This window comes from Mesorhizobium amorphae, from assembly GCF_014843845.1.
GTDB classification, from domain to species: Bacteria; Pseudomonadota; Alphaproteobacteria; order Rhizobiales; family Rhizobiaceae; genus Mesorhizobium; species Mesorhizobium amorphae_A.
Genome location: NZ_JHQS01000061.1, coordinates 377,501 through 420,128, shown reverse-complemented (window position 1 = coordinate 420,128; position 42,628 = coordinate 377,501). Strand labels below are relative to the sequence as shown.

General features: G+C 58.7%; 30 protein-coding genes, 1 tRNA gene, 2 rRNA genes and 4 pseudogenes (1 of these 37 only partly in view). 19 read left to right on the top strand and 18 right to left on the bottom strand.

The window, feature by feature from the left end; genetic code table 11:
* From DH08_RS35865 to DH08_RS28445, 4 genes are all read left to right on the top strand, one after another.
* Nucleotides 1–552, top strand: a 552-nt coding sequence (locus DH08_RS35865) for a zinc-binding dehydrogenase (RefSeq protein ID WP_428339363.1), incomplete at its 5' end; no start/stop codon positions are given.
* 552 nt (nt 553–1,104) lie between these two features.
* Nucleotides 1,105–1,596, top strand: a complete 492-nt coding sequence (locus DH08_RS28455; RefSeq protein ID WP_192182566.1) for an MOSC domain-containing protein — start codon at nt 1,105–1,107, stop codon at nt 1,594–1,596.
* A 5-nt stretch (nt 1,597–1,601) separates the two neighbouring features.
* Complete coding sequence (locus tag DH08_RS28450; RefSeq protein ID WP_192182565.1) at nt 1,602–2,552, top strand: PDR/VanB family oxidoreductase; 951 nt, start codon at nt 1,602–1,604, stop codon at nt 2,550–2,552.
* Between the two features lie 52 nt (nt 2,553–2,604).
* Nucleotides 2,605–5,001, top strand: coding sequence for a transketolase (locus DH08_RS28445; protein ID WP_192182564.1), 2,397 nt, complete (start codon nt 2,605–2,607; stop codon nt 4,999–5,001).
* A 70-nt stretch (nt 5,002–5,071) separates the two neighbouring features.
* On the opposite strand, the gene DH08_RS28440 is transcribed toward DH08_RS28445, so the two are convergent.
* Complete coding sequence (locus tag DH08_RS28440; protein ID WP_192182563.1) at nt 5,072–5,689, bottom strand: helix-turn-helix domain-containing protein; 618 nt, start codon at nt 5,687–5,689, stop codon at nt 5,072–5,074.
* Between the two features lie 145 nt (nt 5,690–5,834).
* Here DH08_RS28440 and DH08_RS28435 point away from each other — a divergent pair, with 145 nt between their 5' ends.
* From DH08_RS28435 to DH08_RS28420, 4 genes are all read left to right on the top strand, one after another.
* Entirely contained in the window at nt 5,835–6,968 is a 1,134-nt protein-coding gene (locus DH08_RS28435; protein WP_192182562.1) for a trans-sulfuration enzyme family protein, read from the top strand.
* A 127-nt stretch (nt 6,969–7,095) separates the two neighbouring features.
* Complete coding sequence (locus DH08_RS28430; protein ID WP_246801020.1) at nt 7,096–7,818, top strand: B3/B4 domain-containing protein; 723 nt, start codon at nt 7,096–7,098, stop codon at nt 7,816–7,818.
* Nucleotides 7,819–8,442 carry an FMN-binding negative transcriptional regulator gene (locus tag DH08_RS28425; protein WP_192182560.1) on the top strand — a complete coding sequence of 208 codons (624 nt, stop codon included), beginning with the start codon at nt 7,819–7,821 and terminating at the stop codon, nt 8,440–8,442.
* A 245-nt stretch (nt 8,443–8,687) separates the two neighbouring features.
* Complete coding sequence (locus tag DH08_RS28420; protein WP_192182559.1) at nt 8,688–9,491, top strand: PhzF family phenazine biosynthesis protein; 804 nt, start codon at nt 8,688–8,690, stop codon at nt 9,489–9,491.
* A 191-nt stretch (nt 9,492–9,682) separates the two neighbouring features.
* Here DH08_RS28420 and DH08_RS28415 read toward each other — a convergent pair.
* From DH08_RS28415 to DH08_RS28395, 5 genes and pseudogenes are all read right to left on the bottom strand, one after another.
* Nucleotides 9,683–9,915: pseudogene (locus tag DH08_RS28415) on the bottom strand (DUF736 domain-containing protein); the annotation flags it as partial.
* 142 nt (nt 9,916–10,057) lie between these two features.
* Complete coding sequence (locus DH08_RS28410; protein WP_192182557.1) at nt 10,058–11,101, bottom strand: hypothetical protein; 1,044 nt, start codon at nt 11,099–11,101, stop codon at nt 10,058–10,060.
* Between the two features lie 139 nt (nt 11,102–11,240).
* Nucleotides 11,241–14,717, bottom strand: a complete 3,477-nt coding sequence (locus DH08_RS28405) for an ATP-binding protein (protein WP_192182556.1) — start codon at nt 14,715–14,717, stop codon at nt 11,241–11,243.
* A complete protein-coding gene (locus tag DH08_RS28400; RefSeq protein WP_192182555.1) occupies nt 14,714–15,976 on the bottom strand; it encodes a metallophosphoesterase family protein in 1,263 nt (420 codons plus the stop codon). Before DH08_RS28400 ends, DH08_RS28405 begins: the two co-directional genes overlap by 4 nt.
* A 90-nt stretch (nt 15,977–16,066) precedes the next feature.
* The gene (locus DH08_RS28395; protein WP_192182554.1) at nt 16,067–21,634 is read right to left on the bottom strand and encodes a DUF3320 domain-containing protein; all 5,568 of its coding nucleotides are present in this window, start codon (nt 21,632–21,634) and stop codon (nt 16,067–16,069) included.
* Between the two features lie 791 nt (nt 21,635–22,425).
* On the opposite strand from DH08_RS28395, the pseudogene DH08_RS28390 reads away from it, so the two are divergent.
* A pseudogene (locus DH08_RS28390) lies at nt 22,426–22,873 on the top strand (Ros/MucR family transcriptional regulator).
* Nucleotides 22,874–22,909: 36 nt separating this feature from the next.
* Nucleotides 22,910–23,743 (top strand): thermonuclease family protein, encoded by an 834-nt coding sequence (locus DH08_RS28385; RefSeq protein ID WP_192182553.1) that lies wholly within the window; start codon nt 22,910–22,912, stop codon nt 23,741–23,743.
* A gap of 51 nt (nt 23,744–23,794) precedes the next feature.
* On the opposite strand, the gene DH08_RS28380 is transcribed toward DH08_RS28385, so the two are convergent.
* The 6 genes from DH08_RS28380 to DH08_RS28355 form a co-directional block, all read right to left on the bottom strand.
* On the bottom strand, nt 23,795–24,952 hold the full coding sequence (locus DH08_RS28380; RefSeq protein ID WP_192182552.1) for a DUF4236 domain-containing protein: 1,158 nt from the start codon (nt 24,950–24,952) through the stop codon (nt 23,795–23,797).
* A gap of 57 nt (nt 24,953–25,009) precedes the next feature.
* The gene (locus tag DH08_RS28375) at nt 25,010–25,969 is read right to left on the bottom strand and encodes an OmpA family protein (protein WP_246801019.1); all 960 of its coding nucleotides are present in this window, start codon (nt 25,967–25,969) and stop codon (nt 25,010–25,012) included.
* Between the two features lie 83 nt (nt 25,970–26,052).
* Nucleotides 26,053–27,366, bottom strand: a complete 1,314-nt coding sequence (locus DH08_RS28370) for a hypothetical protein (protein ID WP_192182550.1) — start codon at nt 27,364–27,366, stop codon at nt 26,053–26,055.
* The gene (locus DH08_RS28365) at nt 27,366–27,962 is read right to left on the bottom strand and encodes a hypothetical protein (protein WP_210328901.1); all 597 of its coding nucleotides are present in this window, start codon (nt 27,960–27,962) and stop codon (nt 27,366–27,368) included. The genes DH08_RS28370 and DH08_RS28365 overlap by 1 nt, the downstream gene beginning before the upstream one ends.
* A gap of 214 nt (nt 27,963–28,176) precedes the next feature.
* Nucleotides 28,177–29,616, bottom strand: a complete 1,440-nt coding sequence (locus DH08_RS28360) for a coiled-coil domain-containing protein (protein ID WP_192182548.1) — start codon at nt 29,614–29,616, stop codon at nt 28,177–28,179.
* A 42-nt stretch (nt 29,617–29,658) separates the two neighbouring features.
* Nucleotides 29,659–30,132, bottom strand: coding sequence for a hypothetical protein (locus DH08_RS28355; RefSeq protein WP_345892456.1), 474 nt, complete (start codon nt 30,130–30,132; stop codon nt 29,659–29,661).
* A 45-nt stretch (nt 30,133–30,177) separates the two neighbouring features.
* On the opposite strand from DH08_RS28355, the pseudogene DH08_RS37225 reads away from it, so the two are divergent.
* A pseudogene (locus DH08_RS37225) lies at nt 30,178–30,357 on the top strand (IS91 family transposase); the annotation flags it as partial.
* Nucleotides 30,358–31,200: 843 nt separating this feature from the next.
* The gene (locus DH08_RS28350; RefSeq protein WP_192182547.1) at nt 31,201–31,899 is read left to right on the top strand and encodes a hypothetical protein; all 699 of its coding nucleotides are present in this window, start codon (nt 31,201–31,203) and stop codon (nt 31,897–31,899) included.
* Nucleotides 31,900–32,276: 377 nt separating this feature from the next.
* Here DH08_RS28350 and DH08_RS28345 read toward each other — a convergent pair whose 3' ends face one another.
* Complete coding sequence (locus DH08_RS28345) at nt 32,277–32,954, bottom strand: transposase (protein ID WP_192182546.1); 678 nt, start codon at nt 32,952–32,954, stop codon at nt 32,277–32,279.
* Between the two features lie 423 nt (nt 32,955–33,377).
* Between DH08_RS28345 and DH08_RS36635 the strand changes: the two are divergent.
* The 3 genes and pseudogenes from DH08_RS36635 to DH08_RS28335 form a co-directional block, all read left to right on the top strand.
* Nucleotides 33,378–33,530: pseudogene (locus DH08_RS36635) on the top strand (transposase); the annotation flags it as partial.
* Nucleotides 33,497–34,552, top strand: a complete 1,056-nt coding sequence (locus tag DH08_RS28340) for an IS3 family transposase (protein ID WP_246801027.1) — start codon at nt 33,497–33,499, stop codon at nt 34,550–34,552. The pseudogene DH08_RS36635 and the gene DH08_RS28340, both read left to right, overlap by 34 nt.
* A 7-nt stretch (nt 34,553–34,559) precedes the next feature.
* Nucleotides 34,560–34,715 (top strand): hypothetical protein, encoded by a 156-nt coding sequence (locus DH08_RS28335; RefSeq protein WP_192182544.1) that lies wholly within the window; start codon nt 34,560–34,562, stop codon nt 34,713–34,715.
* 48 nt (nt 34,716–34,763) lie between these two features.
* On the opposite strand, the gene DH08_RS28330 is transcribed toward DH08_RS28335, so the two are convergent.
* Both DH08_RS28330 and DH08_RS28325 read right to left on the bottom strand, forming a co-directional pair.
* Nucleotides 34,764–36,116, bottom strand: a complete 1,353-nt coding sequence (locus tag DH08_RS28330; protein ID WP_192182543.1) for a HipA domain-containing protein — start codon at nt 36,114–36,116, stop codon at nt 34,764–34,766.
* 3 nt (nt 36,117–36,119) lie between these two features.
* Nucleotides 36,120–36,893, bottom strand: coding sequence for a helix-turn-helix transcriptional regulator (locus tag DH08_RS28325; RefSeq protein WP_210328900.1), 774 nt, complete (start codon nt 36,891–36,893; stop codon nt 36,120–36,122).
* Between the two features lie 629 nt (nt 36,894–37,522).
* Here DH08_RS28325 and DH08_RS28320 point away from each other — a divergent pair.
* The 4 genes from DH08_RS28320 (at nt 37,523) to DH08_RS28305 (ending at nt 40,315) form a co-directional block, all read left to right on the top strand.
* On the top strand, nt 37,523–37,786 hold the full coding sequence (locus DH08_RS28320; protein ID WP_210328899.1) for a hypothetical protein: 264 nt from the start codon (nt 37,523–37,525) through the stop codon (nt 37,784–37,786).
* A 116-nt stretch (nt 37,787–37,902) separates the two neighbouring features.
* Nucleotides 37,903–38,226, top strand: a complete 324-nt coding sequence (locus tag DH08_RS28315) for a type II toxin-antitoxin system HigB family toxin (RefSeq protein WP_192182542.1) — start codon at nt 37,903–37,905, stop codon at nt 38,224–38,226.
* Complete coding sequence (locus DH08_RS28310) at nt 38,216–38,596, top strand: helix-turn-helix domain-containing protein (RefSeq protein ID WP_192182541.1); 381 nt, start codon at nt 38,216–38,218, stop codon at nt 38,594–38,596. The genes DH08_RS28315 and DH08_RS28310 overlap by 11 nt, the downstream gene beginning before the upstream one ends.
* A 21-nt stretch (nt 38,597–38,617) precedes the next feature.
* Nucleotides 38,618–40,315: a recombinase family protein gene (locus tag DH08_RS28305; protein ID WP_192182590.1), complete on the top strand. Its 1,698-nt coding sequence runs from the start codon at nt 38,618–38,620 to the stop codon at nt 40,313–40,315.
* Here DH08_RS28305 and DH08_RS28300 read toward each other — a convergent pair.
* The 3 genes from DH08_RS28300 to DH08_RS28290 all read right to left on the bottom strand — a co-directional run.
* Nucleotides 40,272–40,348, bottom strand: a tRNA-Met gene (locus DH08_RS28300). The two genes, DH08_RS28305 and DH08_RS28300, sit on opposite strands and share 44 nt — an antisense overlap.
* A gap of 130 nt (nt 40,349–40,478) precedes the next feature.
* Nucleotides 40,479–40,593 (bottom strand): 5S ribosomal RNA (rrf, locus tag DH08_RS28295).
* 96 nt (nt 40,594–40,689) lie between these two features.
* A 23S ribosomal RNA gene (locus DH08_RS28290) occupies nt 40,690–42,628 on the bottom strand (it continues 859 nt past the right edge of the window).

Sequence of the window (42,628 nt, the reverse complement as noted above, 5' to 3'; positions counted from 1 at the left end):
TTGGCTTTGCCGACAAGGCGGGTGATTTCGATCTCCAGACCGACGATGCCCTTGACCATTGCATCGACAAAGTCCTTGGGCGCGTCACTGACGGCGTATTTTTCGCTACTCAAGACCGGCAATCCGAAACAGGGCGAAACAGTCTTGATCTCGGCGGCCACTGGTGGCGTGGGGCAGATTGCGGGGCAAATCGCCCGGATCAAGGGACTTGATCCGGTTGCTGTTGTGGGCACGGACGCAAAACTCGAATGGTGCAAAAAGCTTGGGCATCGCGAAGGCGTCAACCACCGAACCTCGACTGACTTGGTGGCCGATGTCGCCGCTGCGTGTCCAAACGGAGTGGACGTGTTTATCGATAATACTGCGGGACCGATCCATGATGCGGCAATGTTAAATCTTAATACGTTCGGTCGAGTTATCGTCGTCGGAACGATCGCTTTGGCCGATCGATTTGATCAACCAGATATCGGTGTGCGGCATCTCAGGAAAACTCTGATAGCCCGCGCTCGGATCGAAGGCTTTTTGCTCGATGACCATGAATACGAATTTTAGACAGAAGGCCGACCTGTTATCTTGGTATAAACAGGGACTTCTTGAGACGAGAGAAGACGTCGCTGAAGGGATCGAAGCGGTCCCTTATGCCTTTGTACGCATGTTGAATGGGGAGAACTTTGGCAAGCAGTTAATAAAACTTATGAAATCAAGGGTCCTGCTGAGTGGCCGGTTGGCACGAATGGCCTGCTCAAGACTCCCGCGCGCAACGAACCGATGTTGTTCAAGGACTCGGTTCCCCGGGATCAAGCACCAGGGAATCCTCATTCCGATTCCGAGTTCAAAAGACGCGCTCTAGGTAACGGCCGGCACGGCGAAACGGGCCCTGACTTATGACGTTCAGCGATCTGCGGGATTGCCGACTGGATCAGGCACAATCGCAAAAACTGGCTCTGTCAGTCAGGCCAGTTCTCGGGCAGAGGTTTCGCCGGATCAGACTGTGACCCTGCCCCGGAGCGCGGAAGCAAACATGGCGAACGGACATATCGAGGATACCTTCAAATCCGGCTGGAAGCTGGACGCCGCGACTGCGGTCATAGGGGGCGAAGAAACATGACGTGGCAGGGAACGCTGCTCCACATCCATGTCGCGCCAGCCGCATCGTACGAAATGGAAGAGTTGATGGAGGCACAACTCGTTGCCGGGCGCGGCATTGTCGGGGATCGATACTATCTTGGAACGGGTACCTACTCTCCGAAAACCGACGTGCGGGAAGTGACGCTGATCGAGATCGAAGTCCTGGAAGCCATGGCACAGGGCGAGCCCAGGATTCCGGGTTTCAAGGCCACGCTCGCACCCGAAGATCATCGGCGAAACCTGACCACGCGCGGCGTACCGTTGGGTCATCTGGTTGGTACGCGCTTTCGGATCGGGGAAACCGTCCTGCGGGCTGCGCGGATGAATTTTCCCTGCAAGTATATCGAGCAACTGCTCGGCATTCCCGGTCTTTACGAGGGGCTTCTGAACCGCTCTGGCCTGAACTGCGCGATCGAGGTTGGCGGCGTAATCCGCCCCGGTGATCCGATTCTACCAATTGACGGGTAATCGATATGGCCTCGCCCCGCATCATCATGAAACTGACCGTGACCGCCACCCGCAAAGAGTCGGGCGACGTCCTGGTCATCGATCTGAAGCACACGCGCAAACCTCTGCTTCCGCCCTTCGAACCGGGCTCTCACGTCGATGTTCATCTGCCTGATGGGAAAGTGCGCCAGTATTCGCTCTGCGGCGATCCGACAGATCTGAGCCGCTACACAATCGCGGTGAAGCGCGAAGAGGTTGGTCGCGGCGGCTCGGCGTGGATCCACGAGGCGGTGGCGGCCGGATGCATGCTCCCGGTTTCTGCTCCTCGCAATCATTTTCCGCTTGCTCAACGCGAAGGGCCAACCGTGCTGCTGGCGGGAGGCATCGGGATCACCCCGATCCTGGCAATGGCACGCGCCTTGGAGCGGCAGGGCAAGACGTGCGAGCTGCATTACTTCACCCGCAGCCGGGCACTCGCGCCTCTGTTGTCGGTCATCGAGCGGGAGCTCGACTGCAACACCGTGTGGCTGCATTTCGACGACGAACCGGAGACCAGGCAGGATCTTGAAACGTTGCTATCGACGCGTTCCTCCGACGCACAGCTCTATTATTGCGGTCCACCGGGCTTCATGGCGGCCGTGGAGCGGGCCAGCGCGCACTGGTCGGAAGGCACCGTGCATTTCGAGGCTTTTCAGCCGCCGGAGCAGGACGGTGCGCCACCCGAACCTTTCACGATCACCCTTCGCGACGGGGCAGTGGTTCCTGTCGCGGCCGATACTTCGGCACTCGCGGCGTTGCGCGCCGCCGGCGTGCTGCTCATGGCGTCCTGCGAGAACGGGGTTTGCGGAACCTGCGAATGCGGAATTCTGGAAGGGCAGCCGCTCCATCGGGATGCTGTCCTGTCCAAGGAGGCCCGGACTCATCGGTTCATTCCATGCATATCGCGCGCAACCGGCGTGTTGAGACTCGATCTGTGAAGCCAACTCCATCTGGAAGCACCGGTGCGAGGCGTCAAATGCGGAGACTTGGATGACATCGAAGTTCGCCTATCTCAGCCAGATCGAGCGCTGCGTCTCGTGGCTTGCCGCATGGACGGTCCACCACGCCAACCACGTCCGCGAAAGCGACGAGGTCAAGGTTGGTGGCCATCAGGCCTCCTCCGCCTCTCTCGGCACGATCATGACCGCGCTTTATTACGCTGCACTGCGTCCGCAGGACCGGGTGGCGGTCAAGCCCCATGCCGCCCCGATCTTCCATGCGATTCAGTATCTGTCCGGGAATCAGACACGCGAGAAACTCGAAAACTTCCGCGGCTATAAGGGCGCCCAGAGTTACCCCTCGCGGACTAAGGACGTGGACGATGTCGATTTCTCGACCGGCTCGGTGGGCCTGGGGGTCGCTCAAACGCTCTTTTCCTCCCTCGTGCAGGACTATGTGTCCGCCCATGGTTGGATGAAGGGTCGGCCCGAGGGGCGCATGGTGAGCCTGATCGGCGACGCCGAGATGGACGAGGGCAACATCTACGAGGCTCTGATCGAGGGTTGGAAGCACGGCCTGCGGAACTGCTGGTGGATCGTGGACTACAACCGTCAGTCGCTCGACGCGGTCATCCGCGAAGGTCTCTGGCAGCGCTTCGAGCAGATCTTCAAGAACTTCGGCTGGGAAGTGGTGATCCTGCGCCATGGCTCCCTCCAGCAGGCCGCCTTTGCCGAACCGGGAGGGGAGAAGCTGCGCGATTGGATCGAGCGGTGCTCCAACCAGCTTTATTCGGCGCTCACCTTTCAGGGCGGTGCGGCCTGGCGGAAGCGGCTGCTCGACGAGATTGGCGATCAGGGGCCGGTCACCGAGCTAATCGAACGCCGTTCTGACGACGAGTTGCAGACGCTCATGGTCAACCTGGGCGGCCACGACCTGCCGAGCCTTCTCGAGGCCTTCGAGGCGGCCTCGCAGCATGACCGACCGGTCTGTTTCATCTGTTACACGATCAAGGGTTATGGCTTGCCGCTGGCCGGCCACAAGGACAACCATGCCGGCCAGATGACGCCCGCCCAGATGGAAGGCTTCCGCCAGCGGATGGGAGTCCGGCCCGGCGAGGAATGGGATAAATGGGCCGCGGCGACGTTGCCTCCGGCAGAACTCGAGGCCTTCATCGCCCAAGCGCCGTTCTTCAGCGAGGGCCGGCGCCGGCTTACCGCGCCCGGCATTCCGGTTCCCGCGACACTGCCCGCGCCAGCACACGGAGGCAAGCAGGTCTCAACCCAAATGGGTTTCGGCCAGATCCTCAACGAGATTGCGCGCAGTGAAACGCCGCTCGCCGAGCGCATCGTCACAACGTCCCCGGACGTCACGGTATCGACCAATCTCGGCCCTTGGGTCAATCGACGCGGACTCTTCGCCCGCGAGAGCATGGCCGATACCTTCAAGGCCGAGCGTATCCCTTCAACCTACACCTGGGAGTTCGGGCCCAAGGGGCAGCACCTCGAACTCGGCATCGCCGAATCCAATCTCATGATTATGCTCGGGGCGCTGGGCCTGTCGCATTCCGTGAATGGCGTGCGGTTGTTGCCGATCGGGACTGTGTATGATCCCTTCATCTATCGCGCGGCTGATCAGCTGAACTATGCCTGCTACCAGGATGCGCGCTTTCTGCTGGTCGCCACGCCCTCCGGCGTGACCCTCGCCCCCGAGGGAGGAGCGCATCAGTCGATCGGCACGCCACTGATCGGCATGGCGCAGGACGGGCTTTGCGCCTTCGAGCCGGCCTTCGTAGATGAGCTCGCGGTGATCATGCGTTTCGCCTTCGACTACATGCAGCGGAACGGCGAAGGCGATCCCGATGAAACGACATGGCTGCGTGATCAGACCGGCGGATCGGTCTATCTGCGCCTGTCCACCCGGCCCTCGGACCAGCCTCATCGGGACATAGGTGCGGAGCTGGCGCGCGACATCGTCAACGGTGCTTATTGGCTGCGCCCGCCCGGACCGAACGCCAGCGTTATCATCGCCTATCAGGGCGTCGTCGCGCCGGAAGCGATTGCCGCGACGGGTCTTCTTGCGGAAGACCGGCGCGATGTCGGGCTGTTGGCGATTACATCCGCTGATCGGCTCAATGCGGGCTGGCAGGCCGCGGAGCGTGCCCGGCAGCGCGGAACAGTCGCCGCGACGAGCCACATCGAGCGCCTGCTGGCGCCACTGTCGCGCGATTGCGGGATCGTCACCGTGATCGATGGTCACCCCGCGACGCTCGCCTGGATCGGTGGCGTGAACGGTCATCGCGTCAAGGCTCTGGGGGTCGAGCATTTTGGCCAGACGGGGACTATCGCAGACCTCTATCGTCACCACGGACTCGATGCGAATGCCATCGCGCACGCGGCGCAGGCGGTCAGTGCCGGACGCAGCATTCGCTATTTGAAGTCGCTCCCTTGAGCCGCCGCCGGATGCCTTGCGCGATTGCCACGATGGCGGTTGCGCAAGAGCCAGATCGATTCGAAGCCGATCACGACGGATGGGTCATGTCTGTCTCCTCTCCGCGTTCGAGCACAGCCATTGAAAACGAAACAGGCTGATCGTCCGCGGCAGCATAGGAGTGCGGCTGATCGGTGACGAGCCGCGCGGCTTCGCCAGCCTGCAATGTCATAGTCTCAGAGCCGACGGTGATCTTGAGACTTCCTCGCGCGACCGAAAGAAGCTCACGGGTGCCCCGGCTGTGAGGGTCCGACCGATGGATGTCGCCGGGCACAATCGTCCAGGACCAGATCTCGAACATCGTCCGGCCTGACGTCGAGGCTTCCAATTTCGCCTCGCTTCCATGCGGTGTTTTCCAAAGTGTTGCAGGATTGGTGCGCTCTATCGGACCACCTGAGAGCTCCTCGGAGGAGGCGCCCAACAGATCGGTAACTGACAGAGAGAAGGCGATCGCCAGACGGCACAGCACCCCGATGCTCGGATTGGCCCTTCCCTGTTCGATGGCCACGACGGTGCCCTTCGACAGGCCGGAGAGCGCAGCAAGTCCATCCAGGCTCAAGTTCTGGGCTCGGCGCAGATGCTGCACCCTCAGTGATAGTGCGGTCCCAAGTTGTCTCTCCGTTGCCTCTGCCATTTCATCGTCGGTCATTATATTGACTTCCACTGACGGATCCCATACGGTCACTATAATGACCGGCGCGGACAGTTCAACCGGGCCGTCTCGAAACGCCAGGATCGATGTTCCTGGCCCTTCCAGCCATATTCCTTCTGAAATCAAGCTGAGGAAGCGCACCATGTACCTCGAGACCAAGGCGATTCACGCGGGCCGGAAGGTCGATCCGTCCACCGGGGCCATCACCCTTCCGTTCCACCCCAGCACGACCTTCGAGCGAAGCGCGGACGGCTCCTTCCCGTCCGGCTATGAATATATCCGGGATGACAACCCGACGCGGCACGCGTTCGAGACGGCGATGGCTGCGCTCGAAGGCGGCCAGGCCGCTGTCGCCTTTTCGTCCGGCATGGCCGCGATCACCGCGGTGTTCGAGGGGCATGCTAGCAAGGGCAATCGCATCGTCGTACCGGACGACATGTATTTCGGCATCCGGTCGCTGATCGATGAAACCGACATCGGGCACAGGTTCGACTTCGTCGCCGTTGACATGCGCGACATGGACGCCTTGCGCGCGGCTGTCGGTGCCGCGCCCACCGGCCTCGTCTGGATCGAGACCCCCTCCAACCCGCTTATCCGTATCGTGGACATCCGGGCGACTTGTGACCTCGCGCACGAGGCCGGTGCGCTCGCGGTGGTGGACAATACCTGGGCGACGCCCGTCCTGCAGCGCCCGTTCGAGCTCGGGGCCGATGCTGTCGTGCATTCGGCAACGAAATACATCGGCGGCCATTCCGACCTGATGGCAGGGGTCGTCGTCCTGCCGGAGGCTTCGCCGCTGGAACGCCCCTTGCGCATGATTCAACGTCACAAGGGAAGCGTTGCGGCCCCCTTCGACTGCTGGCTGGCGCTGCGCGGGCTGCAGACCTTGCCGGTTCGTATGCGAGCCCATTGCGAGGGCGCTCAAAAGGTCGCCGAAGCGTTGCGAAAGCATTCCGCTGTCGAAGCCGTCCTCTTTCCCGGCCTACCGGGCGACCCGGGGCATGCGTTGGCCGGGCGGCAGATGTCGGGCTATGGCGCTATGCTTTCCTTCATCGTCGGCGGCGGTGCCGAGGCCGCCATGACGGTTGCTGGCCGGCTCAAACTCGTGGTGCGGGCCACGAGCCTCGGGGGCACGCATTCGCTGATCGAGCACCGGGCCTCCGTCGAAGGGCCGAAATCGATGGCTCCGTCGGGGCTCTTGCGACTCTCCGTCGGGCTCGAGCATCCCCAGGACATCATTGACGATCTCCAGCAGGCTTTGTCGGTGGCCGGATGACTCGGCGGCCTTGTGCGACATGCGCGACCGGATTCCCACAAGTCCGAGGAGCCCGCCTTGCCCGCGATGTTCGATATTGCCCTAAATGAACCGTAACGCAGAGCCTTCCCGCAGGACGCAGCAGCCCATGTCTTTCACGCCCATGATCGCCCCCGAGATTTACGCCCGGCACCCGAACTTTCACTTGCTGAGCGTTGTCGTGCGAAACGCGGACGTCGACGTGCCTCAGAACCCGGCGCTCGCTGACGTGATCGCGGCCGCGGAGCAGGCCGCTCTTGGCGACGATGCCCAACGGGATGCGCATCTTGCGGCCTGGGCCGAAGCCTACAGGGCCTTCGGTGCCAACGCTAATCGAACACCCTGCTCGGCTGCGGCGCTTCTCAAGCGGATACGCAAGGATGGCTCATTGCCACGGATTTCCCCGCTGGTGGATGCTTACAACGCCCTCAGCGTGCTTTTCGGCGTTCCGATTGGGGGCGAAGACCTCGATCACTATCAGGGTCTTCCGAGACTTCTGATCGCGACGGGCGCGGAGCCGTTCGACACCGTCCAGCGAGGCGCACCGGTCACCGAGCATCCTGAGCCAGGCGAAGTCGTCTGGTGCGATGACGCCGGAGTCACCTGCCGCCGCTGGAACTGGCGGCAGGGGCGGCGGACCATGGTGACGGCCGATTCGCGTTCCCTTTGGCTTGTACTCGAGGCGCTCGAGCCCATGCCTTCGGAGCGGCTGAGGGCCGCTGGGGCGCAACTGACCGGAGTGATTGAGGCACTATGCCCAAATGCCCAGATCGAAATCGCTGGGTTGAATGCGTCAACCGGCCGCTTGAGCCACGCAATCGAGAGAAACTAAATGTACCGGCCCCGTCGATCTGTAGAAGACCGCCCCGATGTGCTTCTGGCCGCCATCCGCGAGATCGGCTTCGCCACGATCGTGACGCCGACGCCTGCAGGCATCGAGGCCACGCATGTGCCGACCATCGCGCGGCAGGCTCCGGATGGACGCCTGATCCTCGCGGCCCACGTCGCGCGTGCCAACGCGCATTGGCGCGTACCAGAGGGCAGCGCCAGTCTCGCGATTTTTCAGGGCCCTCACACATACATGTCGCCTCAGTGGTATCCGACCAAGCGCGAGACGGGAAAGGTCGTTCCCACATGGCTCTATATCGCCATACACGCGCACGGAGCCTTGACCGCAATTGACGATAGGGCCTGGCTGCGCCGTCAGGTTGAAGACTTGACCGACCGGCACGAGGCCACGCGCACAGCGCCCTGGAGCGTGTCGGATGCGCCGCAAAAATATATCGACAGCATGATGCGGGGCATTGTCGGTCTGGAATTTCGCGTCGAGCGCCTCGAGGGAGCATGGAAACTGAATGAGGAAGAGAACGCCGCCGACTTGGAGGGCACACGCAGCGGGCTTGAGGACGCCGGTCACGCAGGCGAACTCTTGGCACGAGCCCTCGCCGAGCGGTGAAGGTCGTAGAATTGCCCGCGGCGGCGGGGCCTCGACCTGTAAGATCCAAGGAGGCGGACAGCGCGCTGATCCGCCTCGAGCGCAGCAAGAGGCGAAGAGACTACCACGACCCCGACCGCCGGAAGCCTAAACCAGCTTTCGGACCCCTTGCGACCGATACGATGGACCACAGCTGCCATTGACCGGCAAGCAGATGAGCGTCCGTGAAATTAAAAGGTTGGCCGTTTGAAACGATGGATGTCCCCATGCACATGTATCAGGTAGACGCCTTTACTGACCGGCTCTTTGCGGGGAACCCCGCTGCTGTTCTGGTGCGCGACGAGTGGCTGCCGGATGACCTGATGCTTGCGATCACCCAAGAGAACAATCTTGCCGAAACTGCTTTCGTCAAAGCGCGGTCGGATGGCGAGTGGGATTTGCGGTGGTTTGCTCCGGCGCATGAGGTCGATTTCTGCGGCCATGCCACCCTGGCGACCGCGCATGTGTTGCTGACCGAGGCTAAGGCCGAAGGTCCGCTTGTCTTTCACACGCGCGTCGGCGAGCTGCGAGTTACACAAGGCCCGCATGGCTACCGACTGGACATTCCTCGTCTGCCCCCGGAGCCATTGGAGACGCTTCCCTCCGAAATCGCAGGTGTTTTCGACAATCCACCTGTCGGCATCTTCCGAAACTTCGAGAACATCTTCGCCGATCTCGGCAGCGCGGATGCTGTGCGTAGCTTCGTCCCTGACCTTGCCTCGATTGCCCGCCTCGGACCTGTGGGCCTTGCGGTGACGGGGCAGGAAGCCGTTAACGAGCAAGCGCATTTCGTGTCCCGGTACTTTGCCCCCGGTGCGGGCATTCCCGAGGATCCAGTCACTGGTTCAATTCATGCCACCCTGGTTCCTTACTGGGTCGAGCGGCTGGGTCGCGAAAGGCTGATGGCCTATCAGGCCTCGGCGCGCGGCGGCTGGCTTGATTGCGAATTGACCAAAGATCGGGTCTTTCTGGTCGGCAATGCCGTGACATTCATGAAAGCCACGGTTTCCCTTCCCAATGGTGCTGTGTAGGCGGACGGCAGCAGAGTCCACTTGGCAGCCGTACGAACTTCGCGCGTCGAGCTTCCGCTCGCCACCCGAAAACCGAACTCGAACTGAGGTGCCATCCATCGTAGCAACCCAAACGGCTATGGCGGCGATCGCATATGCTGGCAGAGCATGCCGAAGGCCCGCCTTGCGGCGGGACCCTCTCGTCTATGCGATCAATCCCGGCTCGGCCGGGACCAGATCAGCTGCAGGCCTTCCTCGCCTTCGACCTCGACCAGCGTGGCGTAGATCGGAGCGGGAAAGCTCGGATCATCCAGCTTGACCGAGATGTAGTCGCGGCCCTGGTTGGAGACCTTCTGCTGTGCGGCGCCGAACTCGACATTCGCGGCGGCGAAGATGCGGAAGTGCCCCTTGTCGGAGGATTCTCGGTGCGCACCATCCGGGCCTCGCCGGTGTAAGAACATTCGGCGCCGATCATCGCCGCCGGTCATGCGTGCAGCCCCATATCTAGCGGTTGGTTCGCAAAGTACATAATCGCCTAGCTTTTAGTCTCCGGACGCTGGCGGTGGTCTAACCGTATTTCTTGCCAATCACCCAGTGCCGTCGGGCCAGCGGATCTCGAATCCGCCCGCTTCAATGGGCCAAGCCAGGCCAAAGCCGTTGTCAAACGCCAAACTTAGATCGTTCTTGCTCGTCACCTTCGCACCGACCAAAACGATCTGCCGGCCGGTCCACCGCTGATGCTGCCGGTAGTCGAGCAACTGGCCAATGGCGGCGCGGATCGCGAAGCGCACCGTGGCCGCATTAGCGGGCTTTATCTCGACCATCACTTCCGGCATACCCTCAACCGCAAACCGAAGGTCGTCGCGAAAACAAGCCGGGAAATCAATCCGCGGATATCGCTTGCTGATAAACGCAACGAACTGTTTGTGCAGTGTATCGTGCTGAGGATGGACATTGATCTCATACTCCCGCACATACCGTTTATAGGCCTCGGACGCTGCCGCTCCAGCCGGTCTACCACGGCCTCGATCGGTATCTAGCGATGCTCCGACGGGAGCAACTGGTTCGCCCTCCATAAATGCCTTTACTTTCTTGACGAATGCTCTAGCGGATCGATCGGTCGTATCGTCCGCATACCACCAGCTTGCCTGGCCACTCCACCCTTTGCCACGCCGCAATCTTAGATGCCGCTCCTCCGGTGGCAGCACGAATGCATTTTCGGCGAGCGTCCTAACCCTGAACGACCTGATTTCGTCCTTGTAGTGCTGGGCGGAGGGGTTACGACCCTTGAAACGCTGGCGATGGCGGTACAACCGCGCACCGCGATACCATCCGACGACCACGCGTGGATCTTTGCCTTCCGCCGGAGCCGTCCACACGATGTCCACTCCGTCGACAAAATCGTCGGACTTGTCTGAACCCAGGTTCTCGATGCGCACCTGCCGATCCAACTTGCCCTTGATCGTCTCGAAGTGGCCATAGACGTAGCCATCGTCGGCCTCGACGAAGTTACATTCTTCGCCGCAAAACCCCTCCTTATTGGGAAATGACCCGCCACCAAGTGGCGGGTCATCGGCGCTCCGCCCGGCGTAGTTCTTCATCCATGCGACATTGCAGAATAAAATGGGCATCTTTCAGTCTCCGCCGAAGGGACGTTTTACTGCTGGCTACGATTCCGCTCGGGGTATCCCATTCCCAAATCCGATCGTAAGCTCTCAATGTTCAGACGAGTTGATTGATTGGAAAACACGGTTTGGCGCGACTATTAAATCACGCCTGTTCGAGCTGGTGGATCACAGCTCCTGGCACAACTGCCTTGGCGATTTCACACAAGTGCTTGTGGTGAGTCAGATAAATTACCTGACCCATGCCAGCCATATCGCCGAAAAGCCTGAAGACCTCTTCAGACCGAATATGGTCGAACGTCTCCATGATGTCGTCGGCGATGAATGGGACTGAAGGCCGGAATTCCGCGAATTCGTAGTATCCAGCGAGTCTCAATGCCAGATAGAGCTGAAAGCGCGCGCCTTTAGACAGCGCGTCTGCGACCTTGGATTGGCCGTCGCGCTGCATAGCGATGAGAACCTCGCCCCCTTTTACAGGCTGGGTTGTGAGGCCTGAATACTGGCCTTGCGTCATTAGCTTGAACGCGTCCGAGGCGCGCGCCATCATTCCAGAGCGGTGGCGCTCGCGATAGGCGCGCAAAGCATCTCCAGCCGACATAATGCCAAGCTTAAGTTCGATATAGCGTATCGCCTTATCTTCGATTTCTAACAGGATGGTGCGACGCTCAGCGTCAAGACGGGCAACAGCGCTGTCTCCGCCAATCTCGTCTATCTTGTCTGCTGCACGGGTCTGCCGGATCAGCTGTTGTTGCATGGCGCCGTCGAGCTGCAGCAATCGCTGCTCGCCTTGTCCCTTCTCGATCGCCAGGCTTTCGAAGTTGATCGCGTCCAGGATCGAGCGTGCCTGTTCAAACTTCTCCGATGCAAGTTCAGCCGCCACTCGATCCTCGAGCTCAGCTACGGTCGTCCGAAGACGATCCCTCTCTCGTAGCAGTTCATCGCGCTGCACGACATCGATCAAGGTGTCGACGCCGAACGCACTCAAAACCTCGTTCTTGCGGCGCTCGTGGATCGAAATCTTGTTGTCGAGGATATCGCGCTCGCCCTGCAAGCGTTTCAGGTCGCCCAATAGGCCTGCCTTCGCGTCGCGCGCCCTTTCGGCTCGGTCTAGGCGTTCGCCAAGGCTGACCGCTAACTGTTCCGCCTCGCCATCCTTCGTTGTCTCGCCAATATCCGCGGCGATTGCGCTGACCTCGCCAAGGAAATCGGCCCTGTCGTCTTCCATTTTTTCGATGCGAAGCCGCAGAGCGTCTCGGTCTTGCACACTTTTGGCTAGATCGCTCAACTGTTCGAGCACCGTGCTCAAGCCGGATGCGGACAAGCCATTCTCAAGCCAAGTTCCCTTGAGCGCCTCGGCTATCATAGCGAGCCACTCCTCCTCGCGTCGCTCGGCCATGGCGAGAGCACGGCGTCTGCCGGCAAGATCCTCTTCCCTGGTGTTCACGGTTCTGAGCGCCTCGGCGTACTCTGCGTCCAACTTGCGCTGCCGCTCCAGAAATAGCTCCGCTATGGCCATAGTGGCTTCCAGCGTATCATCTGGCGCCGATGTAATTCCGACGCTCGTCAGCGCCCCAATGAGTTCCATGCGGATATGCTCGCCCGAGTCGGCAGCCCGCTCTGCCTTCTTCCGAGAGAGCTCGATCTGCCCCCACGCGGCGAGCGCATCAATGCGAACCTCGATCCGATCCTCGAATAGTTCTATTAGGCGCTCAAGCGATGGCTCGATCACGTCGCCGAGCAGGCCCCTGCCGGCCTCACGGATTTCCGCCAGTTTGGTGTCAAGGTCGGTATCGAGTTGTGCGCGCTGCTTGCGCAAACGAGACAGATCTGCCGCAGCTTGGGCAAGCGCCCGAGACGTTGCGCGCATCTCGGCCAAATCCGACGCGTTCGCCAAGCGGCCTGTGCCGACACCATCATCGCGGGCCAGCGCTACGGCGAAGTCGTCAGCTGTTTCACCGGTCAGCGCAGCTCTATGCGTTGCCCAAGCTTCGTCGCGGGCGCGCCGGCTTGCTGCCGCCACTTCGTCGTCCGCCACGTCAATCGACGCACGAAGGGCATCCAATCGTGCAGCAAGCTGCGTGTGATTGCTTTCAGACTCGACAAGGCGTTCGGCAAGCACAGAGTTGGCTCTGGCCAAATCCGTCGCTATTGCATTCCAGGAAGCAATCTGCCCCGCGCTCGGAACCGCAATGCTGGCAAGCGCGCCCGCATCGCCGGCCCATGGCCGCAGCTGAGCCCGCAACGCTTCCCACCGTATAGTCCCCGCATCTTCCTCCTCATGGGCCGCCCTAACTTCGGCCAGATGGCTGCTGGCTCGGGCCTTCGACAAAGCTGAACCAAGCCTCGCCCTCACGGATTCCGGTACCGCTCTTTCCTCCCCAACTCGCTGTCTAGCCGATTGCAGCGCGTCGAGTGCAGCTGCAGTTTCGTCATGGGCGGCGCGCACCGCGGTGGCGATGCCAGACCGCTGCTCGACCATCGTGCGAAGAATCCCAACCGTGGCTGCAGGCAAAATCAGCTTCGCAGGATCCGGCTCAGAGGAGCGCCCTAACGCGCTAAGGCAGTTGGCCGCGGCATTGTCGAAAATCTGCAGCTGGACCTTGCGATTGGGCAAGTCAAAACCGGCCGAGGAATAGCGCACTTTGCTTTCCGTCAAGCTTCGGATGCGCTCAGAGATCCCCAGGATCAGCTCGTCCACGTCAGCAGATTCAATGCTTGCCATCAGACGTTCAACTTCACCGACATTGCCGGCCAAGCGCGTTCTCAGGCTCGCATCGTCATCGATAAGCTCGGTGATCGAGCCCGTCCATGTGCGCGTTGGTGAAGCAATCTCCGGTAACCCGTCCAATTGGACGAGCTTGCGCCGAACATCTGCCAGCACCGGTCGCGCGCGCTCGTATCGGGCTATGGCGTCGAGCCGCGCCGCAAGTACCGCCCGTTCGTTCACCAAGCCGTCGTACTGTTGTGCTGCGTCGAGACGTTCAGCCTCTAATCCCTCGTAAGTCGAAGCAAGCGTGTCGACGGCATCCTTGCGCGACTTCAGGTCCGCCAAACGCTTCTTCAGCACCGCCATTTCGGTACCCTGCGCCTGCTTGCGGTGTAGCGCGTCGGCCTCAGCCTCCAAGGCATTGAGCGTATCGCTTGCATGTCCAAGGCCTGCGCTGGCGGTGAACAGAAGCTTGCCAAGGTCACCTCGCGACTCCAGGATTGCCTTTCCGCCGGCCTCCAGTGTCTCGTCATCCAGTGAAAACATTGTCGCGTAGGCATCGCGAGATAGGCCGGCAAGGTGTGCCGCAATCACCACCTCGCTGACCGGCTTGCCCGTCACATCAAGGAGCGAATTGTTCCTTTGTTTCGTACGGGTGAACGCGTGCTCCACGCCCGCCAATTCAAGCACACCACCAAGACGCATGGCGCTATACTCGTGCAAGAAGTTGTATCGACTACGCTCCTCAATACCGAACAAGAGGTCTAGAAAACCGGAAAGAGCAGTCGACTTGCCGGCCTCATTCAGGCCGAACATGATATGCAAATCGGGGCCCGCTGTGGGTTTGGGTCCGAAGTCGATCGTCCGATCGGTGAACTTCCCATAGCGAATGAGGTCAAGCCGCCGCAGTCTCATGACGAGATACCCACCTTGAGGCGAGCGGTGACCTGATCAATACCCCTGGCCAGCGCTCGATCAAGGAAGAGGTCGAGGTCGGCTTCGTTCTTGCCTGCAAAGTCGCGCCCTTCCGCCGGAAGTTCGGCAACGGTCTTTTGAATGAACGCTCTCGCCTCGGCGCGGAATGCTTCCGACACCGCGTCGCTGCGCATCGATGCGGCGAGTTCATAAATCGGATCAGCCGTGTCCTCGACGGCTTCGGCTCCAGGCGAAATGACATCGAGATCGAGCTTCTCGATCCAAGTGTCACCCAGTTGCTCAGCCGCCTGTTGAGCTTCGGTAAGAAGAAGGTCCTTGTCGCGGATGAGCTGCCACGACAACGGTGACGCCCCGGTCAGATTGACTCGGGCCAAAGCATGCCGCGATCGGACAGTGGATCGCATCTGTTCAAGTGCGACGCGAATACGCGTGACGATTTCGGGCCATTCAACGGTTCCGGTAAGATCGACGCTCAGGCGTTCGAACTGCGCGACGCTGGTCAGCCTTTCCTCGATTTCGACAGACCGGTCGTCTCGTATAGTCACAAGGGTGGCCGATTTCTCGCCGGCCTCATTGATGTCCCTGCCTTGCGGCATACCCGGCATTACGACCGTTGCGCCCGCCCCGGGATAGACTTGGCGAACATGAATGTGCCCGAGCGCCCAGTAGTCGAAACCATGATTGTGCAAGTCGGCGACACTGCAGGGCGCGTACACATCGTGACCGGCAGAACCAGCCAGGCTCGTGTGCATGATACCAACATTGACCGTTCCATCACGAGCGACCGGGTACTTCGGTAACAGGCTTTCTGGCGCCTTGGGGTGCGCAAAACTCAGGCCATGGAACACGACATCCAGACCACCGGCAGTCTGCAAAGCCGATTGGGCACGACCGCTAAAAATTGTCACGGTGTCCGGAAACACGAGCTGTTTCGAGATACGTGACAGGGCGTCGTGATTGCCGCGGATCTTGAAAACCCTGATGCCTGCCTGATGCAACCGCCCGATCTGGGTCGCGACAAACCGCGCAGTCTTCATCGAAGTCTGATCGCCATCGTAGAGGTCGCCAGCAATGACCAGCGCATCCACGCGCTCTTCGAGGCACAAATCCACAATCGACGTGAATGCCTGACGGCTGGCGTCGCCTACGAGCGAAGCGAGATCCAGATTTCGCAGCGCTAGCGAACGCAGAGGTGAATCGAGATGAATGTCGGCCGTGTGAAAAAATCGAAATGCCATTCAACCTCCAGCCAAGGACAGAGCTCGTCCCAGGTTCGCCATGATTTTGGCGAGGGCGATGTAGCAGGCCCCTCACAACTTTCGCTGACTCTATTGACCGTTTGCGCCGTCTATCAGGTGCCCGTCTTGGTACCGCAACGATCCTTTCACGACAGCATCGGCAACCGCCGTTGAAACCAATTGCCTCAATTGCGCGCTTGTGGCTTTGAAGCCCAGCATCCTGGCAACGCTCGTCGCGATTTCTTCCTCCGTCGCCCCAAGATTGGATCTCACCAGCTCAATTGCTCCTTGAGCAACTTCCTCCGGCGAAATCATTTCGGGCTTGCGCAATCCAGGGGACATGACCCCACTGCGGTCCCTTAGCCGGATAGAGGCGCCAGGCTTGAAGCAAAAGTCGCCTCGCCGTGCGACTGCGCCCAGGCTCTCGGCGACAATTAGGCCGCGCTCAATTGCGTCTTGAATCCTGCCACCGGCCCGTTGCAGGCCCCACGCATCCCGAATACGCGAAACTATCTCGTCGAGATGGATCGGCGTCTCTGCAGCCACGACTTGCTCGACCAGCCCGGCCAGAATACCGGTGGGCGTCTCGTGAAGTTCAAACTGCCCGGCTCTCTGTATTTCTGCTTCCGCATAGGCCCGATCTGGTGTCTCAGCTCCGTTCGCCGTTTCCAAACCGATTTCGGTGACGCTACCTCGGTCGACTGTTACGACTTGGACGGCTGCAGCACGGCTTCTCTGGTTCCCCAACTCAGCTCGTTCAACGAGTTCTCTTTTCGCAGCTTCTATCGCTGCGACTGTTCGTTCGAGCTGTTCGCGGGGCCGTTGGAACCAATCAGCGCTCCAAATGCGGTGTATAATCCACCCATGGTCTTCCAGTACGGCCTGCCGCAGCCGATCTCGGTCTCTGGCTGAGCGCGATGAATGATACTCAGCGCCGTCGCATTCGATGCCTAGTAGGTAGCGCCCTGGCCTCTCCGGATCAGCAACTGCAAGATCGATGAAGAAGCCTGCGATGCCCACCTGTGCATGGACCTGATAGCCTTTTTCAGTCAATGCGTTGGCTACCTGTTCCTCAAAGATCGAATCCATCTCGCGGGTGGTCGTTTGCGCGAGCGAGATGCGTCCAGTCCTCGCGTAATGCAAAAAGAGCTTGAATGCGAAGACGCCTTTACCCTTTCCGCGCTCTAGGTCGATGTCCTCATCTGTGATTGACGAGTACACCTCACAGGCACGCTTGGCGCGGCTTATGAGGACGTTGAGGCGACGCTCGCCGCCTTCCGAACCGAGTGGGCCGAATCGCATGGCCATGTAGCCCTGCGCATTCTTCGCGTACCCCACTGAGATCATAATCACGTCCCGCTCGTCGCCTTGAACGTTCTCCAGGTTCTTGACGAAAAACGGCTCGCTCGGATGGGCGTGGAAGAAGTCCTCGGTATCGGGATTCAGTCGCCGCAGCGCTTCAAGCTCATCTTGGATCGCACGGCGTTGGCTAACCGAAAAAGTCGCAACTCCCAGAGACTCTTGCGGATTCGACTTCGCGTGACGAATGATCGCCTCTGCTACCGCTCGTGCCTCAATCGGGTTCGTCCCTGCCCCACCTGAGTCGAACACTCCCTCCGGCACATGATGAAACCGCAACCCCATGCCTGCTTCTTGGGTGTAGGGGCTTGGTACGATGAAGAGCCGGTTCTCATAAAACTGGCTATTCGACACGGCGATGAGTGATTGATGTCGGCTGCGGTAATGCCAGCGGAGCATACGTTGGGGCAAACCACGGGCTGTGAACAGCCCGAGTATGCTTTCGATGTCAGCTACCTGCGCGCCCTCACCCTCGTCATCCTCGAACTGCGAGCCAGTCATCTTCGCGAAGAATGTCGTCGGCGGCAGTTGCCGCTCATCGCCAACGACGACCACTTGGTTCGCCCTGGCGATCGCTCCGAGTGCGTCCACCGGCTGGATTTGAGAGGCTTCGTCCATCACTAGCAGATCGAACGACATCCGACCGGGGGACAAGAACTGCGCCACTGAAAGCGGGCTCATCATGAACACCGGCTTCAGTGCTTGGACAGCAGGCCCTGCCCTTTGCATCAATTGCCGGATAGGCATATGGCCTCTTTTGCGCGCCATCTCAGATCGAAGCAATCTAACAGGCCCGGCTCCGCCATCTCTCGAGGGAATTTTCCGATGATGAGCCGTTACGACCTCAATGGCGCTAGCTTTGATTCTCTGTCGATCTAAATCCCCAAAGTCTCGAACAGCTCTGGAATGGAGCTCGCCGTCAAACCTCGCTAACTCCGGCTCGTTCGTCGCCATCGCCATCAGCATGCGTTCGTAATAGGCCATATCGAAAACCGATCGTACCGCCCCGGTCGGAACTTGACCGTTGGCGAGGCCATCGATCAACTGCCCAAGGCCGGCCTTTCGGGCACTTTCGGATCGTTCTTCGTAGGCAACCCATTTCGAGAGCTGCTCTTGATGATCAATCCAGGACTGCAATCGAGAAATGATATCGGATATCCCGATCTCCGGGTAATCGCGCACTCCAAACAAGGAAGCAGCATCGGCTTTCAGATCGCCCGCAAGTGTCTGCAGTTCCTCGATTACCGCTTGCGTCGCGTGGTGAGTTGCACGCGCCTGAGCCGCGATCTCCAACCTTCCAGGCAACCGAGCAGCCAGGAACCGAAGCGAACCATTCTGCCTAAGCCAGTGCTCGCCTTCCACCAGAGCGGCCCAGTCAGACATACGCCCGAGCCATGACGAGCCGAATGCGGAACTCGCAAGGGTGTGGGCAGCATCGATCTCACGGGCGAGCATTTGCAATTGCTCAAGACGACGTACCAACCCAGCGCGTTCTGTGATCGAGTCTGGGGCAACAGTCAGGACCTGCCGTGATAGTTCAGCGGCCTGAGCTAGAGTGCGCGCCTTTCCTTCCAGGAGTTGGAGAGAGGCGCGCTCGGCTGAAGCCACATCGCCCAACATAGCCGATGCTAGATGACCAAGATCGTTCCAGAACCCGTCGATAATCGGCCGGCCAATTTCGATAACCTTGCGAACTCGCGCCGCACGCGCACCGGCCTCGGAGCGTTCCGCAATCCGGCCTGCTATAATACGGGGCTCCGAACCAAGCCCCCGCAACGTGCGCATCCACTCCACCAGCGCCAGGAGCGGTGCAGAAGGCGATCGCTCTCCGCGCCAATCTGCTCCAAAGGCGGAACGGCCAAAAGCGTCGCCCTCGCGTACTCTCGCAGCGGCCGCCTGCCCTTTCATCAAAAGGTCTAGGATACGGATCGTCTCCGCCGCAGGTCCGGTAGAGTCGATTAGAATTGACCGCACGAGTGCTGTGGCGCGGCGGTAGTCGCCGTTCACCGCTTTCAATATTCCAGTGTGTGTAGCGAGCGCTTGCCGCGCCCCAGCCACGTCGGTGCTCCAAGCAGCGTCAATGACTCTCCCGTGGAGTTCGGCTCGAGCATCTTCAAGGGTCGCTATGCTTTCCGCCAAGTCACCCGCCTGCTCAAGCCCAGAGTCCCAGACTGTGGCTGCGAAAGCCTCGGGACTTGCGTCAGGGGCTGCCGCCACTCTCTCGCCAGTCACTACCAGCCTTTGCAGTCCAGCGAGCGTGTCTGGCAGCACTGCCGAGCCCAGTTCCTGATTCAGCCGTTCCGCTTCATCTCTTAAGCGCGGCAGCAGAATGGTCAGTTGTTGCGCACGAACGAAACCGTCTTTTGGAAATTCCAGTGGCAGACCTGCAATTGCTGCCTGAAGGCCTTCGATTGGCGTGTCGATCGCCCTCGCTGACAAATGCTCTGACAGCTCCTCGGATTTGCGAGCAAACTCGGAACCTGTCCAAAGCACCGATGAAATGTCTTTTGACCGCTCGTCCCACACAGACGAGACCAGTGCTTCGGCAGGAAAAGTAGGCGCTGAGGCAAGAAGTCCAGCGCGATCTCGTATCAAGCCACTATCGCTGAGACGGCGGGGAGATTCGGCCTCGACCTGCTCGGCGAGTGAGGCCAACTGTTCCTGAACAGCGTTGGCTCGATGCAACAAGGATTCAATGCGCGGAACAAGCCGCTCGATGGTGGTTGGCAGAACGACGTCCAATCCCACCCCTCGCCAAGGGTGTTGGATTGGCAAACCGATTTCGTTGATCCGTTGAGAAACCTCGTCAAGCAGCTTACGGCGTGCCGAAACTCCGTCACTCGTCCAACCGGTGGCATCTTCAAGTTCTATGTCTACAGGTTTTTGCCCGTTCTGCCTGAGCCGGGTCAGCTGGCCGAAAACCTGATAAGGCGTCAGTTCGGACGCGCCAAATTGGACATGCATCCGTCCGGCATGTGCATTGAGCTTATCGCGCGCCTCCAGCAGCCGGTCGGTAAGCGCAGAAGGGAGTTGTCCTCGAGGCGATCCGAGCTGCCAAGTACGCCGCAGCTCCTCTAGCATCATGCGCTTGTTCGCCTTGTTACTATGGAGTTCCAGACAAGCGTCGCCTACCCCGGTATTATCAAGGCGTCGTTTCACTACCTCCAGCGCGGCCATCTTTTCGGCCACGAAAAGCACTGTCTTTCCGTCTGCTACGGCCGACGCGATAATGTTGGCGATCGTCTGCGATTTTCCTGTGCCGGGGGGACCTTGGATCACAAGGTCGCGACCCTTTCTGACATCGTGGATCGCAAGCGTCTGGGAACTGTCGCTGTCGACGATATGCAACATTTCCGCAGGCGCAATGTGCGGATCAATCGCGATATCGTCAGACATCAGCGGATCGCGTGTTTCAAAGCCATCTGAAAGAAGCGACCGGATCTTCGGTTGGTCGAGAATCTTGGTGCCCTCGGGCCAGATGTCGGAATCGAGATCTCGGTACATCAAGAACTTCGCGAACGAGAAGAAGCCAAGGACCATATCGTCGCGAAGCACTTCCCAACCCTCTTTGGTTGACACTGCTTCGGCAACGGCATCGAGATAGCCTGAGGCCTCGAAGTCGTCCCCCGCTTCAAAGGGCGGCATGGCAAGCTTGTGCATGCGATCCAGATACAGTTCCAAGGAGAGGTTTGCGCTCTGGTCCTCCGGCCTAGCGCGCAGGCGGAATTTCTCTCCAGCAGTTCCTCGCTCGAGCCGAACCGGCACCAAAATGAGCGGCGCTTGACGGATGTTTTCTTTGTTGTTGGGGTCAACCCACTTCAGCATTCCAAGAGCGAGAAACAGGATGTTGACGCCCTGCTCCTCCTCCAGAGTTCTGGCATCGTGGTAGAGATCAAGGAGCCGGCGTTGTAGACCGGTTGGGGTCATCCGCGTCTGCAGTTTGGTGTCTAAATGTCGCGCAGACACCCGCTTATCGTCGACTTCATCGTCCTCTGGCTGGGCAAGGGAAATGGGGGAGTAGTCAATCTCGTCATCCGCGGTGATGCCTTCTTGGCTCGCCTTCGGTCTATCAGGCTTGCCGGCGAGGAAGGTAAATGCCTTCCCTTCGTTCACCAGCAACCGGTAGATCTCGGATGACCTCTCATCGACGATGTCGATCGTTTTCGCGCTCTTGGAAAACCGCGGCACGTTCAAAAGCCGATTGCGGGCGGAAAGATCGAGCAGCTCCATCCTGGCGCGCTCGAGTTTCTCCCTTAGAGGCAGATCGCTTTGGAAGACGGATTTTTCGACGTCTGACAATTACACCCCCCGTGCAGAACGGAACACATAGAGCCTACACAATGGCAGCCGCAACAAAAAACAGTCCATTCCGAAATTTACGAATAAAGGCCTCAGACCGAGCGTGCCTCAACATTTCTGAATGCGATAGGACGGGCCATAGATTTCGACTTTTGCCTGCCTCAAGCAATCGCGCGGTCTGCCGAGAGTGTAAAAAATCGACGGCATCAGCAAACCGCGACCGCAATACCTTGCCGTTCTTGTTTTGTTCCTGCCCACGCGCATTCTCAGACAATGCAGAAACCCATGACCTTCTAGGAGACGGCTGAGAATCCTTCTTCGTAGGAAAAACCAGCTTTCAGCCCCCTTTTGACGTGCAGTCAATCGGTATCCGACGATGACGGTCTCTCGGGCGGCGTAAGTTGCCGCTTCGATTATATCATCATCATCCATCGGAAACCCGTCTCGAACTCGTAAGGCCCCGGCACTTGGGGCTCGCCGCAATTTCTCAAGCTCACCGGGAGTGCAAGCGCGCGGAGGCGCTTTCTTGGGCGGGCGTTTGGAATATGTCACGATCTGGGCCTTTGTCTGATTTCTCCAGTGTAGGTCTCCCACTCGTCTATTCTCAAGCCAATTCCTCCACTGTATACAGAGAAAATTGCCGTCTCGTCAGGCGACCATCGCTGTCCGTGTGGCCAACCCTCTTGTTAACAATACAATAGTTCGTGCAGGATTGGATTCGGTCGACCGGCTTCTTTGAAGTAAGGTCGGGAATAGCTGGCTGCGCTGGCAATTTTTTTCGGAGCATTGAATTGGCCAACGAACCTCATAACCACTTAGGATCGATCATCGAGCTCACCGCCGACATTGTTTCAGCTTATGTCAGCAAAGATGCTGTCCCTGTGTCGTCGCTGCCGTATCTCATAGAGAGTGTGGATTCGTCATTGGCGCGAATTGATCAGCCTGTAGAAGCTAGCCCGCACAGGTTTCCCTGCGGTTAACCCCAAGCGATCGGTGACGCCCGACTACATCGTCTGCCTCGAGGATGGAAAGAAATTCAGGTCGCTCAAGCGACATCTGACCACCTATTGCGGTCTAACTCCCGACGAGTACCGGCAAAAATGGGGACTGCCGCATGACTATCCGATGGTCGCTCCCAACTGTTCGGCAAGCCGATCCAATCTCGCCAAATCGATGGGTCTCGGGCGCAAGGCAGCAACAGCAAAAAAGGCACCGGCTAAAAGAGGAAAGGCACGGTAGGTCTGTCTCGTTTTTTCTCGCGTTGAGAGTTAGCAATTGAAGAGCGATCGGCAATCCCACCGACGCCGGACGCGCCCAAGGCGCGGGCGGCAAAGCTCTTTTGGCCGCGTTTCCGGTAGCGGAGCCATTGCCATCATATCCTTAGCAATCGCTGGCCTGGCTGCATCAGCGTACGCCGCTTTTTCACTAACGGGAGGCAGCCACAACGAACTTGGCAAAGTCATAACCAACTGGACTGCTGCAAACCCACCGGCCATCATGGGGACGGCTTCGGTCGTGGATGGGGATACCATCGAGGTGCATGGTCAACGCATCCGTTTCAACGGTATCGATGCGCCTGAAAGTCGTCAGCTCTGCAAAGGTGCCAATGGTGTGGATTATCCCTGCGGGCGTCGATCGGCCGAGGCCCTGGACACCTTCTTGGCCGCGTCTCGTCCGGTGCAGTGCACCTTCGTGACATGGGATAGGTATCACCGCTTCGTCGGCGATTGTCGCCGCGCCGATGGCGCCAGCGTCGCCTCCTGGATGGTAGAACATGGTCAAGCTCTAGATTGGCCTCGATACAGCAACGGCGCCTACGCGCGACAGCAGGCGCAAGCGAAAGCTGCCAAGGTCGGACTGTGGACTGGTGAATTCGAAGCGCCATGGGATTGGCGCTCTGGTCATTCTGACGATCCAAAGCCTTCAACGAACCATAAACTCGGTCTGATCACCCATGGTCAGATAGCGCAGAGCTACTCATGCCAGCCTCGACGCTATTGCTCTCAGATTTCCTCATGCGAGGAAGCGCATTGGTACCTGAACAACTGCTCATGGGGAAGCAAGCTCGACCGGGATGGCGATGGGATACCTTGCGAGGGCCTCTGCTGATCCGGCAAAGTGCTGACCGGGTTCCTCACCCCAGGTTGAGCCTCTGCTCATTCAGAATCTACTTGTTAGGCTAAGTTGTCCCGCCGAATGCGTTGACGATCGGACCCCGTGCACTTGGGCGAGCGCCGATATCGCCTGGCAGAATGGCTGACTGACATCCGTTTTCGAAAACTCAACCAGTTCATTCAACCCGCTCGCGCTCGATAGCCGCAATGCCTCATATCGGCAGATGGGAATCTGCCGATTGTTTTTGAACCGCCTGTCCGGGCCGCCGCTTTTGTTAGGATGCGCCCAGGTATGACCAACAACCTGAGCGTCGGATGGCACTTGGCCGGTCTCGATGAAATTGCTTGGCGCGAATTGCGTCCGAAGGTCGCCATAGCCGATAGCGCCATACCGGTTTCCGTCTTTCACGAGGACCAGATCTGGCATGAAGTATAGCACTTGCCGACCCACGTGGATCGAAGGCGGTGTAACGTTGCTGCGAACAACTTTCGGCAAAGAGCTCTCAAGTGTCGTGGGCTTTTTGTCGACAAGCATGCTGGCCCCGGCGTTGCGCTTCCAAGTCGTCAGATCCTCGATCTTGCCCCCTGCCGCAACATGCCACCTTCCTGCGCAACCAGTGAGCGTTTCGAACGCGGCAACCAGTCTGCCATAGGCAGCCTCGGCATCTTGCTCCAGATCGTAATAGAGCACGCTAACCCGGCGATAACCGTCGAACCATTTGCCGATCAGCATACCCGGTAGAAATGCAGCGATACCCAACACCGGTGCGGCACCTCCGAGCTTCGTTCCCACGAGGAAGCCTGCTATCCCGAACAGAACCGCGAGCGCTACCGAAAGCCGCGTCTGCGATTGCCTGGCATTGATTTCATCGAGCACATTGGCAAACGTCTCATCCCGCATGTCCATCACATCGCCGGACTCGATCTCTCTCATCACGACGCCATCGGCGACGTATTCCGGCGCTGGCGGTTGCGGCTGTGCTTGAAGCGTTTGGGGTGCTTGCTGTCGGGCAATTTTCTTCGCGCCGGCTTTCCCGAGCGTGCCGCGATAATAGAGTCCGCCAACACCCGCATGGATATAATGGCCTCGCGGACCCGTGCCGATCCGAAGGCCCTTTACGCCAACAGAGACGCCAACCCCGCCCGACGAAAAGTTGAACCGGAACGGTCCGGCGCTGATCGATTTTCGAACGTAAAACCCCATCCCTCGAGTTCCCCAACTCAATTGCTGTGAGCTAAGTCACCAGCATTCTTTTCCCGCTCATGACTTCGGTCCCCCAGCCGGCGCGAGGTCCGTCTCGCGGGAGCGCTGTCTCACCCTAATTTCTATTCGCCTTCTCGCCTTCACGTCGCCAGCCTGCGCTCCGTCGGTCAGATGGTCGCCAGGCAATATCAGCTGACCACCCGACATCGGCAGGATGGTGAACCCTTTCAGTTCGGGCATATCGCGAAGTATACTCGTGACCGAGATTGCTCGTGCCAGCCCAAGGCCAGCGTTGTCGGCTGGATGAAGCGTGCCAACCTCGACCTTGCGGGCCAGGACCGGTTGGAGACCTTTGTCCATGTTCGATGACTGACCGGACATCGCCTGCTCGTCCGTGTGTCCAATCACCTCGATGACATCGACGCCGTATGACGTTGCAATGCCCGCAATCGTCTTCGACAGATCGCGCAGCCTCGTCCTAAAGCGATCGGAAAGCTCCGCGCTTCCGGTATCGAAATTATAGCCATCGAGTTCGCTGAGACTGATGATCGGCGGCCAATCGTGCTTGGCAGCTGCGGCAGGCTCGTCTGCCTTCTTCAGCGCATCTGAAAGGTCCTTGGAGGTCTTGGCCGTGCCAACATAGCCAAACTCCTTCAGCACCTTCATGTGCTCGATCATCGCCTTGGCTTGATCGACGTCGACATCGTTCTGAGAAAGGACTTTGGTGACCGGGACCTTTTTCACCACTTCTTCGACCGAAAGCCCAGCCTTTGTGATCGTTTCGATAGCGTCTTTGGCCAGGACCAATTCACGCCATTCCTGGTCAGGCAGGTTGCGTCCAGTCGCGGCTTTGGCCATTGCATTCAGTTGAGCAAGCAGCCGCTTGTTTTCCTCGTCGAGCTTCCGAGCTTCCTCCCTAAGGGATTGGGCAAGCTTCTGTGCCTCCGCAACCTGTTTCTCCTTCTTGGCGATGATTGCGCCGGCGGCAAGCAGAAGGCAAAACACCAGAAGCAGCATGGTCTCGGCCATAGTCAGGCCAAGGATCAGGCCGCGGCCGTACCCCTTGCGCTCGAAAGCGACTGCTGTTCCGCCGACCTCGCTCACCTACCCCACCAGCTTGTTCTTCTCGGAGGATCAACCTTCTCTGCCTGCGGCGCCCCGCTCAAGGTTTGGAAGGAATCGCCTTGCGCGCCGTCGGAAATCTTGATTGTCGCCTCTTCACCAACACTGGTGGCAGGTGTCACCTCTCGTGCTGGATCGATTACTATCGCGCCGTTGGCGGGATGGTTCGTGCGAACGACCTGAAGACTGTTTTCCGCAAGCGTTGCAACGAGTTCGCTCGTGTCCCTACTTTGCTTTTGGACCACCGCCGCAAGCGCCTCGGTCAAGCGCTGCTGCGCTTGAACAGTTTCTGCAGTCTTTTCTGCCGCGGCTGCCGCCCGCTCCACGCCACTTGCGACCTTCGCCACTGCATCGGCAAGACCGGTCATACGCGCTTGCTGCTCCTGCGAGGCCGTCTCGGTTTTCACCGCATATTGCGCGACAGCGCTGCCGAGGAGCTTCACCATCGGTGCCAGATCGTTCTTCAGCACCTCGTCCGGAACGACAACTTTCTCCAGCTTCGTGGCCACGGTGTCAGCTTGTTCGCCGAGCCTACTGACCGACGAGGACATCGAGCCGTTGGCTTTGTCGAGCAAATCCGCGGCAGCCTCGACACGTTGCGCAATCGACGAGAATTGACTTTCGACCTGCCCGAAATTGTCTTTGAGCGCGTCGCTAAGTTTGGCTGACGCCTCCTGGACCGGCTTGATCGATTCCATCGCGATCTTGTCCAGGGCGGATCTAATATGCTCGCCGTTGCGCTCGGCCTGAACGGCAATCTCCGCGAAGCCTTCTTCTAGCATTTGATGGCTGACGCGGCGAAAGTCGGCAAATTCCCTGGTCACGCTTTCCATCTCGGCTCTGACACGCCGTGTCATATCGGCGAGTTCGTGCCTAGCCGTCCGTTCAATATCCGCAGGGTCGCGGCGCATCTGATTGTAGAAAATTCTGAGCGCAATACCGGTGATCGTCGACGCAACCGCGATGCCGAAGTTCCTAACGATGGTCTCAGTTGAGCCTTCAGATCCGAACTGAAACAACGAGACCCCGAGGCTCGTCAGGGTGAACAGGAAGCCCATGTAGTAGAGATTGTCACCGGTTTGCTCATCGTGAAGCCGCAGCTTCCCCGTGAAAACCGAAACGCCGAGATAGAAGAACATCAGGCAGACTGGTGCACCCGCCGCCACAATCGGGTTGACACCCCAAAACTTCGCGACGGCGATGAACACACAGCCGCCCAGGGTCAGCACCGCAAAGACGACAAGAGGAAAGCCTAGATGGCCCAACAGGGCGTTGTCACGCTTCCTAGCCATCAGTTTAACCCCTCTAAGCCAACCAGCTTTTCGAACTCGCCATGATGGTTCTGGACCCATTGCGTCCAGAACTCGGCATGATCGAGGGACTGAAATGGCTTCTTTGTCCGGTCGATATAGAGAATTGTTACGTCCACCCCATCAAGCGACGTGCCGTAGGTCCGATCGGCGGCGCTATTGAGGTATTTCTTGTAATCGAGCCCCGACCGGTACTGCGAATAAAGCGCCGTATGCTCTATCATGTCTGAGGCGACCACCAATCGCTTTGCGCTACCCTGTTTCGCCAAGCTGCTATCGAAGAGCGACAATTTGATTTTCTGGATGCCGGCCATGATCGGAGACTGGCTCGCGGAGTCAGCGTTCGGAATTTCGTCAGGAAGCTTGTTCAAAGGATCGCCGAAGGCGTTTTCCCACTTCTTTTGACGCCGCGCCGGATTGTTGGTCCAACTATCCACCGTCGACCCATCACCCGGATTGCATCCATCGAACATCACGGTCAGATCGCCGGGGGCCGAGTTAAGGGTATAAATTCTCACATAGCCGCCCGGCTCGACCCGCCCGATAGTCTTGCGGAACTCGTTCTTCAGATCGGCCATAGTCGTTGCCGAAATCGGATCAGTGGCGTCGATTAGAACCGCCGTGAGACTGACTGGGCCGTCCAACGGGCAATTCGTAATGGCGTCGATCTGCCCCTTGTCAGATCGCGACCACATCCAACCAAAGCCGGTCAACATCGCAACCGATAGCACCCCAAGGGCGACAGCCGCGACGATCGTGCTCGCATGGCCCTTCTTCCGCCTGCGAGACCGCCTAGCCATTCACGCTGTCCGGATGAAGCTTATCGAGGTCGCGGTACTGCTCAATTCCCCGCTCGCATTCCTGGCCAATTAGGCGGACCTGAACGTTGAGCTCCTTCTGCGCCTCGCAGATCGAGGCGCCAACGTCTCCCTCGCTCCACTCCCCGTCGCCCGAGACATGGGGCTTGATGCGATCGAGTTTGTAAGGCGCCCCGAAATGCTTGGGCGCAGGCTCCGTTCTGGCCTGGACGTTGGCTTCTCTGTATTTCGAGAGAAGCTGGTTACAGGCTCTCTCCAATTGGTCCTGATGCTGCGCAAAAAGCGCCAGAAGCCTCGACCGATGATCGACGATCGCGCGATGCTCCCTGCGACGACTGCCGAGTTCCCTGACGATGTCCTCGACCTTTTCATTGTGGTCGTCGCGAACGTCTTGCAGTTCTTCGATTAACTCCTTCTTGCGGTCGATGTAGTCCTCTCGCCTAGCGACCAAGCGATTTTCAACGCCCGCGTAACCCGGATAAGGGTCGAACACGAACCAGCCGTCGATAAATGCGAAAATCGAAAACATAAGGCCGATCCCAAACAATAGCCACGACTTCACATCCGTGAGGCCCGCTGGATTGGCGAGCATGTTGCGGATGACCTCTGTACCGGCACCATCGGCGAGCGAGCCACTCACCTCGCGATAGTGCGCCAGGGCCAGATTTATGGTCACGGCGAGGCCGACATACACAACGACCGAAGCGATCCCTACCAGCTTTCCAAAGATCGACCGGTGGGTGACTAGGCGAGCGCAGAAAACCGCGAGGAGCAAAGCGGCGCCGATGTTGATGAAGGAGAATGCCGCGGCCTCTAGGATGCCTCCAAAGAACCCCTGCTCGTTTCCCTTGGCAAGGAAGCTGCCGTTCATCGCTGTCTCGATGAGAAATAGGAACAACAGCAGAGAGAGCCGTAAAAGATGAGCCGCGCCGTGCTGAACCCGCGCGGCGCGAACCAGGCCGTGCTTCTCCTTAAACCAGGCGTGCTCTTTCTCAGCGTCGTTAAGAGCCCTCCTCATTCCATGGAGTTCATCCAGTCCGACCGCAACCGAAGCTTTGAAGTCCGACACGCTGGCCGCATTCGCCTGACGGATTAGGCCGAATTGTTCTTCGAAATCGAGGCCGGCAAGACGTCCGCCAAGAAGCTGCAGGCTGTCCTCAAGAGTATGATATGAAGCCTTTTTCTCGTCCTCAACGCGTTCGATGATGGCATGTTCGACATCGTCGAGATTCTTAGCGCTCTTCGGGGGCTGGTTCCCCTCACCACGCTCCTTCCCGCGACCAGCGAGATCCATATCGCGATCAATCTTGGCGACATCCAAGCTGCCGAACAGCTGGGTGCTCGCTCGGAAATCATGGTTGGATTCGCGCAGAGATTCGCGCAGCCTGTTTAGCTTTTCGAATTTAGAGCCCACGCCCCTAATACCCCAACTTTTCGCCCGCCGGCAGAATGCTTTCTATGCACAGTAGAACCAAAGGGCAACCGCGCTTTTGCCGTTGGGGTATTGGCGCACCTTTACGGTGGCCTTGACGAAGTGATGGCGGATCGGGCTTGGCGGCAACTGCAACCTGAGCCGTCCAGTGTTGTCGCGACCGACGATGCGCTCCTCCTCGATGCACAGGATCTCGGCCAGCTGATGCGGATCGGCGGCGACGAAGGCGCTGTCGGCGACCTCGGGCAGCTTCGAGAGGTGAGCATTTGTGGGCTGGAAGATAGGTCTCGGCGATGAAGTGGTGGCCGCGTCGATGCCGGCGATACCGGCCAACGTTAGTTCCTTAGGCAGCCGTTCCTGCAGCGTGGAAAAGGCACGCTCCGAACGGCCCCTCGCCTCGGGCGAATAAGCCGCTATATGCTCGATGCCCAGGCGTTGCAGCGCCGCCTTGGCTGATGGTTCATCTTCGCTCTCGACTTCGCCGGCTTTACTTTGCACACTTCCGGCTTGCTGATCAGGGTGCGCAGTCTGGCGATGTTGGCGGCGCGCACGCCAGCCTGCAAGCCCGGCTTCTTCCTGCCTGTGCGGGTACTCTCGCGCCTGTTCCGCAGGCTGTTCCTCGATCGGCTCGCCACCCTCCACGCCGCCGGCCGTCTCGCGTTCTTCGGCGATCTCACCGAGCTTGTGGATCGACCCGCCTTCGCGTCAGCACTCGCGCCGTTGCTAAAGCGGATATCGACTTTGCGCTCCAGAAGATGGGTGGCGAAGCGTGCCGTTACGGCCAAGAGGACGACAAGTCGCTAACGGTTCGTGGCTGGCAACGCGCCGGCGCGCTGGCTGGGCTCTTCTTTCTCCGCCAGCGCCACCGCGGGTTCCGAAGGCTCTCGTAGCATCGGGCGTCATCAAGAAGGATGGGACGGGCAGCCGAAGCCGGCGACCGGTTCAGACGATCACGCCGCTTGCGCAACGTCTGCTCGTCGATCCGGATACACGTTACTCAAAGGGGCAGGATAGCGAGGCCGCCGAGGATATCATCAAGCAGCCTTCACCCGTTCTTGTCTGCTGGCAGCATGAATCGATCCCTGCCCTCGCGGGCTCGATCGTCGGATCCGCCCAAATCACCCCCTGACGGCTGGGGTGACAAAGACTATTCCAGCATATGGTTGCTCAGTCTGTCGGCCGACGAGAGCCAGAAGTGGTCTTTCGAAGTCGCCCAAGAGTTTCTTCTCCCGGGAGATCACCCATGACGACGGAACGTCACCCCCTACCGTTCGAGCCAGATTCCGCTGGCATGAAAAGCTGTCCCAAGTGCGACAGCACAATTCCCCGGTTAGCGGTGGTTTGTCCTGTCTGCAAATCCGACATCGGCGAGAAGACGGCCAAAGAAATAAGGCGGGATCGACTCTAAAGGTCGCGGTGTTTGTGAAAGACTGGATCAGTTTCCCAGCTGCGGCCCTCACGGCAATCGCGGCTTTCATACTCGCCGCTGAAAATAATGCCTTACAGATACTCAGGCTGGATACAGCTAGCGTAAACATGCAATTTCTGTGACAGGATGTGATCAACGTGGGAGCTGACGACACGCCAACATCACGCCAAGGTGACGAGATCTTCGTTCATGTCCCGTTTCTGCGCTCCGCCCTTGTGAACGACGGAGCATCCGTCGCCACGGTTCGACCGGAGTTCATGTGCTCCCAGACGGATAGCGATTCCAAGATAATCACCGGGCACTTCTATTTCATAGACATCAAGACCCAGAAGAAGATTTTGGACGACATTGAAGTCGATCCGAAGAAGCCTTCATTTGTAAATGTCGCTCTGCGCGATATGGGCCCGAAGGACGATGGATACGGTTCCACTGTGGAACCAAATACTTGCATGCTGAACTACTCAGACAAATATGGGGCCAAGATCGGAACGATAAAGTACACCACTGGCGAAACCTCTCCGATGGAGATAGGCGGCGTTGGCGACACGAGACTGCCCAGAAGGGATATGTACTGTGCCGGCATGGCAAACGGTTTGAGCCTGGGAGGAGAGCCAATAGACTGCCTCAACGATAGGAACTTGATCGCAATCGAACCGATCTACCTGTGGGAGCGCGCACTGGAACGAGCCCTTAAGCAGTCAGGTGAGTTTCGACAGTTTACGCAAGGAACTGCGACATGCATTCCCGGGCTCATTCTACAGGACTGCTCTGAAGGAAATTGCGAGCAGAAAGTTCAGGAGATGACAAACGCGCTTCGTCATTTCACCCGAATGTAACGGTTTGGTTGTGCCCACCAGCAAAACAGCATTGAGCGAATGCACGAAAACCGAATTTCCCTTGCACCTTGAGCGCCGACGCCCACGCCGAGGCATAAGGCAAAAAAGGTGAGGCACCACTCGAGCGCGTCGCGCGCTTGGACCCGCTGATTGAGAGACAACTTTGCAATGCACCTTGCCGACTATGTCGCCACTTGCATCCACTGCCGCGATAGGACGGCAGAAGAACTGCCCTAAGCGAATTCTATTCCTGCAGGCTGCGAACGACGGTTGTTAACCCCGTTCTCCTGTTGAGCGCCAGTTTGACCGCTATCATTATGAATCCGCCAAAGGGCGACGTGGCACCGCCCTTTTCAGGCCCGAAAGGCTGGACTGCCTCACTGCAGCCCCAGCCTTCTCTTTAGCTCCGCGTTCTCATTGCGCAGGCGTTCCGCAAGCAGATTCCTCAGCCGCTTGTTTTCTTCCTCGAGCGCGAGAAGATCCTTGAGATCGTCGCCCGCTTGCGCAGGTGCGGCAGCCTTCTTCTTCCATTGATAATAGGTCTGCTCCGATGTGCCGGCCTGCTTTACGGCGCTTTTGAGAGTGGCGCCGCCACTGACCGACTTTTCGATCTGGCTGAGCTTTTGCGCACGCTGCTCATCGGAGTACACCTTCCGGCCGGGCCGAACTGGTTCTGACGCTTTAACTTCAATCGACGGTGCGGCGCCATTCTTACGGGCAGTTGCCCTAACTTCTGTCTTTGCTTTCCGCGGGCGCCGCGTTTTCTTCTTGTCGGCCGGCGTCACAGCGCCTTTCGTGGCGGCCTCTACTGCTTCAGTTTGCCCAGGATCTGCCATGTGACGTTCCGCCTTTTCTTTGTGAACTGGTTCAGCATTAAGGGCCACGAAATTGGAGTCAATAAGCTCCCGATTCGGCGCATTGATCTCCTCGAATTTCCTTGTTGTCTCGGCGAAAGCTGCTGAGAGATCGACACCAGCCCAAATGGAATGATCGCTTTTTTGATGGCTGCGCTTCTGTCTGACTTCCACAATGAACGGTCGCGGCTGTCGCCTCATAAGTCATTCCTTATTTATGCGAACTGCAAGGAAGCCGCTGCTGAATATGATTGGCCCTTCAGGTGCTTCCATTGCAGCGCGGAGCTTTACCGGAAGACGGCGAGTGTGAGCAAGGGGGTCTTGCCAGCCCGACAACTCTAGGCCAGGGGCCGGACACTGGGCAAGGCATCAACGTTGAAGGTCTATTTCCTGAGTTCGCTAAGTGGAATGCTGGGCTATCGCGCGACGACTGGAAAGCCACGGAGGTGACCTCGGCGGTCCAGGACTATGGCACCGTCAATTGGAAGGGGGGAGCCTAGACGGAATCCTCGTCAAAACGACCGTAAAAATGGCGAGTGCCGAGCGCGGTCAGTACAAGTGACCTGCCACTGAGTTTTTCCTCCATCTGAGATTAGAGTCCGGCCCTTGATTGAGGACGGACTGATGAAGCGGAAGCGGTTCACGGAAGAACAGATCATCGCGGTTCTGCGCGAGCACGAGGCGGGTGCAAAGGCAGGCGATCTGGCCCGCAAGCACGGGATCAGCGAGGCGACGTTGTATAACTGGAAGGCGAAGTATGGCGGCATGGACGTGTCCGACGCCAAGCGCCTGAAGGCTCTGGAAGACGAGAATGCGAAGCTGAAGAAGCTGCTTGCCGACCAGATGCTGGAAGCCTCGGCGCTGCGCGAGCTTCTGTCAAAAAAATGGTAGGGCCCGCCGCCAGGCGCGAAGCTGTCGCGCATCTGCAGGCCGTCATGGGCCTGTCGGAGCGTCGGGCCTGTTCCTTCGTCGGTGCCGATCGCAAGATGGTCCGCTACCGGTCTCGGCGCCCACCGGAGACGGAGTTGCGCACACGGTTGCGCGACCTTGCCAACGAGCGCCGTCGTTTCGGGTATCGGCGGCTGTTCATCCTGCTCCGGCGCGAGGGTGAGGCATCGGGGGTCAATCGCATCTACCGGCTTTACCGCGAGGAAGGCCTGACGGTGCGCAAGCGCCGGGCAAGGCGGCGAGCGGTCGGTACGCGGGCGCCGATCCTGGTCGAGGCAAGGCCGAATGCGCGCTGGTCGCTGGATTTTGTCCATGACCAGTTCGCCTGCGGCCGACGCTTCCGTGTGCTCAACATCGTCGACGACGTGATGCGCGAATGCCTGGCGGCAGTCCCCGACACGTCGATCTCCGGTCGCCGCGTTGCCCGCGAACTGACGGACCTGGTCGCCCAGCGCGGCAAGCCGGACATGATCGTCTCCGACCACGGCACGGAGTTCACCTCGAACGCGATCCTTGCCTGGGCGAAGGATCACCGCGTCGAATGGCACTACATCGCGCCGGGCAAGCCGATGCAGAACGGCTATGTCGAATCCTTCAACGGCCGGATGCGCGATGAGATGTTGAACGAGAGCTTGTTCTTCGGCCTCGACCACGCCCGCAGTGCGATCGCATTCAACACCGCGAGGCCGCATTCCTCGCTTGGCTACCAGACTCCGGCGGCATTCGCCGAGGTCTTCACCGCAACCGGCTCCGGCGCTGCGCAGATCAAAGGCTCCGCGCCTCCGCCAGTTGCTCAACCCGCGCCTCACGGCGTAACAGAAATGGCCCAGGCTCTAATCGCCGCTGGATGACAGTTCAGTGGCAGGTCACAAGGACGAGTGCTTCTTGTTCGGCGCCGTGGTCGACAACGAATTCCAGATGATGCGCGATCCATACGAAGCAATGTGCAACGCCGATACATCGGCTCAATGGGCCATCGGACACGAACTCAAAAGCCTTTGGGTGGCGTATTAAAACCCGGCATAGCGCCGCCTCCCCAGGTCTCTATCGGTCGATTCGGCTTCAACTCATCAGCCATCCGCCGGCTCGGCCAATGAACTCGTCTCGGTCGCTCGCCGCATGGGGTATTTCCAGCCGCAGCGCACCGAGTAGCATGCGCATGTTGGTCGCGATCAAGTCGGCGAAGCGCTTCACCTGACGCTTTTCAAGAGCACCGAGACAGTCCGCGAGTCCTAATGCAATCTCCGAGGGATAACGCTGATGCATGCGTTTGCGTGCCGCAGCACTTTCTATTCCCAGCGCCAGGAGAAACGTATCAAGCTGTTCCGGGGTAATTTCATCGAGCGTTTTCGCCTCACCGATCCTGTAAGCGAGTTCGTCGGTCAGAGTGCCATCGAGCCTGGTCGGTAAGATATCGTAACGCGGCGCAAAGTGGATTCTGCCTCCGGGTTCATAGAGCAGGGCGAAGTTTTTTGCATGTCCATCGTTATTCCCGACCAGGAGATCGAATATCGTAGCCCTAATGAAGGTCTCCTTCGCCTGAGCGGGGTCGACCGTCGCCTCAAGTATCCTGCGAATGCCCGAAACGTCGAAGCGCCGGCCTGCCTTGCCACGCCTTTCGTACTTCATCGAAGCGGGCAAACCGAGGGCCTGCGCGAAATCCTCCTGATGAAGACGCACGATCCTGTTCTCTCGGTCTCTGCGTCGGTCGAAGCGGGTCACCAGTAGGGTCTCAATCCCGCCAAACGGCACTACTGAGACTTCGGCCGTGTCGAACCCTAGCGCCCCGGAAAGCCTCATCGCCTCGGCTTCAAACCGGGCATCCTGCTGATGATCGGGGTCGGGCACCTTCATGATATGTGTCGTCGGGGCCCCAGATCCTCGCTTGGGCTCGGCAAACCTACCGTCCGGCAGAACAGTCAGGGCTATCTTGCTTTGCATGCCTGCCAAAGGGGAGGGATCTTCGGTTCCGTGCGGCAGGCGTTTACGCTGATGGAGCGCTTCGACGATCGCGATCATGCGATCCTGCGGGATCGGGACATAGTCGCTTTCGTAGTCGCCCGGGACCTTTGTCGGCGGCGATCCTGACGGAAGAACGGAAAGTGCTCCGGCACAGTCCTTTCCAAGGTGATATAGCAAGCCAGCTATGTCATCGCGAGCGAGGCCTTCTCGTGCCATCACGTCGGTGAGCACGCCGTCGCGCTCCTGCAGAAGGTTGTCGAAGAATGCTCGCGTTATAACGTCATTGTAAGGTTCTTCGGCGAGTGAAAGGGAGAGCGATAAAGCTGCCGCATCTGATCTTCGAAGGTAGTCTGCCTTGTAGACGAAGGCGACTGAGCCGTTCTCGTCACGCACGAGGGCGCCGATCGGGTCGGCGAAACCGTCCAGTCTCACATCAAGGGCAAGCACCTCCATGGATCAGCGCTCCCGAGCAAGCAGCGATATGCCGGCTGCTTGCGCGACCTTCAGGACCTTACCCAGTTCAAGTGTGGGTTTGCCGTTTTCCAGTTCGGACAAAAACCTGCGCCCCACTCCAGCAAGGTCAGCAAAACTCTGCTGCGAGAGATGCCGGACCTCGCGAGCGCGCCGGACTAGCCGCCCAATATCTGAGGCAGAGACGATCTCCAGCCCTAAGGTATCCGTCCCGCCAGGGAGCGGTGAGGCCGCGCCGGCTCCCTCGTCTTCATCGTTGGTGCTGCGAAGCAGATAAGCGTCGGGGAGCGTTCTGGGCAAGGCGGCCGTGATGAGTTCCGAAACACCAGGAAGCTTCAGATTGACCTGGGGTATTGCGTCGGTCAGTTGTTTGGTCAGGTCCGCCGGAGCATTGACGCGGAAAAGTGCGTCGGCGGTCCCCACCGCGTTCAGTGAATTCCTGATGGCCTCATTACGACGCGATAAGTCTTTACTGGCCGTTTCGAGCGCTTCGCTGGGAGCATTGATGTCTGCAATGTGTTTCGCCAGGTCTTGGGTTGAGGGAATCTGGGAAAGCACCTTGGCGATCTCTCCCGCGTTCAAAGAGTTTTTCATCATGTTATTGTGGCGCGACAGGGCCCGACCGGCGTTTCTGAAGGCATCGCCAGATGTGACATCCGTGAGAAGCTTGGTCAGATCCCGCGCAGGACCTGCCTGCGCAAGCAGCTTTGCGATGTCTGTCGCGCTGCTAGCGCCCGTAGATTGCGTTCTTTTGACCATGTTTTGCTCCCGATCGGGAACATAAGCTTACTTCTTAAGTTTTTCAAGGAGGATCGATCCCGAACGGTATCACAGGTGACTTCGATCCCGATCGGGTTCATTTGCCCCTCAGGAGAGGTCCTAACGTCCTCTGATACCGTTCGGGTGCAGGGAGGTCGAGCGCCGGTCATCTGATATCGGACTGGAGCCGTTGGCGACATTCCCGACCATGCGGGATCGGTTTGCCTGGCAAGCTATTGCGTCGTGGCCATAACATATTTCAGAGCCATGGGTAAATCGATAGACGCTTGCTGGCCGATAGATTCGATAAGTTATGGAGAACTGATGGATTTTCCACCCTGTTGCACGACCATGTCACGGGTTCTGAAGCGCCGTCGGTTTCGGCTGGATCGGATTAGGTGGCCGACCCTGGGAGCTTCGACTTTCAGCTATCGTGGATGGGCATCGGACACGCTCGAATTCGACAGCAATAGGCGCTCTTCCTGTCTGGGAATTGGCGGGCAGCGTTCCTCCGACCGCTCCCCGAAAACGCGTTGGCGAATGGTTGGCAGCACCAAGTCTTCCAGGAGCGGCCACGTGTCATCTGCAAGCGACGCCGACCCTCCCATCTCTACGCTATAGCCGCCGCAATGCCGCACAAGCGCTTTGCGCCTCTTTTCGTGCACTACTTCCTGGGTCTTGATGGTTGCCATCCGATTTCCGGCTGGAGCAAAGGCGTGGCTGTCAAGACAGAAAAGATCCGGACCGAGGTAGTGAAGCCTAAGCAAGCTCCCGCCCTCGATCGAGCCTTGCTTCGCCTTGCCCGGTTGATTGGTCGACAGATGGCAAGAGAACAGTTCGACGCGACTCAGGAAGTCCCCCAAAAGACGAAGGCGAGCGATCGCGGACACTGATCGCCCAGGAAGTCTTCGCCTCATGCTGAGGGCATAATTGCTCGATGAAAGTTATGGTCTGTTGGTAGCTCGCGCGAGCGCCATGATCCCCTAATGGGACCATGGTAAGGAAAACAATGAGGATCATCGCCCGCCGCAGCTTGCGGGAATTCGTCGAGGGCCTGTCAGGGCAGAAAGAAAAGCCGGCGGTCAAGGCCGCGCTCGATGCCTGGTTCGATGAAGCCAGCAAAGTTGCATGGGCGAGTTCTGCCGACGTTAAGAAGCACTCCGCCACGGCAAGCATCGTCAGCGCCGAGCAGATCGTCTTCAACATCAAAGTCAATGACTATCGCCTCGTGGTGTCGGTTGATTTTGAGAAGGGCATCGTCTGGATCAAATGGATCGGCACCCACAAGGCTTACGATAAGATCGACGTAACGGAGGTGAAGCATGGCAACTGATCTCAAGCCGATCCGCACCGAGGCGGACTACGAGGCAGCGCTTGCCGAAGTCGAACGGCTTTGGGGGGCCAAGGGCGGCACACCGAAAGGCGATCGGCTGGATGTCTTGGCCACGCTGATCGAAGCGTACGAAACCAAGCATCATCCGATGGATCCGCCCGATCCGATCGAGGCGATCCGTTTTCGCATGGAGCAGCAAGGCCTGACCCGAAAAGATCTGGAGCCGATGATAGGAACCCGCAACCGCATCGCCGAGGTGTTCAATCGCAAGCGGGGGCTGTCCATTGAGATGATCCGCAATCTGCACGACAAGCTTGGCATTTCGGCAGAGGTTTTGATTCGGCCAACTCGTCGTGAGGAGGCAGCCTGAGAGCAGATAGGAGACCAACCTATGACCCGGATCGCACTCTATGCACGGTATTCCACCGACAATCAGCGTGAGGCGTCGATCGAGGATCAGTTCCACGTTTGCAGAGAGCAGGCAAAGCGCGAGAATTGGGAAATCGTCAGTACTTACAAGGACGCCGGCATCTCGGGCGCAAGCATGATCCTTCGGCCAGGCATCCAGATGCTTTTGCAGGACGCCCAAAGGGGGTTGTTCAACATAGTGCTGGCGGAAGCCTTGGATCGCATCAGCCGCGACCAGGCCGACGTCGCGACACTCTATAAACATCTCAATTTTGCTGGCGTTTCGATTGTGACGCTCGCCGAGGGCAGGATCAGCGAGCTACATGTCGGCCTCAAGGGCACCATGAACGCCCTGTTCTTGAAAGACCTTGCCGCCAAGACCCATCGGGGACTGCGCGGCCGCGTCGAGAACGGCAAATCCGGCGGTGGCATTTGCTATGGCTATCGCCTTGTTAAGAAGCTGGACGTGCACGGCGACCCAATCCGCGGCGATCGCGAGATCGACGTGCATCAAGCACATATCGTCCGGCGGATCTTCCGGGACTTTGCAAACGGGGTCGGACCCCGTGCGATCGCCAAAGCTCTTAACGACGAGGGCGTCCCCGGCCCCGAGGGAAAGCTCTGGAACGACACGACCATTCGAGGTCACCTGAAGCGTGGCACTGGTATCATCAACAATGAGCTTTATATCGGGCGGCTGGTCTGGAATCGCCAGCGCTACCTGAAGGATCCATCGACCGGCCGGCGCGTCTCGCGCCTTAACCCAGAATCCGAGTGGATCATCAGCGATGTGCCAGACCTACGCATCCTTGAGGACGAATTGTGGCAAGCGGTGAAGCGGCGGCAAACCGATATCTCCATCAAATTTGCCAATGTTACCGACGCGGTGCGCGAGCATCTTGCCAACAATCGGCTCAATAGCGCACGCCGTCCGAAGTCGCTCCTATCGGGCCTAATCTTCTGCGGCTGGTGCGGGGGCCCATATTCGCTACGGGGCGCGAACCGATTCGCCTGCTCGGCGCATATAAGCAACGGTTCTTGCTCAAACAGCCGAACCATTGCACGTTCTGAACTCGAAGAACGCGTGTTGGCGGGCCTGAAGGATCGAATGATGGCGCCAGAGGTGGCATCAGAGGCGATGCGCGCTTATGCGGAGGAAACGAACCGCCTCAATCGCGAACGACGCACTAACGCCCAGGCTTGGCGCGCAGAACTTGAAAAGACAGAACGGGAACTGGAGAAAGCGGTCGACGCGATTCTCGCCGGCCTACCCCCGCTCAAGCTGAAGGACCGTATCGGGACGCTAGAAGCTCGTAAGGCCGAACTTTCCATCTTGCTTACGGAAGTGCCCAACGATGTGCCGGACCGACTGCCGAACGCCGCGCATATCTATGCAAAGAAAATTGGAAGGCTGACAGAAGCTCTCAACCGCACGGAGGATCGGGCAGAAGCGGCAGACGCCATTCACAGCCTCATCGAAAAGATCGAGCTACGCCCGGGCACACGCCGAGGCGTAGTTGACGCAACGCTGTACGGCGAACTGAGCACGATCCTCGCCTGGACCGAGCGGCAGACGACTGGAAGGGCTACAAAAAAGAACACTCCCGGAGCTGGGCTCACGGGAGTGTCTGGATCGGTGGTTGCGGGGACAGGATTTGAACCTGTGACCTTCAGGTTATGAGCCTGACGAGCTACCGGGCTGCTCCACCCCGCGTCAACCTTAGAAGTAAGCCGAAACTTACCGGATTCAAGCGTCGCCAAATGAAAGGGCCGCTTGCGCGGCCCAAAATCCCGTTTGGCGGGCCTAATCGTAAGGAGAAGATTTTTCAACGTGCGTTTGGCAGACCTGGCAGCGACCTACTCTCCCGCGTCTTGAGACGAAGTACCATCAGCGCTGGAGCGTTTCACGGCCGAGTTCGGAATGGGATCGGGTGCAGCCGCTCCGCCATAACCACCAGGTCGGCAAAACGCACGTTGTTCGAGAAGCTGTTTTCTGTGCCATCCATCTCGGCGCAATCCACAGGATTGTCGCCTCAATGGGCATAAGGAATGAGAACGATCAAGCCGATCGAACTATTAGTACCGGTAAGCTTCAAGCGTTGCCGCTCTTCCACACCCGGCCTATCAACGTGGTCGTCTTCCACGGTTCTCAGGGAATACTCGTTTTAAGGTGGGTTTCCCGCTTAGATGCCTTCAGCGGTTATCCCGTCCGGATATAGCTACCCTGCTATGCGGCTGGCGCCACAACAGGTCCACCAGAGATCCGTCCATCCCGGTCCTCTCGTACTAGGGACAGATCCTTTCAATATTCCTACACCCACGGCAGATAGGGACCGAACTGTCTCACGACGTTCTGAACCCAACTCACGTACCGCTTTAAATGGCGAACAGCCATACCCTTGGGACCTGCTCCAGCCCCAGGATGCGATGAGTCGACATCGAGGTGCCAAACAACCCCGTCGATATGGACTCTTGGGGGTCATCAGCCTGTTATCCCCGGCGTACCTTTTATCCGTTGAGCGATGGCCCTTCCACGCGGGACCACCGGATCACTATGACCGACTTTCGTCTCTGCTCGACTTGTCAGTCTCGCAGTCAGGCAGGCTTATGCCATTGCACTCAGCGAACGATTTCCGACCGTTCTGAGCCCACCATCGCGCGCCTCCGTTACTCTTTAGGAGGCGACCGCCCCAGTCAAACTACCCACCATACATTGTCCCGGACCCGGATAACGGGCCGCGGTTAGACATCCATAGTAATAAGGGTGGTATTTCAAGGGTGGCTCCACCTGAGCTGGCGCCCAGGTTTCAAAGCCTACCACCTATCCTACACATGCCACTACGAATGCCAATGTAAAGCTATAGTAAAGGTGCACGGGGTCTTTCCGTCTAACCGCAGGAACCCCGCATCTTCACGGGGAATTCAATTTCACTGAGTCTATGCTGGAGACAGCGGGGAAGTCGTTACGCCATTCGTGCAGGTCGGAACTTACCCGACAAGGAATTTCGCTACCTTAGGACCGTTATAGTTACGGCCGCCGTTTACTGGGGCTTCGATTCAGAGCTTGCACCCCTCCTCTTAACCTTCCAGCACCGGGCAGGCGTCAGACCCTATACGTCGTCTTGCGACTTCGCAGAGCCCTGTGTTTTTGATAAACAGTCGCTACCCCCTGGTCTGTGCCACCCTCCTCTGCTTGCGCAGAAAAGGGTCACGCTTCTTCCGAAGTTACGCGTGCAATTTGCCGAGTTCCTTCAGCATAGTTCTCTCAAGCGCCTTGGTATACTCTACCAGACCACCAGTGTCGGTTTCGGGTACGGTCTATAAGGAGGAGCTATTTCCTGGAACCACGCAGCAGCCCTTTCAATCCGATAAGATTGGACTACCTCAATGATCCGTCACTACCTCCAGGCCCACGAATATTAACGTGGTTCCCATCGACTACGCGTTTCCGCCTCGTCTTAGGGGCCGGCTAACCCTGCTCAGATTAACTTTAAGCAGGAACCCTTGGTCTTTCGGCGGGGGAGTCTCTCACTCCCCTTACGTTACTCATGTCAGCATTCGCACTTCTGATACCTCCACCGCCCCTCACGGGTACGGCTTCATCAGCTTACAGAACGCTCCGCTACCGCTCGTATTGCTACGAACCCTAAGCTTCGGTGTATGGCTTTAGCCCCGTTACATTTTCGGCGCAAAGACCCTTATTTAGACCAGTGAGCTGTTACGCTTTCTTTAAATGATGGCTGCTTCTAAGCCAACATCCTGGTTGTTTTGGGATCCTCACATCCTTTCCCACTTAGCCATAACTTGGGGACCTTAGCTGTAGGTCAGGGTTGTTTCCCTTTTCACGACGGACGTTAGCACCCGCCGTGTGTCTGCCGACTAGTACTCCCAGGTATTCGGAGTTTGGTTAGGTTTGGTAATCCGGTGAGGACCCCTAGCCCATCCAGTGCTCTACCCCCTGGGGTATTCGGTCGACGCTCTACCTAAATAGATT

Coding starts and splice junctions, on each gene's coding strand:
- DH08_RS28455 (WP_192182566.1), top strand. CDS start 1,105: ATGACGTGGCAGGGAACGCTGCTCCACATCCATGTCGCGCCAGCCGCA.
- DH08_RS28450 (WP_192182565.1), top strand. CDS start 1,602: ATGGCCTCGCCCCGCATCATCATGAAACTGACCGTGACCGCCACCCGC.
- DH08_RS28445 (WP_192182564.1), top strand. CDS start 2,605: ATGACATCGAAGTTCGCCTATCTCAGCCAGATCGAGCGCTGCGTCTCG.
- DH08_RS28440 (WP_192182563.1), bottom strand. CDS start 5,689: ATGACCGACGATGAAATGGCAGAGGCAACGGAGAGACAACTTGGGACC.
- DH08_RS28435 (WP_192182562.1), top strand. CDS start 5,835: ATGTACCTCGAGACCAAGGCGATTCACGCGGGCCGGAAGGTCGATCCG.
- DH08_RS28430 (WP_246801020.1), top strand. CDS start 7,096: ATGTCTTTCACGCCCATGATCGCCCCCGAGATTTACGCCCGGCACCCG.
- DH08_RS28425 (WP_192182560.1), top strand. CDS start 7,819: ATGTACCGGCCCCGTCGATCTGTAGAAGACCGCCCCGATGTGCTTCTG.
- DH08_RS28420 (WP_192182559.1), top strand. CDS start 8,688: ATGCACATGTATCAGGTAGACGCCTTTACTGACCGGCTCTTTGCGGGG.
- DH08_RS28410 (WP_192182557.1), bottom strand. CDS start 11,101: ATGCCCATTTTATTCTGCAATGTCGCATGGATGAAGAACTACGCCGGG.
- DH08_RS28405 (WP_192182556.1), bottom strand. CDS start 14,717: ATGAGACTGCGGCGGCTTGACCTCATTCGCTATGGGAAGTTCACCGAT.
- DH08_RS28400 (WP_192182555.1), bottom strand. CDS start 15,976: ATGGCATTTCGATTTTTTCACACGGCCGACATTCATCTCGATTCACCT.
- DH08_RS28380 (WP_192182552.1), bottom strand. CDS start 24,952: ATGGGGTTTTACGTTCGAAAATCGATCAGCGCCGGACCGTTCCGGTTC.
- DH08_RS28375 (WP_246801019.1), bottom strand. CDS start 25,969: ATGCTGCTTCTGGTGTTTTGCCTTCTGCTTGCCGCCGGCGCAATCATC.
- DH08_RS28370 (WP_192182550.1), bottom strand. CDS start 27,366: ATGGCTAGGAAGCGTGACAACGCCCTGTTGGGCCATCTAGGCTTTCCT.
- DH08_RS28365 (WP_210328901.1), bottom strand. CDS start 27,962: ATGGCCGATCTGAAGAACGAGTTCCGCAAGACTATCGGGCGGGTCGAG.
- DH08_RS28345 (WP_192182546.1), bottom strand. CDS start 32,954: ATGAGGCGACAGCCGCGACCGTTCATTGTGGAAGTCAGACAGAAGCGC.
- DH08_RS28330 (WP_192182543.1), bottom strand. CDS start 36,116: ATGGAGGTGCTTGCCCTTGATGTGAGACTGGACGGTTTCGCCGACCCG.
- DH08_RS28325 (WP_210328900.1), bottom strand. CDS start 36,893: ATGGTCAAAAGAACGCAATCTACGGGCGCTAGCAGCGCGACAGACATC.
- DH08_RS28320 (WP_210328899.1), top strand. CDS start 37,523: ATGCCGCACAAGCGCTTTGCGCCTCTTTTCGTGCACTACTTCCTGGGT.
- DH08_RS28315 (WP_192182542.1), top strand. CDS start 37,903: ATGAGGATCATCGCCCGCCGCAGCTTGCGGGAATTCGTCGAGGGCCTG.
- DH08_RS28310 (WP_192182541.1), top strand. CDS start 38,216: ATGGCAACTGATCTCAAGCCGATCCGCACCGAGGCGGACTACGAGGCA.
- DH08_RS28305 (WP_192182590.1), top strand. CDS start 38,618: ATGACCCGGATCGCACTCTATGCACGGTATTCCACCGACAATCAGCGT.